The 57,671-nt window shown below is 75.7% G+C and carries 51 protein-coding genes (1 of these 51 only partly in view); 23 read left to right on the top strand and 28 right to left on the bottom strand.

Annotated elements, in window-relative coordinates:
- Positions 1-68 precede the first annotated feature (68 nt).
- A complete protein-coding gene (gene mftG / locus HH311_RS22220; protein WP_169185881.1) occupies positions 69-1,547 on the bottom strand; it encodes a mycofactocin system GMC family oxidoreductase MftG in 1,479 nt (492 codons plus the stop codon).
- A gap of 34 nt (positions 1,548-1,581) precedes the next feature.
- A complete protein-coding gene (locus tag HH311_RS22225; RefSeq protein ID WP_169185882.1) occupies positions 1,582-2,649 on the bottom strand; it encodes an LCP family protein in 1,068 nt (355 codons plus the stop codon).
- A gap of 229 nt (positions 2,650-2,878) precedes the next feature.
- Here HH311_RS22225 and HH311_RS22230 point away from each other — a divergent pair, with 229 nt between their 5' ends.
- Positions 2,879-3,127, top strand: a complete 249-nt coding sequence (locus tag HH311_RS22230; protein ID WP_169185883.1) for a hypothetical protein — start codon at positions 2,879-2,881, stop codon at positions 3,125-3,127.
- A 188-nt stretch (positions 3,128-3,315) separates the two neighbouring features.
- Positions 3,316-3,705: a hypothetical protein gene (locus HH311_RS22235; protein WP_169185884.1), complete on the top strand. Its 390-nt coding sequence runs from the start codon at positions 3,316-3,318 to the stop codon at positions 3,703-3,705.
- 4 nt (positions 3,706-3,709) lie between these two features.
- Here HH311_RS22235 and HH311_RS22240 read toward each other — a convergent pair whose 3' ends face one another.
- The gene (locus tag HH311_RS22240) at positions 3,710-4,714 is read right to left on the bottom strand and encodes a TrkA family potassium uptake protein (protein ID WP_248292931.1); all 1,005 of its coding nucleotides are present in this window, start codon (positions 4,712-4,714) and stop codon (positions 3,710-3,712) included.
- Between the two features lie 282 nt (positions 4,715-4,996).
- Here HH311_RS22240 and HH311_RS22245 point away from each other — a divergent pair, with 282 nt between their 5' ends.
- The 3 genes from HH311_RS22245 to HH311_RS22255 all read left to right on the top strand — a co-directional run bounded on the left by HH311_RS22245 (position 4,997) and on the right by HH311_RS22255 (position 7,592).
- Complete coding sequence (locus HH311_RS22245) at positions 4,997-5,329, top strand: hypothetical protein (protein ID WP_169185886.1); 333 nt, start codon at positions 4,997-4,999, stop codon at positions 5,327-5,329.
- A gap of 100 nt (positions 5,330-5,429) precedes the next feature.
- Entirely contained in the window at positions 5,430-5,585 is a 156-nt protein-coding gene (locus HH311_RS22250) for a hypothetical protein (protein ID WP_169185887.1), read from the top strand.
- A 177-nt stretch (positions 5,586-5,762) separates the two neighbouring features.
- Positions 5,763-7,592 carry a hypothetical protein gene (locus HH311_RS22255; protein WP_169185888.1) on the top strand — a complete coding sequence of 610 codons (1,830 nt, stop codon included), beginning with the start codon at positions 5,763-5,765 and terminating at the stop codon, positions 7,590-7,592.
- A 15-nt stretch (positions 7,593-7,607) separates the two neighbouring features.
- Here HH311_RS22255 and HH311_RS22260 read toward each other — a convergent pair whose 3' ends face one another.
- The gene (locus HH311_RS22260) at positions 7,608-8,129 is read right to left on the bottom strand and encodes a hypothetical protein (RefSeq protein ID WP_169185889.1); all 522 of its coding nucleotides are present in this window, start codon (positions 8,127-8,129) and stop codon (positions 7,608-7,610) included.
- Between the two features lie 446 nt (positions 8,130-8,575).
- Here HH311_RS22260 and HH311_RS22265 point away from each other — a divergent pair, with 446 nt between their 5' ends.
- Together HH311_RS22265 and HH311_RS22270 are read left to right on the top strand one after the other, a co-directional pair.
- On the top strand, positions 8,576-8,779 hold the full coding sequence (locus HH311_RS22265; RefSeq protein WP_169185890.1) for a hypothetical protein: 204 nt from the start codon (positions 8,576-8,578) through the stop codon (positions 8,777-8,779).
- A 108-nt stretch (positions 8,780-8,887) separates the two neighbouring features.
- The gene (locus tag HH311_RS22270) at positions 8,888-9,253 is read left to right on the top strand and encodes a hypothetical protein (RefSeq protein WP_169185891.1); all 366 of its coding nucleotides are present in this window, start codon (positions 8,888-8,890) and stop codon (positions 9,251-9,253) included.
- Between the two features lie 43 nt (positions 9,254-9,296).
- Here HH311_RS22270 and zwf read toward each other — a convergent pair whose 3' ends face one another.
- Positions 9,297-10,835 carry a glucose-6-phosphate dehydrogenase gene (gene zwf / locus HH311_RS22275; RefSeq protein WP_211190634.1) on the bottom strand — a complete coding sequence of 513 codons (1,539 nt, stop codon included), beginning with the start codon at positions 10,833-10,835 and terminating at the stop codon, positions 9,297-9,299.
- Between the two features lie 99 nt (positions 10,836-10,934).
- A complete protein-coding gene (locus HH311_RS22280) occupies positions 10,935-12,176 on the bottom strand; it encodes an erythromycin esterase family protein (RefSeq protein WP_169185892.1) in 1,242 nt (413 codons plus the stop codon).
- A gap of 155 nt (positions 12,177-12,331) precedes the next feature.
- Here HH311_RS22280 and HH311_RS22285 point away from each other — a divergent pair, with 155 nt between their 5' ends.
- Positions 12,332-13,810 (top strand): phospholipase effector Tle1 domain-containing protein, encoded by a 1,479-nt coding sequence (locus tag HH311_RS22285; protein WP_169185893.1) that lies wholly within the window; start codon positions 12,332-12,334, stop codon positions 13,808-13,810.
- On the top strand, positions 13,807-14,808 hold the full coding sequence (locus HH311_RS22290) for an endonuclease/exonuclease/phosphatase family protein (RefSeq protein ID WP_169185894.1): 1,002 nt from the start codon (positions 13,807-13,809) through the stop codon (positions 14,806-14,808). Before HH311_RS22285 ends, HH311_RS22290 begins: the two co-directional genes overlap by 4 nt.
- 2 nt (positions 14,809-14,810) lie before the next feature.
- Here the strand turns inward: HH311_RS22290 and HH311_RS22295 are convergent, their stop codons facing one another.
- Together HH311_RS22295 and HH311_RS22300 are read right to left on the bottom strand one after the other, a co-directional pair.
- The gene (locus HH311_RS22295) at positions 14,811-15,653 is read right to left on the bottom strand and encodes a hypothetical protein (RefSeq protein WP_169185895.1); all 843 of its coding nucleotides are present in this window, start codon (positions 15,651-15,653) and stop codon (positions 14,811-14,813) included.
- Between the two features lie 208 nt (positions 15,654-15,861).
- Positions 15,862-17,079 (bottom strand): hypothetical protein, encoded by a 1,218-nt coding sequence (locus HH311_RS22300; protein ID WP_169185896.1) that lies wholly within the window; start codon positions 17,077-17,079, stop codon positions 15,862-15,864.
- 310 nt (positions 17,080-17,389) lie between these two features.
- Between HH311_RS22300 and HH311_RS22305 the strand changes: the two genes are divergently transcribed.
- Complete coding sequence (locus tag HH311_RS22305; RefSeq protein WP_169185897.1) at positions 17,390-18,412, top strand: endonuclease/exonuclease/phosphatase family protein; 1,023 nt, start codon at positions 17,390-17,392, stop codon at positions 18,410-18,412.
- 84 nt (positions 18,413-18,496) lie between these two features.
- The gene (gene tatC, locus HH311_RS22310; protein WP_169185973.1) at positions 18,497-19,480 is read left to right on the top strand and encodes a twin-arginine translocase subunit TatC; all 984 of its coding nucleotides are present in this window, start codon (positions 18,497-18,499) and stop codon (positions 19,478-19,480) included.
- A 32-nt stretch (positions 19,481-19,512) separates the two neighbouring features.
- Here the strand turns inward: tatC and HH311_RS22315 are convergent, their stop codons facing one another.
- From HH311_RS22315 to HH311_RS22330, 4 genes are all read right to left on the bottom strand, one after another.
- Positions 19,513-19,875 carry a hypothetical protein gene (locus HH311_RS22315; RefSeq protein ID WP_169185898.1) on the bottom strand — a complete coding sequence of 121 codons (363 nt, stop codon included), beginning with the start codon at positions 19,873-19,875 and terminating at the stop codon, positions 19,513-19,515.
- Positions 19,876-20,036: 161 nt separating this feature from the next.
- The gene (locus tag HH311_RS22320; RefSeq protein ID WP_248292934.1) at positions 20,037-20,798 is read right to left on the bottom strand and encodes a DUF1990 family protein; all 762 of its coding nucleotides are present in this window, start codon (positions 20,796-20,798) and stop codon (positions 20,037-20,039) included.
- Positions 20,799-20,833: 35 nt separating this feature from the next.
- Complete coding sequence (locus tag HH311_RS22325; protein ID WP_169185900.1) at positions 20,834-21,277, bottom strand: SRPBCC family protein; 444 nt, start codon at positions 21,275-21,277, stop codon at positions 20,834-20,836.
- Between the two features lie 71 nt (positions 21,278-21,348).
- Positions 21,349-21,792 carry a MarR family transcriptional regulator gene (locus HH311_RS22330; protein WP_312030324.1) on the bottom strand — a complete coding sequence of 148 codons (444 nt, stop codon included), beginning with the start codon at positions 21,790-21,792 and terminating at the stop codon, positions 21,349-21,351.
- 110 nt (positions 21,793-21,902) lie between these two features.
- Between HH311_RS22330 and HH311_RS22335 the strand changes: the two genes are divergently transcribed.
- From HH311_RS22335 to HH311_RS22345, 3 genes are read left to right on the top strand one after another with little or no spacing between them, the layout of a single operon-like run.
- Positions 21,903-22,376, top strand: a complete 474-nt coding sequence (locus HH311_RS22335; protein ID WP_312030325.1) for a MarR family transcriptional regulator — start codon at positions 21,903-21,905, stop codon at positions 22,374-22,376.
- Positions 22,373-23,212: an ABC transporter ATP-binding protein gene (locus HH311_RS22340; RefSeq protein ID WP_169185902.1), complete on the top strand. Its 840-nt coding sequence runs from the start codon at positions 22,373-22,375 to the stop codon at positions 23,210-23,212. Before HH311_RS22335 ends, HH311_RS22340 begins: the two co-directional genes overlap by 4 nt.
- Positions 23,172-23,999, top strand: a complete 828-nt coding sequence (locus HH311_RS22345) for an ABC transporter permease (protein ID WP_169185903.1) — start codon at positions 23,172-23,174, stop codon at positions 23,997-23,999. The genes HH311_RS22340 and HH311_RS22345 overlap by 41 nt, the downstream gene beginning before the upstream one ends.
- A gap of 1 nt (position 24,000) precedes the next feature.
- Here HH311_RS22345 and HH311_RS22350 read toward each other — a convergent pair whose 3' ends face one another.
- Entirely contained in the window at positions 24,001-24,843 is an 843-nt protein-coding gene (locus HH311_RS22350) for an LppX_LprAFG lipoprotein (RefSeq protein ID WP_169185904.1), read from the bottom strand.
- A 65-nt stretch (positions 24,844-24,908) separates the two neighbouring features.
- On the bottom strand, positions 24,909-26,495 hold the full coding sequence (locus HH311_RS22355; RefSeq protein ID WP_169185905.1) for a class I adenylate-forming enzyme family protein: 1,587 nt from the start codon (positions 26,493-26,495) through the stop codon (positions 24,909-24,911).
- A gap of 143 nt (positions 26,496-26,638) precedes the next feature.
- Here HH311_RS22355 and HH311_RS22360 point away from each other — a divergent pair, with 143 nt between their 5' ends.
- Entirely contained in the window at positions 26,639-27,265 is a 627-nt protein-coding gene (locus HH311_RS22360) for a TetR/AcrR family transcriptional regulator (protein WP_169185906.1), read from the top strand.
- 48 nt (positions 27,266-27,313) lie between these two features.
- A complete protein-coding gene (locus HH311_RS33510; protein WP_312030326.1) occupies positions 27,314-28,159 on the top strand; it encodes an adenylate/guanylate cyclase domain-containing protein in 846 nt (281 codons plus the stop codon).
- Positions 28,160-28,291: 132 nt separating this feature from the next.
- Here the strand turns inward: HH311_RS33510 and HH311_RS22370 are convergent, their stop codons facing one another.
- From HH311_RS22370 to HH311_RS22405, 8 genes are all read right to left on the bottom strand, one after another.
- Positions 28,292-29,662 carry a UDP-glucose/GDP-mannose dehydrogenase family protein gene (locus tag HH311_RS22370; RefSeq protein WP_169185907.1) on the bottom strand — a complete coding sequence of 457 codons (1,371 nt, stop codon included), beginning with the start codon at positions 29,660-29,662 and terminating at the stop codon, positions 28,292-28,294.
- Positions 29,663-29,786: 124 nt separating this feature from the next.
- Positions 29,787-31,148 (bottom strand): hypothetical protein, encoded by a 1,362-nt coding sequence (locus HH311_RS22375; RefSeq protein WP_248292915.1) that lies wholly within the window; start codon positions 31,146-31,148, stop codon positions 29,787-29,789.
- 148 nt (positions 31,149-31,296) lie between these two features.
- Entirely contained in the window at positions 31,297-32,616 is a 1,320-nt protein-coding gene (locus HH311_RS22380; protein WP_169185908.1) for a hypothetical protein, read from the bottom strand.
- Positions 32,613-33,827, bottom strand: a complete 1,215-nt coding sequence (locus HH311_RS22385) for an acyltransferase (RefSeq protein WP_169185909.1) — start codon at positions 33,825-33,827, stop codon at positions 32,613-32,615. The genes HH311_RS22380 and HH311_RS22385 overlap by 4 nt, the downstream gene beginning before the upstream one ends.
- Before the next feature lie 44 nt (positions 33,828-33,871).
- The gene (locus HH311_RS22390; protein WP_169185910.1) at positions 33,872-35,653 is read right to left on the bottom strand and encodes a phospholipid carrier-dependent glycosyltransferase; all 1,782 of its coding nucleotides are present in this window, start codon (positions 35,651-35,653) and stop codon (positions 33,872-33,874) included.
- Positions 35,646-38,510 carry a glycosyltransferase family 4 protein gene (locus HH311_RS31075; RefSeq protein WP_211190635.1) on the bottom strand — a complete coding sequence of 955 codons (2,865 nt, stop codon included), beginning with the start codon at positions 38,508-38,510 and terminating at the stop codon, positions 35,646-35,648. Before HH311_RS31075 ends, HH311_RS22390 begins: the two co-directional genes overlap by 8 nt.
- Entirely contained in the window at positions 38,507-40,117 is a 1,611-nt protein-coding gene (locus tag HH311_RS33515; RefSeq protein WP_169185911.1) for a glycosyltransferase family 4 protein, read from the bottom strand. The genes HH311_RS31075 and HH311_RS33515 overlap by 4 nt, the downstream gene beginning before the upstream one ends.
- Positions 40,114-41,160 carry a glycosyltransferase gene (locus HH311_RS22405; protein ID WP_312030327.1) on the bottom strand — a complete coding sequence of 349 codons (1,047 nt, stop codon included), beginning with the start codon at positions 41,158-41,160 and terminating at the stop codon, positions 40,114-40,116. Before HH311_RS22405 ends, HH311_RS33515 begins: the two co-directional genes overlap by 4 nt.
- An 800-nt stretch (positions 41,161-41,960) precedes the next feature.
- On the opposite strand from HH311_RS22405, the gene HH311_RS22410 reads away from it, so the two are divergent.
- Together HH311_RS22410 and HH311_RS22415 are read left to right on the top strand one after the other, a co-directional pair.
- Entirely contained in the window at positions 41,961-43,658 is a 1,698-nt protein-coding gene (locus HH311_RS22410; RefSeq protein ID WP_169185912.1) for a methyltransferase domain-containing protein, read from the top strand.
- 242 nt (positions 43,659-43,900) lie between these two features.
- Positions 43,901-44,881, top strand: a complete 981-nt coding sequence (locus HH311_RS22415) for a hypothetical protein (protein WP_248292916.1) — start codon at positions 43,901-43,903, stop codon at positions 44,879-44,881.
- Between the two features lie 109 nt (positions 44,882-44,990).
- On the opposite strand, the gene HH311_RS22420 is transcribed toward HH311_RS22415, so the two are convergent.
- From HH311_RS22420 to HH311_RS22430, 3 genes are all read right to left on the bottom strand, one after another.
- Positions 44,991-45,935 carry a polysaccharide deacetylase family protein gene (locus HH311_RS22420; protein WP_169185913.1) on the bottom strand — a complete coding sequence of 315 codons (945 nt, stop codon included), beginning with the start codon at positions 45,933-45,935 and terminating at the stop codon, positions 44,991-44,993.
- Positions 45,932-46,816, bottom strand: a complete 885-nt coding sequence (locus HH311_RS22425; RefSeq protein ID WP_169185914.1) for a hypothetical protein — start codon at positions 46,814-46,816, stop codon at positions 45,932-45,934. Before HH311_RS22425 ends, HH311_RS22420 begins: the two co-directional genes overlap by 4 nt.
- Before the next feature lie 67 nt (positions 46,817-46,883).
- A complete protein-coding gene (locus tag HH311_RS22430; RefSeq protein ID WP_169185915.1) occupies positions 46,884-47,339 on the bottom strand; it encodes a hypothetical protein in 456 nt (151 codons plus the stop codon).
- 464 nt (positions 47,340-47,803) lie between these two features.
- Here HH311_RS22430 and HH311_RS22435 point away from each other — a divergent pair, with 464 nt between their 5' ends.
- A complete protein-coding gene (locus tag HH311_RS22435) occupies positions 47,804-49,159 on the top strand; it encodes a glutamate-1-semialdehyde 2,1-aminomutase (RefSeq protein WP_169185916.1) in 1,356 nt (451 codons plus the stop codon).
- A 10-nt stretch (positions 49,160-49,169) separates the two neighbouring features.
- Here HH311_RS22435 and HH311_RS22440 read toward each other — a convergent pair whose 3' ends face one another.
- Positions 49,170-50,069: a phytanoyl-CoA dioxygenase family protein gene (locus HH311_RS22440; RefSeq protein WP_169185917.1), complete on the bottom strand. Its 900-nt coding sequence runs from the start codon at positions 50,067-50,069 to the stop codon at positions 49,170-49,172.
- A gap of 253 nt (positions 50,070-50,322) precedes the next feature.
- Entirely contained in the window at positions 50,323-51,384 is a 1,062-nt protein-coding gene (locus HH311_RS22445) for a glycosyltransferase family 4 protein (RefSeq protein ID WP_169185918.1), read from the bottom strand.
- Between the two features lie 375 nt (positions 51,385-51,759).
- On the opposite strand from HH311_RS22445, the gene HH311_RS22450 reads away from it, so the two are divergent.
- The 3 genes from HH311_RS22450 to HH311_RS22460 are packed head-to-tail and all read left to right on the top strand — an operon-like array spanning position 51,760 to position 54,825.
- Positions 51,760-52,998 (top strand): glycosyltransferase family 4 protein, encoded by a 1,239-nt coding sequence (locus HH311_RS22450; protein WP_169185919.1) that lies wholly within the window; start codon positions 51,760-51,762, stop codon positions 52,996-52,998.
- Positions 52,995-54,116 (top strand): glycosyltransferase family 4 protein, encoded by a 1,122-nt coding sequence (locus tag HH311_RS22455; RefSeq protein ID WP_169185920.1) that lies wholly within the window; start codon positions 52,995-52,997, stop codon positions 54,114-54,116. The genes HH311_RS22450 and HH311_RS22455 overlap by 4 nt, the downstream gene beginning before the upstream one ends.
- 46 nt (positions 54,117-54,162) lie before the next feature.
- Positions 54,163-54,825 carry a streptomycin biosynthesis protein StrG gene (locus HH311_RS22460; RefSeq protein WP_169185921.1) on the top strand — a complete coding sequence of 221 codons (663 nt, stop codon included), beginning with the start codon at positions 54,163-54,165 and terminating at the stop codon, positions 54,823-54,825.
- A 41-nt stretch (positions 54,826-54,866) separates the two neighbouring features.
- Here HH311_RS22460 and galE read toward each other — a convergent pair whose 3' ends face one another.
- Positions 54,867-55,814 (bottom strand): UDP-glucose 4-epimerase GalE, encoded by a 948-nt coding sequence (gene galE / locus HH311_RS22465; RefSeq protein WP_312030328.1) that lies wholly within the window; start codon positions 55,812-55,814, stop codon positions 54,867-54,869.
- Between the two features lie 89 nt (positions 55,815-55,903).
- On the opposite strand from galE, the gene HH311_RS22470 reads away from it, so the two are divergent.
- Positions 55,904-57,671: the 5' portion of a flippase gene (locus HH311_RS22470; RefSeq protein ID WP_169185923.1), read on the top strand. It continues 26 nt past the right edge of the window; the window shows 1,768 of its 1,794 coding nt (coding positions 1-1,768); the start codon lies at positions 55,904-55,906; its stop codon lies off the right edge, out of view.

Genomic DNA, 57,671 nt, shown 5'->3' on the forward strand with positions numbered 1-57,671 from the left:
AGACCGTGCTGTGATCCACCCCATCGTGTCGCAACCGTGACCTGACCAGGACGAACCGGACTCCGGCGTCACGCCCGCAGCAGATCGGCCGCCCGCTCGCCGAGCATGAGGGCGGTCGCGGCGGGCCCGCGCCGGGGCACCGTCGGGATCACCGAGGTGTCGACGACGCGCAGCCCCTGGACCCCGTGCACCCGCAGCTGCGGGTCCACCACGGCCGCGGGATCCGTGGCCGGCCCGATCGCCGCGCTGCCGCAGAGGTGCGAGGAGGTCGAGAGCGCGGCGGCGATCCAGGCGTCGAGCTCGGCGTCGGGGGCGCGCGCCGCCGTGGGGATCGCGATGCCGCTCGAGCCGAGCAGGTCGCCGGCGAACCGGACCACCGCCCGCATCCGGGCACGGTCCGTGGCGCCCGCGAGGTAGTGATGGCGCAGGCGGGGGGCCTCGCGGGGATCGGCGCTGCGCAGCACGGCGTCGCCGCGGCTGTCGGGCCGCTGCACCGCGCACATCAGGTGGCGGGCGCCGCCGGGGGCGAAGGGGCGGGCGAAGAGCAGGACCTCGAGGTCGCCGGCCGGGTCGGCGGGCAGGTCCGGGTCGAGGGTCGCCGCGTCGAGGTGGATCGCGGCCTGCGCCGAGACCGCCTCGGGGTGCAGCGGCTCGTCGTAGGCGAAGCCGAGGAAGACCGAAGGGTGGTCGCTCCACCCGTGCCCGACCCCGGGCCGGTCGAGCCGCACCGGGACGCCGACCTCCCGCAGCTCGTCGGCCGGGCCGATCCCGGACAGCGCCAGCAGGTGCGGGCTCGCGATCGCCCCGGCGGCGAGCACGACCTCGCCGGCCTCGATCCGCTCGCCCGCGAGGGTCTCGACGCCGCACGCGCGCCCGCCGTCGAACAGGATCCGCGCGACGGGCGAGTCCCCGCGGACGCCGAGGTTGCGCCGGTCGCGGTGGGGCAGCACGTACGCCATCGCGGCGTTGACCCGCACCCCGCGCGAGACGTTGGCGGGCACCAGGCCGACGCCGGGCGGGGCGTCGCCGTTCTTGTCCGGCTCGGCGGGCACCCCGAGCGCGGCGGCGGCCCGTACCACCCGGGTCGTCAGGCCGGCCAGGAGCTCACCGGCGGGCCGCTCCACCGGGACCGGGCCCTCGTGCCCGTGCCCGGGGCCCGGGACGTCGTGGTCGTCCTCGCCGCGTACGTAGGCGGCGAGGACGTCGTCCCAGCACCAGCCGTGCCAGGCCTCGACGTCGGCCCGGGTGGCCCGGAGGTGGTTGGCCCCGTTGATGGCGCTGGAACCGCCCAGCACGCGGCCGCGGGCGGTCCGCGCGCGGCGGGGGGCGTCGGTCAGCTGCGTGGCGAACGACCAGTTGTAGGGGTGGCCGTCGTCGGCAGCGGCCAGCGAGGAGACGTCGCGCAGCTCGTCGGGGTAGTCGGCGGGCCGACTCGGCGCCGGGCCGGCCTCGAGGACGAGGACCCGGCGTCCGGGGTCCTCGGAGAGCCGCCCCGCCAGCGCGCAGCCGGCGGAGCCACCTCCGACGACCACGACGTCGTGCTCCACCTCCGCAGTGTGGGCCGCCGACCCGTCCCCGCGCTCAGCGCGGGGTGTCGGAGAGCCGGGAGTTCGGCCGGGCGTCCGCCCACTGCGCGACCTTGTCGGTGTTCACCGCGAACCACAGGTCCTGGCCGGCCTGCCGGTCGAGGTACACCACCGACTGGGAGCCCTCCGTCCCCGTCCCGGTGGTCGGCACCGTCAGGTAGGCGATGTTCTGCCCGCGCAGGTCGCGCAGGCCGTAGACCAGCTCGGCGAGGCCGGTGTTGGTCAGCGAGTCGTCGACCCCGACGTGCTGGGTCACCGTGTTGACCAGGTCGTAGGCCCGGGTGGGGCTGGACAGCGTCCCGGACGAGAGCGCCCGGCTGACCAGGGCGCGCAGCGCGTTCTGCTCGCGCCGCACCCGGTCGAAGTCGCCGCCGGGCAGGCTCTTGCGCTCGCGGACGTAGACCAGGGCCTGGGCCCCGTTCAGGTGCTGCGGTCCGGCGGGGACGACGACGCCGTCGCGCTCGGTCGCGGTGCCGACGTTGACGTCGATCCCGCCCGCCGCGTCGGTCATCTGCTGGAAGCCCGCGAAGTCGATCACCGCGAAGTGGTCGATGCGCACCTTGGTGAGCTGCTCGACCGTCTGGATCGCCAGCGACGGCCCGCCGAAGGAGAACGCGGCGTTGATCTTGTTCATGCCGTGCCCGGGGATGTCGACCCAGGAGTCGCGCGGGATGGAGACGACGCTCGCGCTCTTCCCGTCGTCGGCGATCGTCACGACCATCATCACGTCGCTGCGCTGGGCCCCGAACACGAAGTCCGGCGCGGACGCGTCGCTGCCGGTGGTCGGCGCGGTCGAGCGGGAGTCGGTCCCGACGAGCAGGAAGGTCTGCCCGGCCTTGCCCGCGGGGCGGGTCGACTGGTCGATCCCCGCGAAGACCGAGGGGTAGCGCCCGACCTGGTCACCGAGGTGGTTGGTCACCAGGACGATGCCCGCCGCGGCGAGCAGCACGAGGATCACGACCGCGACGAGCACGTAGAGCAGGGCGCGCAGCCCCCGACGGCGGCGCGCGGAGGGCGGCTCGGGCGGCTGGTCGTCGGTGTGCAGCAGGTGGTCGACGCTCATCTCGTGGTTCCCCGCCCGTCCATCTCCCCCGGCTCCCCGGCGAGTGCCGGGTTCGTGACCGCGTGTCGTGCTCGGCGCGGCCGTCGTTACCACACATGACCCGTCCGGCCCACGCTGATCGGGCCAGAGCATGCCGCCGACCGCCGCGCGTGACCAGGCCGTTGCTCCGCGTCGCCCGGACCGCGACCCCGCTGACCAGGCGGTTCACCCTGCTCCTACCCTCGACCGGGTGACGACACCCCGGCACGCCGACGAGGCCTCCCCCGCGGAGATCGGCGTCCCGGAGGCCCTCGGCGTGGTCATCCCGGTCCCGGCCGCACCGGACCGCGAGATGCTCGGCCGCGTCCTCGACGGACTCCGGGAGCTCCCCGAACGACCCACCGCCCGCCCGCCCGCGGCGCCCGCCCCGGACCCGACGGCCGCCGTGCCGCTGCCGCGGCGGAGCCGGACCGAGCGAAGGGCACCGTCGCTCGAGTAGACCGGCCGTGGGCGCCCACCGTCGGAATCCGCCGTGGCCGCCGGCCGGTCGACGGCAGCTCGACAACGCGGCTTTCCTGCCACTGGGTGCAAGCAACGACGCTTCGCTGGCATCCCACCCTCGGCGCCGGTGGCACCCGACGGCCCGCGCGGGGACAGTGGGGCGCACCCGTCCGTGAGGAGGACGCCGTGACGATCCCGCCGTCCACGCCCGGCCGCCGACCCACCTCCGGCCTCGACCCGATGCCGCCCCGCCATCCGCTGCCGCCGCTGCCCGGCGACCCGCCGGACGACCGGCCCGCCCACGAGCTGCCCGACGACGTCCCGGACCCCACCGCGCCGGGCATGCCGTCGCGGCGGCCCGAGGTCCCGACGCCGGGCCGCACGACGCTCGTGGCCGCCGGCCGCGACGACCGGTACCGCCACGTCGTCGAGGTCGCCTGGGGCGACGCGGTCGACCCGCAGGGCCTGCGCGCCTGGTGCGGTGCCGCCGTCGAGGCGGTCGTCCCCGGCCTGGGGGCGGACCAGGCGGACTGCCCCGACTGCCGCGGCCGGCTGGTCACGGCTGCGCGGCCGTGATCCGTCAGCCGGGGGACGGGCTGCCGACCCGCTTGACGAACAGCAGCCGGTCCCCGCGCTCGAGGGCGTCCACGGCCGGCGCGTCGATCTGGTGCACCTGACCGGCCCGGACGACGGCGAGCACGATGTCGCGCAGGTGCCGCGGCGAGCCCCCGATCTCGGACTCGGTGACCTCGCGCTCGGAGAGGCTCATGCCCGCGTCGGGGGTGAGCAGGTCCTCGACGACGGCGACGACGTTGGGGGTGGTCGTCGCGACCCCCAGCAGCCGGCCGGCGGTCTCGGCGGACACGACGACGGAGTCGGCGCCGGACTGGCGCAGCAGGTGCACGTTCTCGGTCTCGCGCACCGCGGCGGTGATCGTGATGCGGGGGGCGAGCTCGCGCGCGGTCAGGGTGACCAGCACCGCGGTGTCGTCCCGGTTCACCGCGACCACCAGCGAGGAGGCGTGGACCAGGCCGGCGGTGCGCAGGACGGAGGACTGGGTCGCGTCCCCGCGGACGGTCACCAGACCCATCGCCGACGCGGCGTCGAGCCGGCCGCGGTCGGTGTCGACCACGACGATGCGCTCCGGGACGGCAGCGAAGTCCGAGTCCCCGAGGAGGGTGTCGACCGCGGCCTTGCCCTTCGTGCCGAAGCCGACCACCACGACGTGGTCTCGCACGCGGGACCTCCAACTCCGGACGCGGAACGCCTGGCGGGAGCGTTCGGTGAGCAGCTCGACCGTGGTACCGACCAGGACGATGAGGAAGAGCACGCGCAGCGGGGTGATCACGAGGATCGTCCACAGCCGCGCGGACTCGGTGACCGGGACGATGTCCCCGTACCCGGTGGTGGAGAGGGACACCGTCGCGTAGTACAGCGCGTCGACGAAGCCGAGCGGCGTGCCGTTGGAGTCACGGTAGGCGTCGCGCTGGACGTAGACGAGCAGCCCGGCCGCGACGAGCGCGCCGAGGGCGACCATCGCCCGGCGGACCAGGGCGACGAGCGGGCCGATGCGCCGGTCGGGCATCACGACGATCGCCCCGGCGCCGTCGGACGGATCGCGCCCCGCGTCGGGTCCTCGGGGCCCGGGGCCCCTGGTCCGCTCCACGGGCGGCAGCGTATCGGCGGTGGGCCGCCCCACCCCGGACCCCGGGGCGTCCCGCATTCGAGTGAACTTTCAACGGTCCATGTCAGGAGTCCTGGGTATCCCTCTCACAGCAGGTGACGGACGTGGGCGACGCCCCCCTTCTGGGCACGGAGGGTCAGGCCGCCGGTCACGGAGAGCAGTACGAGAGGAGCGTGGACCGTCATGGGTGATCGGTTCGCCTGCCACACCGTGGCCGGGTCGGGGATCGAGGGCTGCTCGGTGCGGCCCGAGCCGGGTTCTCCCGACGACGGGGCGGGGCACGACTGGGTCGACACGGTCGCCGCGCTGGACGACTGCGACGGCTACGTCGTGCTCATGGTCGACCCGCAGACCGCCGAGGTCGACGCGCACGGCCCCTTCGGCGGGCCCGACGCCGCGGTGGCCGCCGAGGGCCTGCGCGCCTCGCTCGACGCCGAGGGCCTCGACGACGTCGCGGTTCGCATCGTCCGCCTGCACCTGCCGACCGATCGGCCGACGGGCCCCGCTGTCGCCTGAGCCGGGACCACGGGCCCCTCCGGACCAACGCCGACCACCGGTCGGGCGTAGCCGGTGCGGCGGTGGAAACGTTCCGGGCGCGCCGGACGACGAGCCGGGCATGGGTGACCACGAGCGACACCACCTGCCCCTGCAGGTCGACCGGGACCTCGCCGGCGAGCAGCGGCTCGAGGCGGCCGCCCGGGTGCGCCACCTCGTGGCGGCCCTCGTCCCGGTCCAGCGGTGCGCGCCGACCGACCTGCCCCGTCCCCGCTGAGACCGGGACCTCCCGACACAAGCCGCCGTGACCCGGCCCACCCCTCGGTGTCGACCGGACGAGCGGGATCCGGCCCCGTGAGTGCCGTCGTCCTTCCCCACCGCCCGCCGCCCGGGTAGAACGGCTGATCGTCGGATCCCGGTCCGACGACGGCGGAGCAGGGTGGAGGAACCGCGGATGACCGCGACGGGGCGCTGGCGCGCCCATCTCGACGGTGCCCGGCGTGCGCGCGGGGCACGAGGGACGGACCACGCGCTCGACGCGGCGGAGCCGCCCCGCCTGAGCGAGGTCGACCTCGCCGGCCTGGGGGTCCACCCGCCCCTCCCCGCGCCCGCCTTCGAGCGCGACGCCGACCACCGCGTCGAGGCCGCCGTCGGCGGCGACGACCCCGTGGTGATCGTCGCGGGCCCGCGGCTCGGCGGCGCCACCCACGCGCTCGCGCGGGCCGCCCGCCTCCTGCTCGGCGACCACCGCGTCGTCCGCCCCGACCCGGCCGCGCTCGGCGGGGCCGACCCGCTGGGCTCCCCCGCCGACCCCGCCCTCGTCGCCGCCCTCTCCGGCACCGGCGCCGGCCCGGAGCCCGGCGTGGTCGTCTGGCTGGACGCGGTCGGTCCCGGTCTGCTGGCGGCGCTGCGCCGGGCCCGGCCGCCCGCCGGGGTCCGGGTCCTCGCGACCGTCGACGCGGCCCTGCTGCACCCCGACGTGACCCCGGGCGAGGTGGACCGGGACGTCACGGTCGTGCGCCTGCCCGACGTGCTCTCCGCCGACGAGGCGGCCCGGGCGACCGCGACCGGCCTGTCCGTCGCGGCCGGGGCGCGGCTCGGCGACGTGCTCGTCGACCTCGACCCCCACCGCGCGCTCCTCCTCCCCGGGAGCACCCGGCGGCGGAGCTGGCGGGGCGAGGACCACACCGCCGCGACGGCACGCGCGGCCGTGCTGCGCGCCGCGGTCGACTGGGACCGCCTCGGCGTGCCGCACGCCCTGCCCACGCCGCTGCTCGCCCGGCTCGCCCTCGCCTACGCCCGCGACCTCGCCCGGGACGACGATCCGGACTCCGTCCCCGGGGTGGACGACCTCGGCCGGGCGGTGGAGGCCCTCGTCGCCGAGCGACCCCGCCGGGGAGGGACGCCGGCCCTGCGCCGGCTGCGCCTCGCCGAGGGTGTGCACCACGCACCGGCCCGCCTGCTCACGGCGGTGGCGGACGCCCTCGGCGCCGACGGCTGGGTCCCGCCCGGGCGCCTCGGCGAGGTCGTCGGCGACCTGCTCGACGGCCCGGGTGTGCGGGCCCGGCGCCGCGCGGTCGGCGTCCTGGCCCTGCACCGGCGGTTCGACGACCTCGCCGCGGTGCTCCTGCGCCCGCCCCCGGACCGGGCCGCGCCCGCGTCGACGACCCCCGGCGAGCACTACCGGCTCGGCGTCGCCGCGCTGCAGGCGGGCCGGGCGGCCGACGCCCGCCGGTGGTTCGGGGCCGTCCTCGACGGCACCCCCGACGACGGCACCGAGCGCGCGCTGCGGGCCCGCACGGCGTTCTGGCTGGGCATCGACCGCGACGCCGAGCCGGCCGCGCGCCGCCGCCACCTCGAGCTCGTGGTGCGCGACGGGCCGCCGCGCGACGCCTCCGACGCGGGGCTGCTCCTCGCGGGCCTGGAGCGCGACGCCGGACGCTTCGACGCCCAGCGGGGCTGCCTGCGCGCGGCGGTCGCCGCCGCGCGCGGGGCGGGCGACACGGGCCGCGAGGCCGAGGCCACCCTCGACCTCGCCCACCTCGACCGGCACAGCGGACGGACCGCCGAGGCCCGCTCCGGGTACGACCGGGTCCGTGGGCTCGTCGGCGACGAGACCCCGAACGGCACCGTGGCGGTCCGGGCGCTGGCCGAGCTCGACGCGGCCGAGCAGGCGCCGGCCGACGGGCCGGAGCCCGGGGGTGGCGCCACCCTCGTCCCGGACCCGGTGCCCGAGCAGCGCCAGGGCGAGCCGGCGTCCGACGGACGCCCCGTGGGGCGGTAGGGCTGCGGTAGGGGCTCAGGCCCCGACGCGGCGCGCGTCGTCGGCCGCCGCGCGCGGGGCGGGGACCCCGGCGGCGACGGTCGCGGGCAGCGGCGTGAAGACCGACCCGCCGAGCAGACCGCGCCCGGTACCGGCCGAGGCGAGGAGCGCGTCCTGGGCCCGCCGCGGGAGCGCGGTGACGTCGAGGGCACCGAGGGCGGCGAGCTCGTCGAGGACGCGCTGCGGCCACGACCGCGAGGAACCCCCGGACACCGGGACCCCGCCCCGCGCCGGCGCGCACCGCGCCCCGAGGGCGGCCAGCGCGTCGGCCGGGACCACGCCGCGGGCGGCGTCGAGGAAGACGGTGCCGAGGTGGTCGTGGAGGATCGCGACGTTGTGGGCGGTGGCCGGGAAGCCGGCCCGGGCGAGCAGCGTCGGCGCGTAGCCCGGCGAGAGGCGCGGGGCCGCGGACGTCATCGCCGGGCCGCTGCGCAGGACGAGCACCAGGACCACGGCCGCGAGTCCGGCCAGCACGACGGTGGTGACGACGATCCCCATGACGGCCCCCTCAGCCCGCAGCAGCCGCCCTGGCCACTGCCTGTGACCTGACTCTCGAACGCCGAGACCCCATCGTTACGAGGCCGTAGCCGATACACCCGACCGGGCGAACCGATCCGGCCCGTGGTGACCCGCACCGACACGATGCGTGCCGTGACCGCATCGTGATGTCACTCGTCGCAACCTCCCCGGACATCACCCGATCGGTGCACGGCGCGATGCGGTTCCTCCCCTATGTTGAGTCGCACCGCGACGGCGGGGGCAGGACTCCCCCGGACGCGGGCGCCGGTCGCTCGTGCGATCGGCCGGGGGATCGACGCTCGGTGGGGGAACGCATGCGCGCACCGCTCCGGGATCGCCGCGCCCCCACCACCTCCCGCGGGCGACGTCGTCCGCCGGGTCGGCTGGCCCATCGCCGAAGTCCTACTGCGCCCCGAGGAGTCGTCATGTCGTTCGCCGGGAACGTCGCCCTCGCCGCCGGCTCGTCCGCGGCCGCCTGGCTCGCCGCCCCGCTGGTGAGCGCCGCGGTGCACGGCACCACCGACCAGCGCACGCTCGCGGCCTGGAAGGACGAGACGGGCCCGATCCCGCTGCCGCGGCTCGACGGCCGGGAGTCCGACGGGCACGAGGCCCCCGCGCGACACGCCTGAGGAGAACGTCCCCGATCGGCGGAACCAGCTCGGCCGCCCGGCGGGCGATGGAGAGGGAGAGCTCGCCCGCCCACTTCCGGTCCGCACAGTCCAGGGACGTGATCTGCCGTGTTCCGCAGCACCGCGCGTCGCGCGACCCCGCAGCCCAGCCCGTCCGCCGACCGCGCCGCGCGCGGCCGGCACCACCGTGCGGTCCGCGACCGCGAGACCCGCGACCGGCAGGAGGCGCTGCGCCGGGCCCGGCGCCGGACCAGCCAGGTCGACGCCTACGAGGCGGTGTCCGGCCCGCTGCCGACCGCGACGGCCGCGCAGCGCAGCACCCCGACCCGGCCGGAGCCGCTCGGGCCGCCGCGCATCGACAACACGGTCGCCCGCCGCGACCCCCTCACCGCCCCGTTCCCCGCCGCTCCCCACCTGCCGGGGGCGCGCCGGGCGCCGGACGGCCCGCTGCGCGTGCCGGCCCGGGCCGTGTGACCCCGGCCGGACCGCACCGCGCCGGAGCGGACCCGGCCGGGCCCTACTTGTTCTCCCGCCAGGCGCGCTCGAAGGGGAGCCGCCAGGCGTTGGGCGCGATGAGCTGGTGGATCGCGTTCGGGCCCCAGGAGCCGACCGGGTAGGGCTTGACCGGCGGCGGGTCCGCGAGCAGCGGTTGCGACCGGTCCCAGAGCGACTCGATGCCCTCGGCGGTGGTGAACAGCGTGTGGTCGCCGCGCATGGCGTCGAGGATCAGCCGCTCGTAGGCCTCGAGGACGTCCGCGGCCTCGCCGATCTCCTGCGTGGAGAACTGCATCGAGAGCTTCTGCAGCCGCATCCCGGGTCCGGGCCGCTTCCCGTAGAAGGACAGCGAGACCCGGGAGGAGTCCGCGAGGTCGAAGGTCAGGTGGTCCGGGCCCTGGGCGCCGACGCCCGAGCCCTGCGGGAACATCGTCCGCGGCGCCTCCTTGAACGCGATCGAGATGATCCGCTGGCCCTCGGCGAGCTTCTTGCCGGTGCGCAGGTAGAACGGCACGCCCGCCCACCGCCAGTTGTCGAGGCCGGCGCGCAGCGCGATGAAGGTCTCGGTGTCCGAGTCCGACGCGACCCCGGGCTCCTCGCGGTAGCCGCCGTACTGGCCCCGCACCACGTCGGTCGGGTGGATCGGCAGCAGCGAGCGGAAGACCTTGTTCTTCTCCTCGCTGATCGCCCGGGGCTCCAGCGCCGTCGGCGGCTCCATCGCGACGAAGGCCATGACCTGCATCAGGTGCGTGACGACCATGTCCTTGTAGGCCCCGGTCGCCTCGTAGAAGCTGGCCCGCTGGTCCAGCCCCAGCGACTCGGGGATGTCGATCTGGATGTGGTCGATGAAATTGCGGTTCCAGATCGGCTCGAACAGGCCGTTGGCGAACCGGAACGCCAGGACGTTCTGCGCGGCCTCCTTGCCGAGGAAGTGGTCGATCCGGAAGACCTGCGACTCGTCGAACACCTGGTGCACGAAGTCGTTGAGGCGGACGGCGCTCTCCAGGTCGTACCCGAAGGGCTTCTCCATGATGATCCGCGCCCCGCGGACGAGGTCGGCATCGCGCAGCATCTCGAGCACGGCCTGCGCGGCCTTGGGCGGCACCGAGAGGTAGTGCAGCAACCGGACGCCGTCGGTGGCCCGGCCGGTGCGCTGCGCGGTGTCGCCCACGAGCTGGGACGCGGCCTCCTTGACCGCCGACGCCAGCGCCTCGGGGCCCTCGGTCTGGCCGACGTAGCTCAGCCGGGCGGCGAAGTCGTCCCAGTCGGACTCGGCGAGGCGGTGCATGCCGAAGTTCTGCACCGCGTCGTGCGCGAGGTCCCGGAACTGCTCGGTCGTCAGGTCCTCCATCGCGGTCCCGACGATGCGGATGTCCGGGGCCAGCTCGGACTCGGCGAGGTAGGCCAGGCCCGGGAGCAGCTTGCGCTTCGCGAGGTCCCCGGTGCAGCCGAAGAGCACGATGACGTGCGGCGCGATCGGGTCGAGGTCGCGGCGGAACGGCCGCGAGCCCGGCCCGGGATAGGCGATGTCGGATTTGTCGGGCCGGACCGGGTCGGACATCACGGGTCTCCTCGCACGCAGGCCTGAAGAGCTTCCGGTGACCGTAGCCCGGTCGTGTGGCGGGTGTGTGTCGGCGAACCGTCGAGCCGGTGTGGCCGCCTACCGGATCCAGGCGGGGTGGACGCGGGGGACGTGCGCGAGGGCGTCGAACTCGCGGTCCGGCACGAGCGGGATGCGGCCGCGCAGCTGCCCGGAGTCGACGACGGCGCCGAGCCGCCGCGTCGTCGTCGGGGCGCCGGCCCAGCGCGCGACCGGTCCCCCGGTGTCGCGGGCGGCGCGGAGGTCCACGAGGCGGTCCTCGTCCCCGAGGGCCGTCCGCAGGTCGGCCTCGACGGTGCCGCTCAACCGCGGCAGGCGGAGTGTCTTGGGGCGGGGGCGGACCGCGCCGATCAGCCGGCGCCGCACCGTGGAGGTCCCGCCCTCGCCGACGAGGCCCGCGACCGCGTAGTAGGCCTCGCCCAGGGCGGCCCGCAGATGCCGGCCCACCGTCGTCGGGTCGCCCACCCGTACCTGGTCGTCGTGACCCCAGAAGACCACGGCGGGCGTGCGGCCCGAGGCCTCGGCCGCCCGCCCCACGGCCTCGGCCGCGAGCCGCGCCCGCAGGACCGGCGCGCTCTCGGTCGGGACGGCCTCGGCCTCCTCGGCGTCGCGCGGCTCGCGCACGCGGGGCGCGCAGGCGACCTCCGCGGCCCGGGCGAGGATCCAGGCGTGCTCGAGGGCCTCGCGGTAGCGGGCGGGCGAGGTCTCGGCGACGAGACGTGCCTCCTCGGCGACCATCCGGCCGTGCAGGCCGACCACGGCGTCGCGCACCCTGGCGGGCAGGACGCGGGCGTCGGGGTCGGTGTCGAGCAGGTCGGCCAGGGCGTCCCGGGCGTCGGGCAGCAGGTCGGGCGCGGCGGCCCGCAGGTAGCCGCCCAGGGCCTTGACCGACAGCGCCGGACGGACCGGGTCGACCCCGACCACCCGGATTCGGTCGGTCTCGGGGAGGAGTTCGTTGTGGTCGCGCAGCCGCGAGACGAGGTCGACGACCTCGCGGGTGTCGTACTGCCAGCCCCCGAGCCCGGCCACGGCCTCGCCGGGCGCCCCGACCCCGCGCACCACGGCGTCGAGCCCGGTGGCCCCGGCCTCGCTCGTCCCGAGCGCGACGACCCGGACGCCCAGCTCCTCGACGGCGAACTCCACCAGCCGGCTGCCGGCCTGGAGGAGCTCCCGGGCGCCGTGCGCCGCCGCCCCGACACCGAGCACCCGCACGCCGGTCAGGGCGGGGCGCCACGCCGCGAGCCCGACCTCGTCCAGCGGCACCGCCCGATCGGCCAACCAGCGCGCGACCTCGTCGTCCACGTGGGCGACCCTACGGCCGGGCGGCGGGCCGTCCCGGCCGACCCCGTAGGTCACCCCGCGGAGCGAACGGGTCCGCGCGGCCCAACGCCTGCCGCGTGGCGGGGTGACCCGGCGGCGCCGGGACCGTCCGGGCGAGCCCGCTAGCCTCCTGCGCCGTGCGACGCCTGGTGGTCTGCTGCGACGGCACATGGGAGACCCCGAAGCAGCGGACCAACGTCTCGCTCGTCGCCGACGCCCTCGCGCAGGGCCCCGACCAGGTCGTCCGCTACTTCCCCGGCGTCGGCACCGGCGCCGACCCGGTCACCCGGGTGCTCGAGGGCGGGCTCGGCCTCGGGCTCGACGTCCGCATCCGCGAGGCCTACACCTGGCTCGCCGAGACCTGGCGGCCCGGGGACGTGGTCGTCCTGCTCGGCTTCAGCCGCGGCGCCTTCACCGTCCGCAGCCTCGCCGGGATGCTCGCCGCCTGCGGGCTCGTCGCCGTCGCGCCCGGGGACTCCCGCCGGGCACGCGACCGGCTCGTGCGCCGGGTGTTCCGCGACGGCTACCAGCGCGGCCGCCCCCTCGACGGCCTCGCGTTCCAGCCCGGCTTCGCCCCCGAGGACACCGCGCCCATCGCGCTGGTCGGCGTCTGGGACACCGTCGGCGCGCTCGGCATCCCCCGGACCTTCGGCCTGCTCTCCGCGCTGCTCTCCCGCCGGATCGAGGGCTTCCACGACCTGCGCCTGGCCCGCGACGTCCGGCACGCCCGCCAGGCCCTCGCCCTCGACGAGCGCCGCGGCCCGTTCCAGCCCGCGGTGTGGGCCGAGCCCGCCCCCGGCACCCACGAGTCGTTCGTCCAGCTCTGGTTCGCCGGCACCCACGGCGACGTCGGCGGCTCGCAGGACCAGCCCCGGGGGCTCTCGGACCTGACGCTGCGGTGGATGACCGAGGAGGCGACGGCGGCGGTCGGGCTCACCTGGCGCGACGGCCCACCCGGCGGCGCCGGCGACCCCCTCGGCCACCTCGACCCCGGTCCCGACGGCATGTGGCGCTACCTGGCGCCGCGGCCCCGCACCGTCCCGCGGGTCGCGGAGGGGGCGCCCGACGTCCACCCCTCGGCCGTGGCCCGCCGCGCCGCCGGTCTCGTCCCGCCCTACCGGCCCGGCCGGGTGCCGGAGCCGGGGGTCCCCGTCGACGCCGTCGTCGCCGCCGACGCCCCGTGGGTGGAGACCGGGCTGTACCTGCCCGCGGGCCGCTACACGCTCACGACGGCGGGCTCCTGGTCCGACCACGGCGCGTCCACCGGCCCGGCCGGCTTCGCCCGCTGGCCCTGGCGTGCCTGGCCCGACTACGCGCTCGGCGCGGTCCTCGCCGTCTACCGCCGCGTGGTGCGCCGCTGCACCAGCCGCAGCGCCGACGCCCTCGCCGCCCCCCGCCGCGACACCCGCCGGATGGCCCTCGTGGCCGCGGTCGCGGACGACCTGCGCCACCCCGACGGCTCGCTCGACGAGGGCACCGTCGTGTCCGTCGGACGGGACGGGACGGCGACCCTCGAGCTCTGCCGGCCCGGCTACCTCTACGCGTACGCGAACGACTCGTGGCTCGGCTACGGCCGCAACCGGGGGGCCGCGACCCTCACGGTGACCCGCTCGTGACCGGACCGGGCGCCGACACCGGGCCGATCCGCGTGCGCCGGGGCCCCCGCCGGTCGCGGGTGCTGCTCGGCGTGGTCGTCGTCGCCGTGGTGGCCGTCGTGCTCGTGCCCGACCGGCTCGGGCTCGACGGGGTGCTGCCGGTCGTCGGGTTCGTCCTCGTGCGCGCGCCGGCGACGATCGTGGTGGTGGTCCTCGCGCTGCTGGCGCTCGCGGTGCGCGCGCGGTGGTGGCCCACGGTCGTGCCGGTGCTGCTGGTCGCGGCGGTCTCGGTGGCGACCCTCCTGCCGCGGGTGCTGCCCGACGGTCCCGGCCCCGACCCGGGCCCGGACCTCGTCGTCATGACCCTCAACGTCGACCGCGGCAGCGCCGACGTCACCGCGCTCTCCCGCCTGCTGCACCTGCGCCGGCCCGACGTCGTGGTGCTCCCCGAGGCCGGCGAGCCGTTCCGGGCCCGGCTGGCGCCGCTGGTCGCGGACCTGGGCTACCGGTCGTGGTCGTCGACGCCGGCCGCGCAGGCCGACGCCGAGGGCACGACGATCCTCGCCGGGCCCTCGCTCGGCCCGGTCCGGGCCGACGTCGTGCGCGACGTCCGGTTCCCCTGGCTGCAGATCTCCGGCGGGGCGCTGGGCCCGACGCGGCTCGTGGGCGTGCACGTCGCGTCGCCGGTCCCGACGCTGCTCGAGGCGTGGCCGGCGGAGCTCGGCTCGCTGCAGCGCTGGTGCGGGCCCGGGGTGGGTCCGGCCGCCGTCGTCGGCGACCTCAACGGCACCGCCGACATCGCGGCCTGGCGGCGGGGCACCGCGGGCTGCACCGACGCCGGCGACGCGGCCGGGAAGGGCCTGCTCGCGACGTGGCCGACCGCCACCCCCCGCTGGCTCGGCGCCCAGCTCGACCACGTGCTCGTCGGGGGCGGGGTCGGCGTCGACGGGTTCGACGTGGTCGAGGTGCCGGGGACCGACCACCGCGGCGTGCTCGCCACCATCCATACGGTGGCCTGAGGTCAGCCGGGCAGCAGCGAGGAGACGTCGGCGACCTGGTCGGCGGGCGGGGGCACGACGGCGGGCGCGGAGCCGACGTCGGAGAAGGTGAGGGTGGTCGTCGTCGTGGTCGGGGTGCCGGCGGGCGCGTTCGGCGTCGCGGGGACCGTCACCGTCTGCCCGACCCGCTTGAGCTTGCCGCCGCCGTCGACCCACACGTCGACCGGCAGCAGGTTCGACCCGATCTGGGCCTTGAGCCGGTCGACGCCGGGCTTCGTCGCGGGGTCGGACGCACCCGGGACCTTGTCGAGGTCGACGGCGCCGGCGTAGTGCGTGGTGGCCACGCCGTCGACCTGCTCCGGGCCGACGAGGCGGGTGGTGTCGCTGATGGCGCGCAGGTAGCCCAGCTGCTCGGCCGGGTTGCCGGTGGTCCCGACGCCGAGCGCCCCCAGCGGGGCCCCGTACCCGGACTGCGCGAGCCGGTCCACGTCCACCGACACCCACTGCTTGCCCCCGGCCACCGCGCCGACGACCGCGGCGGCCGCGGGCGGGAGCTGCGCGGCGAGGGTGCCGCCGCTGAACACCACGCGGACGCCCCCGAGCGAGGGCACCTGCAGCGTCAGGTCCGCGGCCTGGTGGGCCGGGTCGACCACCCCGGAGCCGTTCAGCGGGATCGACTGCCCCGCCACCGCGGTCTGCCCGGTGACGACGGCGTGCGACGGCCCGGCCGCCGCGGTGGCGACGACGGCCTCGCGCACGATCTCCGCGGGTGGCCGGCCCACGGTCGGTCCGGTCTGGGCGCAGCCCGCCAGGAGGGCGAGGACGCCGAGGACGGGGACCAGGACCGCGACGAGCCGGGGGGACACATCTCCATGGTCGCTCCCGGACCGTGGGCCGCCGGCGCCGGGCCCGCCGGGGTCGGCCGCCGTGGGCGAACGGCGCCGTCCACGGATCAGATGCGAGGAATGCGCCGTTGCTGCCACGTGGCCCGCGTCGGCTCCACGAGCGAACGGCGCCGTCCACCCACCAGATGCCAGGAATGCGCCATTGCTGCCACGGGGCCGGCGCGCCGCCTCAGCGCCAGCGGTGCGTCCGCCGGCCCTTGATCGTCGTGGCGAGCTGGCGCTGCCAGAGGGCCCAGGTCTCGGGGTCGAGGGTCTGGCCGGCGGGCGGGGTGGCGGTGCGGGTGCGTCCGGTCGACGGGCCCTCCGAAGCGGCGGAGGACCCGCTCGAGTACCCGGTGGAGGACCCGCTCGAGTACCCGGCCGCCGGCCGGCCGGACCGCGCCCCGGCACCGACCGGGGCCGGGAGCGGACCCGACGGGTGGCCGTGGCCGGTGACGTCGGGGCGGAGCACCGGGCCCGAGGTGGGCGCCGCGGGCAACGGGCCCGAGGGGTGGCCGGCCGGTAGCGGGGGCGGCGGGACGACCGCCGGCCGCTCGCCGGTCGGCGCCGGGGCGGGCTGCTGCGCCCCGGCACCGACGGGGATGCGGCCCGAGCCGGGACGCTCGGCCGGGGGGAGCACCGGTCGAGAGTCCACGGCGGGCAGGCCGGACGGCGCCGGGCCGACGACGGCGGCGCGGGAGCGGCCCAGGGCGATCGGCGCCCACGGCCAGAACCGCTCGGCGGACCGCGTCTTGACGAAGCCGAGCCCCATGACCAGCCCGAAGATGAGGTGGCCGATCAGCGAGAGCGTCAGCGTCGTGGGCGTGACCTTGAACATCATCGTCTGGCCCTTCGGGGCGATCCAGACGGTGGCGATCAGCCCGGCCCACACCGGGAAGACCGCGAACGCGACGGCCACGGCGACGACCTGCTTCGCCGGGCGGCGGTGCAGGCCCACGAACGCGGCGCCCACGAAGAACGCCACACCGATCCCGCCGCCGTCACCGAGGTAGCGCCACAGGTAGCCGACCCAGGCGCCGGCCGACTTCGACGCGCCGTCGCCGATGATCCACGTGCCCATGGTGGGGATGAAGTCGGCCCACCAGCCGAGCATGTAGACGGTGTCGAGCCGGAAGACGTCGTAGAGGCCGCAGGCGACGATCCCCCAGAGGAAGCCGTGGAGGATGACCCGGTCCTCGGGGTGGGGATCGAAGATCGAGAGCCCGACGATCACGGCCGCCAGTGGGATCACCAGCAGTGCCGCGCTCGCGTTCATCTCGATCAGGCCGAAGACCTGCGCGGAGATCGCGAGCAGGGGGAGCGCCGAGAGCAGCAGGTGCAGACCGACCCGCAGCAGGCCCCTCCGGCTCACGGGAGCCGTACCCGGGGAGACGTCCGTCGTGTTCATCGGCGAGGAAGTTAGGGGCGCCCCGCCCCGGCCCGACCCCAACCTGAGAGTCCCACACGTCCGACGCGACCACGAGCGATCACGGCGCGCTCACCGGTCGCGTGCCTCGTCCGTCCGGAGCAGTCGACGGCCCCGTGAGGGGCGATGGGTGACCGGTCGGCTCCGGAGGGTTCTCAGCTCGGACGCTCACCGCCCGCGAACGCCCGCACGGCGGCGCCGAGCGGTCACGCCCCGGCGTGTCGCGGTGACGCCCCGCCGACGCCGCCCGTCGTCGCACGGGGACCTGACGATGCCGACCTATCCTCGATCGGTGACCACGACCGGGCGGCCCCTGCGCACCCGGTCCCCCGGTGAGGCGCCGGGACGCGCGGCCGCACGCCGTGCCGTGGTGCTCGCCGTCGCCACCCTGCTCGCCGTCGTGGTCCTCGTCCCGGACACCGTCGGGCTGGACCGGGTGCTGCCGTTCGCGGTCCTCGCCGCGCTGCGCCCGGACCTCGCCGCCGGCCTCGGCGGCGTCGCGCTCGTCCTGCTGGCGTGGCGCCGGCGCTGGTGGCCGGCCCTGGTGCCCGTGCTCGTCGTGGCGGCGGTCGCGGGGGCGGTCGTGGTGCCGCGGGCGGTCGCCGCGCCCGCCCCGCCGCCCGGGGGCACCGCGCTCACGGTGCTCGAGCTGAACGCGTTCGAGGGGCACGCCGACCCCCGCGCGATCGCCGCCCTCGCCCGCTCCCAGGGCGCCGACCTCATCGTGCTGCCGGAGTCCGGGGAGCGGATGCGGGCCCGGCTCGCCCCGCTGCTGCCGGGCTGGCGCACCTGGACGAACGCGCCGCCGTCGGCGCCCGACGTCCGCGGCATCGTCGTCGCCGCCGCGCCCCGCGCCGGCGACGTCACCGCCCGCCGCCTCGACACCGACACGCGCTACCCGTGGGCCGAGGTCACCGGCGGCATCCTCGGCCCGACGCGGCTGGTCGCGGTGCACCTGGTGTCACCGGTCCCGGGCTGGGTCTCCTACTGGCCCGGCGAGCTCGAGATGCTGCGGCAGTGGTGCGCCCCGGGCGGCGACCCGACCCCGGCGATGGTGGTGGGCGACCTCAACGCCACCGGAGACCATTCGGCGTTCCGCGCCGGCACCGCGGGCTGCACCGACGCGGCGACCGCGACCGGCGGCTCGCTCGTGCCCACCTGGCGCTCGAGCTTCCCGCGCTGGTTCGGCGCGCAGATCGACCACGTGCTCACCCGCCCGGGCGCCGACGGCTCCGGCCCGCGGGCCCGGTCGACCGAGGTGGTCGCGGTGCCGGGGAGCGATCACCGCGCCCTGCTGACCCGGCTGCGCCTGTAGCGCCCGTCACCGGGGTCACCGGCCAGGTCACCGGGGGTACACGGCCCGCCCGTAGGCTCTGGTGCCGTGGCACGACCGACGTGGATGCGGGTCCCCCGCTGGCTGCGTCCGCGCCGGGGCAACCCCGACGGCACGATGACGCTGCTCGAGCACATCCACGAGCTGCGCCGGCGCCTCATGATCGGGGTCATCGCGGTCGTCGTCGGGACGATCATCGGCGTCCTCTGGTACCAGTACCGGATCTTCGGGTTGCCGTCGCTGGGCCAGCTGCTCACCGAGCCCTACTGCCGCCTGCCCCCGAGCGCCCGCCTCACCCTGGGCAACCCCAACCAGTGCCAGCTCGTGGCCTTCGCCCCGTTCGAGCAGCTGGCCCTGCTGATCAAGGTGGGCGTCGCGGCGGGCGTCGTGCTCGCCAGTCCGGTGTGGCTCTCCCAGCTCTGGGGCTTCATCACGCCGGGGCTGCACGCGCACGAGCGGCGCTTCGCCCGGATCTTCATCGGCACGGGCACGCTGCTCTTCCTCGCGGGCGCGGTGCTGGCCTACCTGGTGCTCACCCAGGCGCTGTACTTCCTCGTCACCGTCGGCGGCGGCATCCAGATCACCGCGCTGCGGGGCGAGGACTACTTCAGCCTGCTCATCACGCTGCTCGTCATCTTCGGCGTGAGCTTCGAGCTGCCGCTGCTGATGATCATGCTCAACCGCGTCGGGATCTTCCCCTACTCGCGGATCAAGGCGTGGCGGCGCGGCCTGGTCTTCGCGATCTTCGTGTTCGCCGCGATCGCGACGCCGGGCCAGGACCCGTTCTCGATGCTGGCGCTCGGGCTCTCGCTCACCGTGCTGTTCGAGATCGCCGCGCAGGTGTGCCGCGTCCACGACCGGCGGGCGGTGAAGGCGTCGCCGTGGGCGGGCCTCGCCGACGACGAGGCCGGGCCCTCCCCGGTGGCGGGACCGGCGGCGACGGTCGAGCCGGTCCGGGCGTCGGCACCGGTCGCACCCTCGCGCCTCGACGGCCCGGCCGGCAACGGCTCCGGCCCGCCCGACCCGCCGCGCTTCGACGACGTCACCTAGGTGGCCTTCGGCCTCGTGAGCAGAAAGTGTCGCTATACCGGCACTTTCTGCTCACGAGCGCGGAGCGCACCGTGGTGGGCGTGGCGGGGGCGGACCGGACGGCCGTGCCCGTCGTGGTGCCCACCGGGCAGGCCGCACCACGAGCAGTCCGGGCCGGCCGGCCGCGGACCGGGCACGCGCATCAGCGCGTGGTCGGCCTCGCGCACCGGCGCGGGTTCGAGGTCGAGCGCGAGCGGGCGGTAGCGGCGGTGCCACAGCCACCGGGCCAGTACGACGAGCCCTCCCGCGACCAGGGCGACGACCGCCAGCCATTTGAGGAGCAGGACCGCACACAGCGCGATGACGGTGCCCACGAGGGCACTCGGGACGGGGACGCGCAGCGGGCCGGACGACACCCGAACGAGGCTAGGTCGTGGCCGCGCGTGGGCGGCGGCGACGCGCCGGGCGCACAGCTCAGGAGCCCCCCGGAGAGACGACGGCCCGGGCGGACCGCGGGGTCGGGGGTCCCGCGGCCCGTCCGGGCTCGTGGAGGGTGTCGTCGCGGCGCCGCGCGGCGTTACACCGCGTCGGCGACGTCCCCGCCCGCGGCCGCGGCGGCCTCGTCGGACCAGCGCACCGAGCGGGTCGTCACGGCGACGCCGTCGGGTGTCGTGCCCCCGGCCAGCGCTCCGGCGCGGACGCAGCAGTGCACCCACAGCTGGAACTGGATCTCCCGGGCGACGCCGAGGCGGTTGTAGACGAGGTCGGCGAGCAGGTCCCCGGCGCGGGCCCAGGTGGTGATGCTGAACTCGAGGACGTCGTCGGCCACGGCGGTCGCGGCGAACTCGATCTGGCCCGCCTCCACGTGCCCGTCGAGGGTGGCGAGACGGAACGAGGAGCGGGCGTCGTCGTCGGTGCGGTCGACCACGCGCACCGGGCCGTCCCAGGGGCCGGGCATCCGGACGACCATCTCGTCGCCCACGGCGAGGGCGTGCCGGGTGTCGCCGGTGCGGACGAAGCGGGCCACCCCCGGGATCATCGCCTGGTTCATGTCGGCCGCGAGCACCGCGACGAGGGCCCGCGGTCCCAGCCGGGGCGAGAGGACCCGGGTCCGGAAGACGCGGTGCAGCATCGGCCCGTGGCCGACGCCGATCGGCTGGTCGCGCCCGTCGGCGTCGAGCAGCGGCGGCGGCGCGTCCTCGTCGGGGTCGCCGTCGAGGCGCTGGTGGGTCACGCGGACCCCCGGCAGGCCCCAGATGCGTCCGAGGGCGACGAGGCCGCGCGGGAGCTCGGTGAGCATGAGGGCCTCGCGCACGACCTGGCGCGGCCCGGGGACCATCTGCACGAGCGGCGGATACCCCGGTCGTCGTGTCCCTAGCGGGTGCGCTCCGTGACACCGCGGGGGGCGCACCGGCGGCGCAGGCCGTCGGCCAGGCCGTCGAGGTGCGACGCCGCCGTCGTGCCGGTGGCGAGCCCGACGAGGGCCGCCGCCCAGCCGGTGCGCTCGAGGGTGAGCTCCACGACGGAGCCGCCCGGCGGCGACGGCGCGATCCCGACGACGAGGCGCGAGGCCGACCCGAGACCGGTGGCGGTCCAGGTGAACCCCCGGTGCGGGCGGACCTCGCCGACGCGCCACTGGCTCGGCGGCAGGCGCCGGGCCCGCACCCGGACGCCGCCACCGGCCACGTGGGGCGCGCCGTCGAACGGCACGACCTCCTGCAGCGCGGGCGCCCACTCGGGCCAGCGCGCCACGTCGGTCAGCACCGCCCAGACGTAGTCCGGGCACGCGCCGACGCGGACCTCGCGGTGGTGGTGCACTCCGGGGCCTCCCTGCCTCGTCGCCGACCCGAGGGTAAGGAGCGCGGCGGCGCCGGCGGAAGCGGTGGGCGTCAGCGGGGCAGCGCGGCCAGGGCCTCGAGGGCGGGAAGGGCCCGGCGCAGCGCCTCGCGCTGGTCCGGGGCGAGGCGGTCCATCCCGGCCTCGAGCAGCACCGCGCGGTCGACGCGCTCGGCGGCCAGGGCCGCGGTGCCGGTGTCGGTGAGCGCGATCCAGGCCGACCGGGCGTCCGCCGGGTCGGGGACGCGGTGGACGAGCCCCGCGGCCTCGAGGGCGGCCACGGTCCGGCTCATCGTGGGCGCGGTGACGCCCTCGAGCCGGGCGAGGTCGCCGAGGCGCTGCCGGCCGTGGTCGGACAGCGTGGCGAGCGCGGAGGTCTGCAGCGGGTGCAGCCCGGCGCCCGTGACCGCGCGGAGGCGCCGGTTGAGCCGGCCGACGGCCAGCCGGAGGCGGACGGGCACGTCGGCCGAGGGAGACGGGGTGGACGGGGCGCTCACTCGGGCCACCTCCTCTGCCTGGCCTGCCTCCACGGTAGTCCCGGCACGGGGCCGGGTGACGCCGGTCGCTCGCTTGGACAACATCTCTGTGCCAGAGCTAATCTTCGACCGTGACCACCACCATCGGCCTCGCCGAGGGCCTCATGCCCGCGGTCGTCGCCCTGCGCCGCGCGGTCCGGCGGCGCACCCGCGAGCGCATGGGCGTCCCGGCCCTGCCCCCGGCCCAGGTCGAGCTGCTGCGCGCCGTGCAGGACGCCCCGGGCATCGGGGTGGCCGGCGTCGCGCGACGCCTGCGGCTGGCGGACAACTCGGTGAGCACCCTCGTGCGCACCGCCGTCGCCGACGGCCACCTGCGGCGCACCCCGGACCCGGCCGACCGGCGGGCGGCGCGCCTCGAGCTCACCGACGCCGCGCACGAGCGCCTGCGCCGCTGGCGGGCCGTCCGCGGCGAGGTCGTCGACGCGGCCCTGGCCCGGCTCGACCCGGCCGACCACGAGGCGATCGCGGCGGCCCTGCCAGCACTCACCCGGCTCCTCGACGCCGTCGAGGAGCCCGGTCCGCACGAGGAGGAGGGAGCGCGATGACCGACACCGTGCACGCCGTGACCGACCCGGTCCGCACCCGGGGCCTGCGCTACGCCTTCGGCGACCACGTCGCCGTCGACGGGCTGGACCTCGCGCTGCACCCCGGCGAGGTCTTCGGCCTGCTGGGCCCCAACGGGGCGGGGAAGACCACCACGATCCGCGTGATCACGACGCTGCTGCCCGCGCCGCCGGGCACGGTCACCGTCGCCGGGCTCGACGTCGCCCGCCACCGCCGGCAGGTGCGCCGGCTGCTCGGGTACGTGCCCCAGCAGCTCTCCGCCGACGGGTCGCTCACCGGCCGGGAGAACGTCGCGCTCTTCGCGCGCCTCTTCGACCTGCCGCGCCGCGACCGCGCGGGCGCCGTCGACGGCGTCCTCGACGCGATGGGGCTCACCGAGGCCGCCGACCGCACGGCGTCCACCTACTCCGGCGGCATGGTCCGCCGCCTGGAGCTGGCACAGGCCCTGGTCAGCGCCCCGCAGGTGCTGGTGCTCGACGAGCCCACGGTCGGCCTGGACCCGGTCGCCCGCTCCGGGGTGTGGGACCGCATCCACGAGGTCCGCCGCGAGACCGGCATGACGGTGCTCGTCACCACCCACGCCATGGAGGAGGCCGAGCTGCACTGCGACCGCGTCGCCCTGCTGCACCGCGGCACCAAGCGCGCCGAGGGCACCCCGGCCGAGCTGACCGCCGCGCTGGGGAGGGTGGGGGGAGTTCCAGCGACCCTCGACGACGTCTTCCGCCACCACACCGGCGACACCCTCGCCCAGGCCGCCGGAGAAGGGAGCATGCGCGATGTCCGTACTGCCCGCCGCACCGCCCGCCGCGTCGGCTGAGCGGCTCTCGCCCGTCGGCGAGGTGGCGCTGCTCGTCCGCCGCATGGGCGCGATGTGCCTGGTCGAGCTGCAGAAGCTGCGCCACGACCGCACCGAGCTGGTCACCCGCACCATCCAGCCCGCCCTGTGGCTGATCGTGTTCGGGACGACGTTCAGCCGCATCCACGCGATCCCGACCGGGTCGACGCCCTACCTGGACTTCCTGGCCCCCGGCATCCTCGCCCAGTCCGCACTGTTCATCGCGATCTTCTACGGCATCCAGGTCATCTGGGAGCGCGACGCCGGGGTGCTCGCGAAGCTGCTGGTGACGCCGACCCCACGGACGGCGCTGGTCACCTCCAAGGCGTTCGCGGCCGGGATCCGGGCGCTGGTACAGGCCCTCGTCGTCGTCGTGATCGCGCTGCTGCTCGGCGTCGGGATCACGCTGAACCCCGCGAAGTGGGTGGCCGCGGCCGCCGTCGTCGTCCTCGGGTCGGCGTTCTTCTGCTGCCTGTCGATCACGCTCGCGGGGGTCGTGCTCTCCCGCGACCGGCTCATGGGCATCGGCCAGGCGATCACGATGCCGCTGTTCTTCGCCTCGAACGCGCTCTACCCGGTGGAGGTCATGCCGACCTGGCTGCAGTGGATCAACCACGTCAACCCGCTGTCCTACGAGGTGGACGCGCTGCGCGGGCTGCTCGTCGGCACGCCGGCCCGGCTCGGGCTCGACGCGGTGGTGCTCGTGGTGGCCGCCGTCGTGATGATCTCGGTCGCCTCGGCGCTGCTCCCGCGGCTCGCGCGGGGGTGACTCACCCGTCGCCCGAGCCGAGCTCGGCGAACAGGTTCCGGACCCCGACGGCGGGCGGCGCGGTCGCCGCCGGCCGGGGTCCGGGGTCGGCGAGCGTCGTGGTCGCGGTCGCGCCGCCGCCGGGCAGGTCGGCGGGGCGCAGCACCTCGACGACGCGGCGCAGCCGGCCCGCGTCGTCGACCCAGACCTCGACCGGGAGGGCGCTCGTCGCGAGCTCGGCGCGGAAGCGCTCCACCAGCGGCGCGAGCCCCGGGGTGGCCGTGGCGACGGCGGTCAGGTCGACCGTGCCCCGGTAGTGGGTGGTCGGCGTCCCGTCGATCGTCTCGGGCCCGACGAGGGCCGCGTCGTCGCGCAGGCCGGCGAGCAGCGCGGGGAGGTCGGCCGGGTTGCCGGTGGCGCCCGCCCCGAGCTGGACCACCGTGTCGCCGAAGAGCCCGACGTCGACGCGGTCGAGGTCGACCGACACCCACTGGCGGCCGCGGGCGAGGTCGCCCACCGCCCGGGGCGGCAGCGCGGCGTAGGCCGTGCGCCCGACGAGGACCGCGTTCACCGCGCCGAGGCGGGAGACGCGCAGCGCGAGGGTCGCGGTGCCGCCGCGGAAGTCGACGGTGCCGGTGCCGGTCGTCGACGCCGGGCGGCCGCGAGCGGGCCCGGCCGACGCGGTCGTCACGCTCGCGCCGCCGGCGGCGGCCGTCGCGGCAGCGGCGTCCCGGACGGCCCGGGAGGCGGTGGCGGGGTCGGCGGCGCCCGCGTCCTCGCCCGTCGAGCACCCGGCGAGGACGGCCAGGCACAGCAGCGCGGCCAGTGCCGCCAGCCGGCCGCGCCCGGCGTCGTCGGGACCCACGACAACCGTCAACGAGCGGGGACGCCGACGACGGTGCGGTGATCACCCGATCGTGTCGCGCGACCTCAGATGCGGGTGTCCCGCCCGCGCCACCAGGCGTCGCGCAGCTCCCGCTTGAGGATCTTCCCGGCACCGGACTTGGGGAGCGGCCCGTCCTGCAGGTCGATGCCCCGCGGGAGCTTGTAGCCGGCGATCGTGAGGCGGCAGTGCGCCACGAGCTCGTCGCCGGTGACCTCGGTGCGGGTCTGGACCACCGCGTGGACCGCCTCGCCGAACCGGTCGTCGGGGACGCCGAACACCGCCGCCTCCACCACCGCCGGGTGGGAGTACAGCGCGTTCTCCACCTCCGCGGAGTACACGTTCTCGCCGCCCGAGACGATCATGTCCTTGGCCCGATCGACGAGGAACAGGTACCCGGCCTCGTCGAGGTAGCCCAGGTCCCCCGAGGTGAACCAGCCGTCGCGCAGCACCTTCGCGGTCTCCTCGGGCTTGTGCCAGTACCCGGCGGTGACGTTGGCGCCGCGGATCGCGACCTCGCCGACCTCCCCGGGCCCCAGCGGGGTGCGCTCGGTGACGTCGAGGATCGTCACCTCCACCCCGACCGCCGGCCGACCGCACGACATGGCCCGCGGCCCGTCGAGGCGCAGCTGCTCGTCGGGGTGCAGCGTCACGATCGGCGCGGTCTCGGTGAGCCCGTAGATGTGCAGCATCGAGGCCTGCGGGAACGTCGCGTGGGTCCGCCTGAGCAGCTCGCGGGCCGCCGGGCTGGAGCCGTGGGAGAGCCAGCGCAGGCTCGACACGTCCCGCGGGCGCTCGGCCTGCTCGACGGCGAGGGCGTCCATCATCGTGGGCACCACCAGCGTCGCGGTGATCCGCTCGCGCTCGACGACGTCGAGCACCCCGGCCCCGGTGAACGCCGGCACCAGCACCTGGGTGCCGGCCGCCCACGTGGTGGCCAGCGCCCCGATGGTGCCCGCGGCGTGGAACATCGGTGCGACCACCATGAACCGGGTGTCCTCGGTGAACGGCCAGCACGCCATGAAGTGGAAGGCGTTCGCCACGAGGTTCCCGTGGGTGAGCATCACGCCCTTGGCCGCGCCCGTCGTGCCGCCGGTGTAGAAGATGCCGGCCAGGTCGTGCTCGCCGGGCGCGTCCTCGCCGTCGGGCAGGTCGGCGGGCTCGGTGGCGGCGAGGAGGGCGTCGTACTCCCCGACGAGGTCGACCACGCGGACGCCCAGCTCGTCGACGCCGGCGACGGCCCGGTCGGTGAACAGGACCCGCGTGCCCGAGTCGGAGATCGAGTAGCAGCGCTCGGGGTCGGAGTGGCGGGTGTTGAGCGGGACGATGACCAGCCCCGCGATCGGGAGCGCGAGGTGCAGCTCGAGGTAGCGGTGGCAGTTGACCGACAGCACCGCCACCCGGTCACCGCGCCGCAGCCCCAGCCCGCCGAGCGCGGCGACGAGGCGGCGGACGCGCTCGCCGAGCTCGCGGTAGGACTCCGTGGCGAGCGGGCAGACCACCGCGGTGGCGTCGGGCGCGACGGCGAGGGCCCGGCGCAGGGGCGCCGCGATCGTCCGCGTGGCGTTGCGGGCGTCGCCCGCGGGCGCCAGCCCCGTGCCCGCCGGGGACTCCTGGGCCTCCAGCGTCGTCATCGACCTGCCTCCCGCTCGCGCCGAACGATCGTTCGGTGGGTAGAGTAGCAGGCGGCGTGATCGGCAACACCCCTCCGATCGGCCGCGCGCGGGATCGCCCGCGGGCGCCGTGGCGAGCCCACGAGGACGACAGGAGCCCGGCCATGAGCGCGGCACGCGACGTTGTGACGAGCCCGGACGGGGCGACCCGACGCCCGGGCCGCGCGGAGCCCTACACCTTCGACTCGCTGGTCGAGGTCGCCGCCCGGGCGTTCCTCGAGCGGGGGTACGACGCCACCAGCATGGAGGACCTGTCTCGGGCGGCAGGCATCACCAAGTCGTCCTTCTACCACCACGTCTCGGGCAAGGAGGCGCTGCTGCGGGGCGCACTCGACCGGGCGCTCGACGGGCTGTTCGGCGTCCTCGCCGAGCCGCGGGCGCTCGAGGGGCCGCCGGTGGCGCGGCTGCGCCACATCGTGCGCCGCCAGGTCGAGGTCCTCGGGACCGAGCTCCCCTACGTGACGCTGCTCCTGCGGCTGCGCGGCAACACCGAGACCGAGCGGTGGGCGCTTGGCCGGCGCCGCGAGTTCGACCAGGCGGTCGCGGCGCTCGTCCGGGAGGCGACCGACGCGGGCGCGACGCGTCCCGACCTCGACCCCGTGGTCGCGGCCCGCCTGCTCTCGGGGACGGTGAACTCCCTCATCGAGTGGTACCGCCCCGAGCGGCTGGCCCTCGCCGACCTCGTCGACGCCGTCGAGCGCCAGGTGTTCGACGGGCTCCTGGGCGGCTGATCGCCCCCTGACCCCCGCGGGTGATCGTCACCGGGAGAGACTGGGCCCGTGGACCCCGACGACGGCGACGCCGGCGAGCCCGCGACCACCGGCGCCTCCGACCCCGACACCCGCGCCGCCCGCTTCCGCGCCGCCGCGATCCGGGCCGGGCAGCGGGCCCGGGAGCTCGACCGGTCCCCCGGCCTGCAGCGCGCGGTCAAGCGGGTGCGCGACGCGCTGCCCGGCGACGCGCACTTCGGCGACCCCCTCTCCCTCGGCGGCGCCCGCCACACCGAGGCGGCCGGGCGGGCCATCGTCGGGCTCACCGGCGACCGTCCCGGCGTCACCCGCGAGCTCGGCCTCGGCGGGGTCCAGGTGTGGCAGTCGGTGCTCGAGCGGTTCGGGCGCGGCGGCGGCGAGCACGAGCTGGTGCTGGTGTTCACCGACCTCGTCGAGTTCTCCCGCTGGTCGCTCGCGGCCGGCGACGACGCGGTGCTGCGCGTGCTCCGGGAGGTCGGTGACACGTGGGAACCGCCGATGACCGAGCGCGCGGGCACCGTCGTCAAGCGCCTCGGTGACGGCCTCATGGTCGCCTTCGCCGACCCGGCCGCGGCGCTGGCCGCCGTGGTCGAGGCCCGGCGCCGGCTCGGGGAGCTGCGGGTGGAGGGCTGGACGCCCCGGATGCGGGCGGGTCTGCACTCCGGGCACCCGCGGCGGGTCGGCGGCGACTACCTCGGCGTCGCGGTCAACACGGCCGGGCGGCTCGGCGACGCGGGCGGGCCCGGCGAGATCCTCGTCAGCGGCGACCTGCTGCGCCGGCTCGACGCGACGACGGTGAGCGCCCGGCGCAAGCGGCGGGTGCGGCTCAAGGGCGTCGCCGACGACCTCGAGGTGTACGCGGTCGAGCCCCTATAGGTGCGCTTCGCGCTCGTGAGCAGAAAAGGTCGGTATACGGCCCGGAGATCACGCTCCCGGAGAGCACGAACGGCCGGTCGGTGACCTTCGATGGTCACCAACCGGCCGTTCGTGCGTCCCGAGGGACGGTCCTCAGTCGACGACGCCGTCCCCGCGGCGGCCGAGGCCGACGGCGGTGAGGCCGGCGCGGCGCAGCAGGGCCGGGTCGACGACGTTGCGGGTGTCGATCACCAGCGGCCGCTTCATCGCCGCCGCCATCACCGACCAGTCCAGCGCCCGGAACTGCGGCCACTCGGTGAGCACCAGCACCGCCTCCGCGCCCTGCGCCGCCGACACCGCGTCCGCGGCCAGCGGCACCCCCTCGATCTCGGTCGGCGCCGGCTCCCCATCGCGGAACTTCAGCGCGTCCGGGCCGTCCACGAACGCCGGGTCGAACCCCACCAGGTCCGCCCCCGCCTGGCGCAGCAGCGCCGCGATCGCCAGCGCCGGCGAATCCCGCAGGTCGTCGGTGCCCGCCTTGAACGTCAGCCCCAGTAGCGCCAGCCGCACCCGCGACAACGACCCGGTGCGCTTGCCGGTCACCGCCAGGCGCACCTTGTCCACGATCCGCTGCCGCTGCCGGGTGTTGGTGTCGATCGTCGCCCGTAGCAGCCGGAACTCGAAGTCCGCCGCGTCGGCCACCTGCAACAGCGCGTGGGTGTCCTTGGGCAGGCACGACCCGCCCCACCCCGGCCCCGGCGACAGGAACGCCTGCCCGATCCGCCGGTCGTAGCCGATCCCCTCGGTCACGTCACCGATGTCCGCGCCCACCCGCTCGCACAGCTCGGCCATCGCGTTGACGTACGACAGCTTCATCGCCAGGAAGCAGTTCGCCGCGTACTTCATCAGCTCCGCCGACGCCGCATCGGTCAGCACCGTCGGCGCCCCCAACCGCGCGTACAGCGCCGCCACCCGCTCCGCGGCGTCCTGGTTGTCCGACCCCACCACGATCCGGTCCGGCCCCAGGAAGTCCTTGACCGCCGCACCCTCACGCAGGAACTCCGGGTTCGACACCACCGCCACGTCGGTGCGCTCGAGCATCTCCGCGGTCCGCGCCGCCGTCCCCACCGGCACCGTCGACTTGTTCACCACCACCGTGCCCGGCGCCAGCGACGTCCCGATCTCCTCGATCACCGACTCCACCGCCCGCAGGTCGGCCACCCCGCCGGCGCCCATCGGCGTCGGCACGCACAGGAACACCACCTCGGGCGAGCGCCCGTCCTCGAACGACTCCAACGCCACCGAGTTGCCCACCACGAACGACAACCGGCCCGCCGAGGTCTGCTCCGCGACCAGCTCCGCCAGCCCCGGCTCCACGATGTCGACCACCCCGCGGCGCAACCGCTCCACCTTCGCCGCGTCGATGTCCGCGCCCACCACCTCGTGACCCAGCGACGCCAGACACGCCCCCGTGGTCAGCCCGACGTAGCCCGTCCCCACCACCATGACCCGCCGTGCGAACACGTCGGACTCCCCTCTCCGTCCGGCTCCGCCTGGTCGCGGGAGCCCGCCACCGGTGATCAGCGGTCTCGGCCGCCTACGCTGCCAGATCACGGTCGGTGAGCGGACGACCGCGGTCCCCTCGACGTCACGAGGCGCCCGTGACCGCGTTCGCGTAGTCCTGCCGGGTCAGGCCCGACGACGGGTCGTCGAGCACCGCCTCGAAGGCGAGGAAGAAGCCGGCGAGGGCGCAGCCGCGGGCGTAGGCGGGGCTGCGGCGGATCTGGGCGGCCTCGCTGTCCGAGGTCGCGGTGCCGCCGGTCTGGGCGGCGGGCGGCCCCGGGTTCTCCCCGACGGCGGCGAGGCCGGCCCGGGCGGCCTGGGCGCGGGCGAAGCGCAGGTTCGACCACGTGGCGACCGGCGTGCCCGACGCGACGCTGGTCGTGGCGTCGTCGGCGGCGCACATGTCCTGCGCCGGGCTCGCCGCGCGGGCGGCGACGGCGCTCGCGTCGTCCACGCCGGTGAGGTCGACGACGAGGGGCCCGGCGACGTTGCCGGCCAGGACCGGGAACTGGTCGACGTAGTTCAGGCCGCGCCCGAGCGAGCCGTCGCGGTCGCCGGTGCCGTTCAGCAGCGCGTTCGACGCCGTCGTGAGGTCGGCGGGCAGGACGCCCTTGCCGGGCGAGGGGACGTGGACCGCCCCGGCGTAGCCCGCGGCGCGCAGCGCGTCGACCTGGCCCTTGATCGCGTAGGCCAGCGAGCGGGAGTACCAGAGGAACCAGTTGCGGGCCATGGCCGCGGTGACGGTCGTGCCGTTCCAGGTCTTCTGGCCGGGGACCCAGCCGGGCATCGGCGTCGTCGGGGTGCCGGCCGCGATCCCGGTGCCGCGCTGCGGGGCGGCGCCGAAGGCCCACCAGCTCTGCAGGAAGCCGTCGCCGGCCTCGTTCGGGCCGGGGAAGCCGACCTCGCCGGCGGCGCTGGTGCCGACCCGGATGCCGTCGAGGCGGGAGGCGGGCAGGTCGGCGACGAGCCGCGTCAGGTAGTCGGCCTCGGCGCCGCGCACCGCGGACGAGAAGACGGTGTCGATCGCGCCGGTGGCCGGGCTCTTGCCGCGCTGGTCGACCAGCGCCGCGCCGGAGAGCCCGCGCACCCACGACGGCGGGTACTGCGTGCCGGTCCCGACGACGACGCGGATCCCGGCGTCGAGGCACGCGGTGACCCGGTTGCGGAGGTCGGTGACGTAGTCGGCGTTCTCGACGCCGGGCGCCGAGGGCAGGAAGCGGTCCCAGTAGGCCTCGACCTCGACGACGCCGATGCCGACGGCGCGGTTCGCCGCGATGTCGGACGCGCTGCAGGTGGAGTCGACGAGGCCCCAGGCCGGGTCGGTCGCGGCGTGCGCGGCCGGCGGGCGGAGGCCGAGCAGGAGGAGGGGCACGAGGAGCAGGAGCACGACGAGCGCGCTGGTGCGGGAGTGGTCGGACGGACACGAGAGGCGGTTGAGGCGTGACATGCCCGGGGCATCGCCTCGTCCGGCCCCGGATGGCACACCTCGGGGTCAGTCCTGACCGTTCAGCTCAACCGATCCACACGGCTGGCGCAGTAGCACCCTCGTCCTTCCGCCAAGCGACGGATCGCCCGAACAGCCGTACCGGCGCGGCTCAGCCCGCGACCGCGGCCGCGTAGTCACCCGGCACGAGACCGCTGCGCGAGGTGTAGAGGTCGTCCTCGAACGCGAACAGGAACGCCCGCAGGCCACAGGCGCGGGCGTAGTCCGGGGCGTGGCGGAGCTGCTCGCGCTCGCTGTCGGACCCCGCGGTGCCCCCGGTCTGCGGCCCGGGCGGTCCGGGGTTCTCCCCCACCAGGGGCAGGCGGGCGCGGGTCGCGGCCGCCGCCGCGACCCGCTGGTTGGGCCAGGTGTCGAGCGCCGGGGCCTTCGTGGCCACCGCGGCGGCGTCGCCGGGGGCGCAGCGGTCCTGCGGCGGCGCGAGCCCGCGGGCCGCCACCGCGGTCGCGTCGTCGAGGCCGGTCACGTCGACGACCGCCCCGGGCACCGCGGCCGCCAGCGCCGGGAAGCCGCCCACGTAGTCGAGGCCCCGTCGCAGCGCCCCGTCGCGCACCGCGGTCGCGAGCCGCACCGCCACGGCCGCGTCGAGGTCGGCGGGGAGCACGCCCCGGCCGGCGGCGGGGACGTGGACGGGGCCGCCGTACCCGGCGGCGCGCAGGGTCGCCGCCCGCGCCCCCACCGCCCGGACCACCGCGCCGGAGTACCAGGCGAACCAGGCGCGGGCCTGCCCGGCGGACACCGCGCGGCCCCGCCAGGTGGGCTGTCCCGGGATCCACCCGGGCATCGGCGTGGCCGCCTGCCCCCGCGCGAGACCCACCCCGAGCTGCGGCGCGGCACCGAAGGCCCACCAGCTGTCGAAGGCCGCGCCCGAGGCCTCCGGGCCGGGGTAGCCGAGCTCGCCGGCCGTCGAGGTCCCGATCCGGATCCCGGCCAGCCGCCGGGCGGGCACGGCGGCGAGCAGGTGGCGCAGGTGGTCGTCGGCGGCCGTCGCGACCGCGCCGGAGAACACCTCGTCGACGACGCCGGTCGTCGGGGACCGGCCCGCCTGGTCGCGCGGCGCCGCCCCGGGCAGGGCGCGCACCCACGCCGGCGGGTACTGCAGGCCCGACCCGAGGACCACCTGCAGCCCCGCGTCGAGGCAGCGCGTGACGTCCGCGCCGAGCGCGGCCGCGTACCCGGCGTCGACGGCCCCGTGAGCGGGTTCCAGCCGGTCCCAGTGCGCCTCGACGACGACCACGGAGACCCCCGGGATCCGCGCCGCGAGCCGGTCCGGGGCGCACGTCGAGGCGAGGAGCCCCCATACGGGGGTCGACGCAGTGGACGCCGCGACGGCGGGCGCCGCGACCGCGGGCGGGGCGCCCGACGCGGCCAGCAGCCAGACCAGCGCGAGGAGCAGTCCCGCCCGCGCGGTCACGTCGAGGATGACCCGACGGCGCGGTCGGTCCGCTCGTCCACCGAGCGCCGCGGCGCCGTCGCGGGCCGCCGCACGATCCGGCGCATCCACCTCTGGGCCGGCCGCTCGATCAGCCGGTAGGCGAGGACGGCGAGCACGAACGAGCCGAGCAGCAGCAGGAGCGTGCCGACGATTCCCCACGCGCCCGGGAACGTGCGCGGGTTGATGACGAGCGACGCGGCCAGGATCCACGGCACGTGCACGAGGAAGAGCGCGACGCTGTACTCCCCGCCCAGCAGGCTCCACCGGTGCCCGAGGAAGGCGTTCACGGCACCGCGCTCCTGCGCGAGCGCGACCACGACGAGCCCGGCGATCGGCAGCGAGAGCATGCTGGGCCGCCCGGTCGCGGCGAGGACCGCGATCGCGGCGAAGGTCAGGACCACCAGAGGCCCGGTGACGCGGCCCAGCCAGGCCGGGATGCGGGACCCGACGTGGGTGAGCTGGCAGAGCGCGCAGCCGGCGAGGAACGCCCCGAACGCCCGGGGCAGGGGCATCTCGTAGGTGATCGTGGCGTCGTCGAACCCGAGGAACGAGTAGGCGACCAGCGGGATCGCGCAGGCCACCACGTACCCGAGCACGCACGCCCACGTGCTGCGCAGCCGCAGCACCAGCGGCAGCAGGATCGGCAGGACCAGGTAGCAGGCCCACTCCGCGGACAGCGACCAGACCGGGCCGTTCCAGGTCAGCGCGTGCGCCCCGCCCCACCCCGAGGTCAGGGTGATCTGGCGGACGAGGTCCCAGCCCAGGTTGCCGCCGTGCGGGATCTCGTGGCCGACGGCCCGGGAGCCCAGCACCGCGGCGACCATGACGGCCAGCACGGCGAGGTGGATCGGGTAGAACCGCGAGAGCCGGGCCCAGAGGAACTTCCCGAACGTGCCCCACCCCGGCCAGCGGGCGAAGGTCCTGCGGTAGCCGGAGCTGATGACGAACCCGGACAGCACGAAGAACAGGTCCAGCGCGACGTAGCCGTGGTGCCAGACCGCGGTCCAGTACGGCGTCGTCGGCGGCATCATCGCGCTGGCGAACGGGGCCAGGTGCACGGCGACGACGACGAGCGCGAGGTAGCCGCGGATCCCCACCAGGCTCGCGATGAGGCCGCCGGCCGGCGCGGCCGGCTTCCTGGTCGGTGCGGCCGCGGACGCCGTCGCGCCCGGCGCCGGTGTCGAGGTCACGGTGATCCTCCTTGGTCCCTCGGGGGTCTCGGCGGGGCGGCGGGTCACGCCGGCCCGGTCAGCGGAAGAGAGCGGTCGTCGGGCGCGACGGCACGCGTCGTCGAGCCCGGGAGCGGCCGGTCGAGGTCGTAGACGAGCAGGTCGCCGCTGGTGCGCCCGTGCGCCGAGATGACCACGGGGAAGTCGCGGGCCAGCTCCGCGTTCAGCTCCGTCGAGGAGTTCGCGAGGCCCTGGGCCGAGAGCGCGGTCGAGACCATCGCGTAGCGGCAGTCGTTGCGGCGGGCCACGTCGAGCGAGGTCAGCTTGTGCACCCCGAAGCCGGGCATGACGAACTGTGCGGTCTGCTCGCCGAGGCAGATCTGCGCGGAGTGGTCGACCTGCGCGAAGACCTGCGGGATCACGCGGGCGTAGGCGTCGTCGCGCGTCGTGTGGACCTGCCACCAGCCCGCCAGCGACCCCGCGAAGAGGGCGACGACCGCCACCCCGACCAGCACCCGCCACGGCGCCCGCCAGCGGCCGGCCTGCGTGACGAGGAGCCCGATGACCACGGTCGAGGGCACCGCGAGCAGGTAGAACGTCTGCTCCTCGACCTCGCCGAGGGCCCCGGTGTAGAGGATCGCGGCGAGCACGCCCGCGAGCCAGCAGGTGACGAGCGAGAGCGTGGCCTCGGCGGGGTCGGCCGAGACCCGCGGATCCCCCGCGCGGATGCGGCCGTGCGCACCGCCCGCCGGCGCGGCGTGCGCGCCCCTCCTGCGGGTGCGGGGGCTGCGCAGCGTCCGCCACCCGATGAGGAGCAGGTAGAGCGCGTAGCAGACGGCCACACCGATCAGCGCGTACGAGGACGCGAAGAGCGAGAGGTTGGCGAGGATGCGGCTGACGAACCCGGGCGAGTTGCTGTGCGCGGTGAAGCCGGTCTCCTTGATCAGGCCCACCGCGCGGAAGGTCCCGGCGAGGGTCTGGTCGAACCACCAGCCGATGTCGCCCCGCAGCAGGACGATCAGCACGTACACGCCGTAGACGCCGAACTGCAGCCCGAGCACGCCGGCGGCCTCGCGGCGCCGTAGTCCCCACGCGGTGACGATCATGATCATCAGAGGGACGGCGGTGATCAGGCCCGACGTGCTCTTGGTCGTCACGGCCAGCCCGAAGAACACGCCACCGGCCACGAGGAACGCGCGCCGCGCGGGCACCGTCTCGCGCTCGACCGCCACGAGCAGGCACAGCACGCCCGCGAGGACGCAGAACATCATCGGCGCCTCGAGCATCACCCGGCTGTCGAAGCGCACGACGAACGCGTCGAGGGCGTAGACGAGCCCGGAGACCAGCGACGCCCACCGGCCCACCACCCGGCGGGTGACGGCGACGACGAGCAGCGTGTTGACGAACGCGAAGACCAGCAGGGCCGGGCGCAGGCCCAGCACGGCCCCGACGGTCATGTGGTCGACCGGGTGGGTGACGAACAGCGAGAAGTACAGGAAGGCCAGTGGCGGGTGCAGGTAGAACGGCTCGTCGAAGAGCTCCGCGCCCCGTCCGGCGGCGAACGAGTTCGCCACGTCCGCGTACTGGACCTCGTCCATGAACAGCTCGTAGGCCTGCGTCTGGTGGAACGCGCGCAGCCCGACGGCGAGCGCGGCGAGCGCCACCGCGCCGACGACGTAGACCCACTGCCCGGTGCCGCCCGACCCGGGCACCACCCGGCCGATCCGGCGCGCGAGCCCGGAGCCGGCGTCGGTCCGGTCCGACCGGCCGGTCGGGGGCGCGTCGTCGGTGGTCTGGGGGGCGGAGCGGCGGACGAGCCGGGCCACCGAGGAGGACGAGTCACTCACCGGCGCCCCGCCGTCCGCCGTCCGCGGCGGCGTGGTGCGTCGCGGGCCGGTCCTCGGCGACCACGCGCCGGTAGAAGGCGTCCTGGGTGGCCGCGAGGGTGTCCCAGTCGTGCACGCGGGCCATCTCCGGCCCGCGCCGGCACACCACCGCGCGCCACGGGTCGTCACCGGCGACCGAGACCAGCGCCGCGGCGTAGGCCGCGACGTCGAAGCCGTCGTCGGTCGGGCCGTCGCGGGGCACCAGCACCCCGCCCTCGGCGGGCACGACCTCGCGCAGGCAGTCGATGTCGTAGGCGACGACCGGGGTCCCGACGGCGAGGGCCTCGGCCGCGACGATCCCGAACGTCTCGAACCGCGACGGCACCGCCGCGACCCGCGCCCCGGCGACCAGCTCGGCCTTGTCCCGGCCCGCGACCCAGCCGAGGAAGCGCACCCGGTCGGTGATCCCGAGCTCGGCGGCCCGCTCGCGCAGCGCCGCCTCGTCGGGCCCGGCGCCCGCGAGCAGCAGGTCGCCCTCGAGGCGGGGCGCCGCGAGGGCCCACGCGTCGAGCAGCAGGTCCAGACCCTTCTGGGCGATCTCCAGCCGGCCGACGAACACCACGTCCGCGCGCTCGTCCACCGGCCGCGGCGCGACGGTGAAGGCCACCGGGTCGACGCCGTTGCCGATGACGGCGACCTCGGCGCGCGGGGTGAGGGCCTGGGTGGCGGCACCGACGCCGTGGGACACCGCGACGATCCGGCGGTGGGTGCGCACACCCCAGCGCTCCACCCAGTGCACCGGCACGTGGTACTGCCGGGCCTTCTCGCGGGCGTTGAGCCACTGCACGACCCCGACGACGGGCACGCGCGTCCAGGCCGGGATCGCCATCGAGGAGATCGGGGCGAAGAAGTCCTCGACGACGAGGTCGACCGGCCCGGGCCCGGTGTCGTCGCCCGGACGGCGGCGGCCCGCGCGGCGGGCCGCGAGGAACGCCGCGGCCATGTACGGGAGGAGGCGGGTCAGCCGGGTGCGCCCGCGCCCGACGTGCGGGTGGACCCAGGACACCGAGCCGGTGCCGTGCCGCTCCACCCGGTCGGTCGCCCCCGGGTAGCGCCCGGTGAGGACGGTGACGTGGTGGCCCGCGGCGGCGAGCCGGCGGTCGATCTCGGCGGTGCGCAGCGCCCCGCCGCCGGAGCCGGGCATGGCCGGGTCCTCGAAGGCGAGGTGCAGGACGTGCAGCCCCCCGTGGTCCCGGTCGGGCGTCCCGTCGGCCGGCCCGGGCCGGGGCGCGACGCGGCCGCCGAGGACGGGCAGCCCGACGAGCCCGAGGCCGACCACCCCGACGGCGACCACCCAGCCGAGCACCGAGAACGGCCCGGGCAGCAGCCGGACCAGCGCGAGCAGCGCCACGACGACGACCGCGTAGCCCAGCCCCGCGGCCCCGGCGCGCACCAGGCCCGGCTCGGTGCCGACCGGCCGCGGCCGGTGCGTGGCGCCGAGCACCGCGACCAGCGCGGCGCCGGCGGCGGCGCCGAGCGCGGCGCCGGCGGCGAGGCCCCCGGTCGCCCCGGCGGGCACGCCCGGCAGGCCGGCCAGGGCCCCCGTCGCGCCGAGCGCGAGGCCGCCGGTCAGGGCGAGCACGGCCGCGGCGAGCGCCACGGCCAGGGCCCGGCGGGCCCGGACCGCGAGCAGCAGCGTCGCGAGCACCGTCGTCGTCCCCAGCCCGACGCCCATCACCGCGAGCACCGGCAGGAGGGCGACCGACGGGAGGTACGCGGCGGGCAGGACGAGGCCGACGAGCGGGGCGGGCACCGTCGCGACGACCGCGGCGGCGGGCACGACGAGGCGCACGTAGGACCCGAGCGCCTCGCGCAGGCGCAGGTCGCGGGCCGGGCCGGCGGCGACCCGCAGGACGGGGAAGCTGACCAGCGCGGTGCCGACGGCGACGTACACCGGCGCCTTGGCCAGCGTCGACACCGCCTGGTAGCCCGCGGCCGCCGCGGCGTCGGCGGGCGCGGTGACGACGGTGGCCACGACGACGGCGTCGGCGGCGGCGAGCGCGGACAGCACCGCCTGCGCGGCGGCCACCCCGCCGGTCTCCGCCCACCGGGCCCGGTCGAGCAGCGCGGCGCGCACCTCGCGCCACGCGATGCCGCGGAACGGGCCGGCCGCGGGCCGCAGCGACACCGCGAGCACGGCGGCGGCGCCGACGGCGAACCCGCCGACCGCACCCCACGCCCCCGCGCCGAGCACCACCGCGACGACGCTGGCCACGAGCCGGATCGCGACCTCGCCCACGGTGAGCACCGCGTACCGCAGGAAGCGCGACTCGCCCTGGAGGAAGCCCCACACCGGGGCGATCGCGAACAGCGCGAGCCCGGAGACCGCCGCCGCGAGCGCGATCGGCAGGCCGTCGACCGGGGCGACCGGCGCGACGACCAGCCCCAGGACGAGCGCCGCGAGCACGCCGACCAGCACCGACACCCCGACCGCGAACGCGGTGGCCGCCCGGCGCGGGGCCGCGTCCCGCGGGTGGGCGCGCACCACGTGGGCCAGGGGGAAGGGGATGAGCGCCGCCGAGGCGACCCCCGCGGTGCCGACGACGGCGACCGCCGCGGCGAAGGCGGTGTACTCCGCGGCGGGCAGCAGGTGGGCCATGACCAGCGTGACGGCGTAGCTGAGCAGCCCCACCAGCCCGCCCGAGGCGGAGAGCAGGGTCGCGGTGCCGCCGGTGGCCCGCTCCCCCGCGGGCGCGACGGGGGCCGGCGGTACCGGCTCGGCACCGCCCGCGACGGGTGCGGCGGGCAGCAACGAGCCGGCCGCGGTGGGGAGGGTCGGCTCGGGGTCGTCGCGCTCCCGCGACGGGGCGGTCGTCATCGCGCTCCGAGGTCGGCCGCCCCCTCCGTGGCGGCGCTGGTGGGCCCGGGACGCGTGCGGCCGACGGCGACCGCCGTCGGGCCGCCGAGCAGCTCGTGGCGGCTCGCGAGCCGGACGTACGGGTCCTGCGCGCCGATCCGCCCCAGCACCGCGAGGGCGTCGACCTCGTCGCAGCCGCGCAGGAGCGCGACCAGCTCGCCGGGTCCCTCCGACCCGGGCGCCACCCGGACGGCGACCTCGTCGGTGAGGCGCAGCGCCGCGGCCGCGTCCCAGGGCCGGTCGTGGCCGAAGTGGGCCACGGTCGTCATGTCCGAGCGGGCCCGCCGCCGGGTCGCGGCACGGTGCAGCGCCGAGCGGTCGGCGGGCGGGAGGTGCGAGTCCTCCGCGTCGACCCGGTGGAAGGAGCGCATCTCGGAGAGCACCGAGCCGGCCAGCAGCTCGGCCGAGCGGTCCCAGCCGAAGCAGGACGCCCAGTCCCGGCAGGCCTGCGAGATCTCCCGGGCGCGGCCGGGGTCGGCGAGCTCGGCGAGGGTGCGGGGCAGGGCCGCGGCGAAGTCGTCGATGCCGTCGACGAGCCAGCCCGTCACGCCGTCGAGAACCGAGTCACGGATGCCGGTCGCCCGCAGCGCGAGGCAGGGGACGCCGGCGGCGGCGCCCTCGAGCACGACGAGCCCCCAGCCCTCGCCGTCGGAGGTGGAGGTGGTCAGCCACGCCGAGTCCATCAGGGCGTCGCGCTCGGCGTCGGGCAGCCGGCCGTGGAAGCGCACGACGCGGCCCAGGCCCAGCTCGACCGCGGTGCGGCGCAACGAGGTGAGCTCCGGACCGTCGCCGATGATCTCGACCTGGAGGTCGGGAACGTGGGGCAGCGCTGCCCACACCGCGTGCAGCAGCAGGTCGACCCGCTTGTGCGGGACCAGCCGACTGGTCAGCACGATCGTCGGGCGGTCCGCGCGGGTGGCGGTCGGGCCCGTGCGCGGGTGCTGGGTCATGCCGTTGGTGACGACGTCGATGGGCCCGTCGAACTTCAGCCGGCGCCGCAGCTCCTGGCGGGTCGACGCGGAGACGGCCACGGTCCGCTTGCCCGAGTACACCCGCCGGGCGACGCGGCCCTCGAGGAGCCGGCCGACGGCCGCCCCGGTCGGGGAGAACCGCGTGGAGAACTGGTCCTGGTGCACGTGGTGGACCACCTGCACCGTCGGGACGGTGTTGCGGGTGAACAGCGGCGAGAAGAAGGGGATGCCGTTCTGGCAATCGACGACGGCGTCGAACCGCTGGCGCACGCTGCCGCGCAGCAGGCTCAGCGCCGCCCGCGCGTAGACCGACATCGTGGCGCCGGCCCGGCGGATCTCGATGCCGTCGATCTCGTCGTGGGCGGTCTGCCCGGCGTCGCGGGCGGTCAGCCAGGTGACGTGCACGCCGGCCGCCACCCAGCGCTTGGAGATCTCGTGGGCGTAGAGCTCGGCGCCCCCGGCCTGCGAGTGCCGGACGTCGCGCCAGTTGAGGACGAGCACCCGGCAGCCCGCGAGCTGCTCGGTGGCGCGGCCGAGGACGGGGACGGCGACCGGCGTGTCGCCGAGGTCGGTCCCGGGGGTGAGGGTGGAGGTCACGACGCGCTCCCGGAGGTCGCAGGCAGGTCGGTGGGGCCGGGTGCCGTCCCGGCGTCGGCGCGGGAGGGCAGCACCGGCCCGGTCCCGCGGTTGAGCTCACGGTGGAGCTTGGCGACGGCGGTGAACGCGGCCAGGCCGTCGCGGACCGGCCGCAGCGTCGAGCCGGCGGTGTCGGTCCAGGTCACCGGGATCTCCTCGATGCGGCCGCCGTCGTCACGGATGAGGCGCAGCAGCTCGATGTCGAAGGCGAAGCCGGTGGAGCGGGCGCGCCACATCGCGTTCTGCGCGGCGACCCGGTCGAAGAACTTGAAGCCGCACTGGGTGTCGCGGATGCCGGGCACCAGCGGGCGCGACAGCATCCGGAACGCGGTGCCGCCGAGACGGCGGCCGAGCGGCTGCTTGCCGGCGATCGACGCGCCCGGGGCGTGGCGCGACGCGATGGCCGCGGCGGCGCCGCCGTCGAGGGCCGCCATGACCGGGAGGAACGTCTCGAGCGGCGTGGAGAGGTCGGCGTCGGTGAAGCCGACGATGCGCGACCGGCTCGTGCGCAGCCCCCGGTGCACCGCGGCACCCTTCCCGGCCTGGGAGCAGCCGATGGCGATGGCCTCGACGCACCAGCCGGTGGCCACGTTGCAGGCCCGGCCGGTGACGGCGAGGACGGTCGCGGCGGTGTCGTCGACGCTGCCGTTGTCGACGACCACGACCCGCGAGGTCCACGGCTGCTCGGACAGGAACGCCACCATCGCGGCGAGCGTCGCGGGCAGGCGCCCCGACTCGTTGTACGCGGGGATGATCACCTCGAGGTCCACCGGCGAGCGACCGGCGGGGTCCTCGCGGTGCGCCTCCGGGTGCTCGGTGAGCTCTCCCGAGGCGCGCGAGACCGCCCGCGCGACCGCCGAGACCACGGCGTCGTCGACCACGTCGACCAGCTCCGAGCTCCGGACCGCGTCGCCGAGCTCCGTCGGGCGGCGCTCGCCGGCCCCGGTCCGCAGGGCGGGGTGCGGAGCGATGACATCCCCCAGTCCGTCCATCACGTTCTGCACGCCGCCAGCATCGACCGTTCAGCCCAAGAACTAACCCCCTTGCTCCAGGGCCGTTCGGGCTAGCCGGGCGCGTTTCACCTGGTGGAGGCGTGTCTGCCGCTCCATGGAGTCCCGACTGCTCCGGTCGGGTTTTCACACCGGCGGGTGACCGTCCGCCCCGGCGCGTCGACGGCACGCGCGTGTCGGCCCGGGAGTGCGCAGTCGCGGGGAGGGCCGGACAGGGTATGCCGCGGGGACGGCAGCGGGCCGTCGTCGTGCCCGTCGGGGGCGCGTGCTCCGGGCGCCGCGATCACTCCCGGTGAGGCCGTCGTCCACGGTCTCGCCAGGGCCCGGTGCGGCACCGCGGGACCGGCCTCGTCAGGGCCGTCGGGCCGTCCGGGTCGGCTCCCGGAGCCGCTGTGGATCGGGCGTCCGGGGGGCCGCCGGAGGCCGAACCCTGTCGACGTCACCTCGTCGGATCGCTGTGCGCAGCCGGTTCCCGGGTCGCCAGGACGGGGTGGGCCGGTCCCGCCGTCATCGTCGGGACCTCCGCCCGACGTCGGGGTGAAACATCGAGATGCCCACTGTGTCCACCCGGGGAACGTGACCGGTATCTCTTCACGGTTCGGCAACCTTCTCGACGTGGTCCCGAACCCGGCTCCCATCAGGCCCTATCGTCGATGCCCGACGCATTCCGGGTGGTCTTACTGAACCGATCGAGCAACGGAGCGTGACCGACCACGGTGTTCACCGTGCCCGCCCGCCCCTAACGTCTCCTCTCCGGAAGCGTCACCACCCGACGTCCGGAGGGAAACCACCAGATGACGACAGCCGCAGACCGGAGCCCCGACACCGCGGCTGGCCTCGACCCTGAGTACTCCGAGGCCGATGTCCACCAGGAGTTCGGTGAGAACCCGAACGAGGTGCGCGACACGAACCACTACAAGGACGAGTACATCAAGGGATTCGTCGACAAGTGGGACGACTACATCGGCTGGGAGGGACGCGCCGCCAGCGAGGGCTCGTTCTTCATCGACCAGCTGCGCGCCCGCGGCGTGGAGAAGGTCCTCGACGTCGCGACCGGCACCGGGTTCAACTCGGTGCAGCTGCTCGAGGCGGGCTTCGAGACCGTCTCGGCCGACGGCAGCGCCGAGATGCTGGCGCGGGCCTTCGCGAACGGCCGCGAGCGCGGGCACGTGCTGCGGGTGGTCCAGGCCGACTGGCGCTGGCTCAACCGCGACGTCCACGGCGAGTACGACGCGATCATCTGCCTGGGCAACTCCTTCACGCACCTCTTCTCGGAGCGTGACCGCCGCAAGGCGCTGGCGGAGTTCTACGCGATGCTCTCGCACGACGGCGTGCTGATCCTCGACCAGCGCAACTACGACTCGATCCTGGACGAGGGCTTCTCCTCGAAGCACAAGTACTACTACAGCGGCGACACCGTCACCGCCGAGCCCGAGTACCTCGACGACGGCCTCGCGCGCTTCCGGTACACGTTCCACGACGACGGGTCCGTGTACCACCTCAACATGTTCCCGCTGCGCAAGGACTACGTGCGCCGCCTCATGCGCGAGGTCGGGTTCCAGAAGATCGACACCTACGGCGACTTCCAGGACACCTACGGCGAGGACACCCCCGACTTCTGGATCCACGTGGCTGAGAAGACCTACCGCACCGACGAAGAGCTGGCCGACTCGTACTCGACGGCGGTCCACACCGCGCGCGACTACTACAACTCGACCGACGCCGACACCTTCTACCACGAGGTGTGGGGCGGCGAGGACATCCACGTCGGGCTCTACGACAGCCCCGACGAGCCGATCGCGCCCGCCTCGGCGCGCACGGTGGAGCGGATGGCCGAGACCGCGGGCATCACCGCCGACACCCGCGTCCTCGACATGGGCGCCGGCTACGGCGGCGCGGCCCGGCACCTGGCCCGGAAGTACGGCTGCCGGGTGACCTGCCTCAACCTCTCCGAGGTCGAGAACGAGCGGAACCGGGAGAAGACCCGCGAGCAGGGTCTCGACCACCTCGTCGACGTCGTCGACGGCTCGTTCGAGAACATGCCGATCCAGGACAACGCCTACGACCTCGTGTGGTCGCAGGACGCGTTCCTGCACTCCGGCGAGCGGACGACGATCGTCTCCGAGATCGACCGCGTCCTGGTGCCGAGCGGGCAGATCGTGTTCACCGACCCGATGGCCGCCGACGGCGCCGACACCTCGCAGCTCACGCCGATCCTGGCGCGCCTGCACCTGGACTCGCTCGGCTCGCCCGGGTTCTACCGCGAGGAGTTCGCGAAGCACGGGTTCACCGACTACTCCTTCGAGGACCACACCGACCAGCTCACGACGCACTACGGCCGGGTGCTCCAGGAGCTCGAGAAGGCGGAGAAGGCGTTCGCCGGCAAGATCTCCGAGGAGTACATCTCGAACATGAAGACGGGTCTGAAGAACTGGGTCAACGGCGGCAAGTCGGGCCAGCTGTCCTGGGGCATCTTCCGCATCCGCCACTGAGTCCGGGTCCGGTGGGGCTGCTGCTCCCCTGTGTTGCAAGCGAAGCGTCGTTGCTTGCATCCAGTGGCAGAAAAGCCCCGTCGTCGGAACAGTGGTGAGCACGGCACTACTACGGCGGGCGTATCGCGGGTTGGTACGCCCGCCGTAGTCGTCGGTCCACACCCGTCGCGGGATGCCTATCCCTCCCCAGGACGGCCCGCCGCGTTACCGGTCGCGCGCCGACCGGGCCCAGCGTGGCGGCCATGCGACGCAACATCCGGACGGACGACCTGGACCTCCTGAGGGCGCACGCCGTCGACGGCGTCATCGCCGTGTGCGTGCTCGTGGCTCTCGGGATCCCGGAGAGCACCGTGTACCGCCGGTGCCGCGCCCGGGGGCCCTGGCAGCTCCTGGCGCCGGGCGTCGTCCTGCTCAGCACCGGCACACCGACGAGACGCCAGTACCTCCGTGCGGCGCTGCTCCACGGCGGTCGCGGCACGGTGATCACGGGACTCGACGCGGCCCGTGCCCACGGCCTGCGTCGCGGCGAGCTCCCCGAGCACGTCCACGTGCTCATCCCCGGCGCCCGCCAGGTGCGCAGCGTGCGGAACATCGTCGTCGAACGGACCGGACGGCTCTCGCCGAACCCGCTCATCCGTGACGGTCTCCCCGTCGCGCCCGTCGAGCGGTGCGTCCTCGACGCGGTGCGCCGGCTGCGCGACGAGTCGGACATCGCGGCGATCCTGACCGAGCCGGTGCAGCGGCGGATGATCCTCAAGGAGACCCTGGAGGAGGAGCTCGAGGCCGGGTGCCGCAAGGGGTCGGCCACCCCGCGGAAGGTCCTCCACGCGATCCGTGACGGGGTCCGCTCCCCCGCCGAGTTCGACGTCCGCACCTGGTGGCTGTCCCGGCCCGAGCTCGAGCCGGTCCACTTCAACGTCGCCCTCTTCGACGAGGACGGGACGTTCCTGGGCATCGCCGACGCCTACGACGACCAGGTGGGGTTGGTCGTGCCCGTCGACTCCGTCGAACAGCACTTCGCGACCCCGCAGCAGGTGGCCCTCACGGAGCGGCAGCACCGCGCCTACCGGGCGGCTGGGCTCCACGTCCTCGGCATCCGGCCCAGCCGGGTGCGCACCGACCCCGACGGGCTACTCCGCGACGTCCTCGACGCCCTGCGAGTCGCTGCGGCCCTCCCGCCGGCCCGGGTGACCTGGCGCCCCGACGTGGCCGCACGGGCATGATCGCGGGTCGACGACGAGGCCGCACGGGCCTGATCGCGGATCGACGACAACGGGGCTTTTCTGCCACTGGATGCAAGCAACGACGCTCCGCTGGCACCCACGGCGGCGATCACCGGCTCGTCAGCGCCGACACCCCACGCCCGACCACCGAGCGGGCCTTCCGCCAGGTCTTGGACACCACGGTCGAGAGGTCGTCGGTCGGCGTGAGGATCACCCGGCGCATCTCGTAGGGCGACCCCGACGGGCCGGCCAGCCCCGGACGGGTCGTCACCGCGCACCGGTAGCCCAGCTCGGACACCAGCCGGGTGGTGGTCGCGGAGTAGTCGCTCGCCGAGCCGTTGGGGAACGCCAGGGTGTCGATCGGGATACCGAGCCCCGACTCCAGCTCCCGCCGCGAGTCGGCGAGCTCCGCCAGCTGCCCCGCCTCGGTCTCCCGCTCCAGGATCGCGTGCGTCACGGTGTGCGACCCCACCTCGTGGCCGGCCGCGAGCAGCGACTTCGCCCCGCCCCAGTCCATGAAGAGGCCCTCGCCGACGGAGGTCGGCGCCGGGTCGAGCTCCTCGGCCACCCGGGCGACCTCCGCGACCCGGCTCGCGTGGTCGAGGCCCTTCACCGACGCGCGCACCGCCGCGTGGGCGGCCTCCCGCGCGGCCGGCGACGCGAGCTCGTACACCGTGTCCCCGACCGCCAGCCGCGGCGCCCGGGCCCGCTCGAACGCGGCGGAGAGGTCCTCCCACCAGGCGCCGACGGTGCCCGACAGGAAGCCGGGCACGAGGAAGAACGTGGCCGGGAACCCGTGCTCGGCCAGCATCGGCACGCCGAGCTCGAGGTTGTCGAGGTACCCGTCGTCGAACGTCAGCACGACCGCCCGCGGCGGCAGCGGCTCCCCCGCCTCCATCCTGCCCAGCGCGTCGCCGAGGGAGAGCACGTTGGCGAACCGCGCGATCGTCCGCAGCTGCTTCGCGAAGCCCAGCCGGCCCACGCCCGGCGGGTCCGGGAACCCCGGTGTCGGGTCGATGTTGTGCCAGCCGAGCACGAGGAGCCGGTTGCTCATGCGAACCGATCGTAGGCGCCGTCCCGGACGTCCCCGCCCCCGGTGGCGGCGACGGCGTCGGCCACGACGCGGGCCACCGCGGCCCGCCGGGCGGGGTCGGCCCGCAGCGACCGCGAGAGCTCGAGGTGCACGAAGGTCGTGCCGAGGCGCGCGGCGAGCCGCCCCTGGACGTTGCGGGTGCCCGAGAGCCGCTCGCATCCGGGCTCCCCGCCGCCGCGGACCCGTTCGCCCGCCGCGCGCAGGCCCTGCGTCACCTCCGCGAGCAGCGCCGAGCCCGGTCCGGCCCCGGACGAGGCGACGACGTCGAAGTCCGGCCGGTCCCGGCACCCGTGCACCTGCACCTGCGGGGTCCCGTGGGCCGCGACGATCCCCGCGGCGAGCCGGGCGAACACCGAGTCCGGCCGGTGGGAGACGTCGGCCGGGAACTCGGCGCGCCGTCTCGCCCCCGGCGGCGCGCCCGCGTGGCGGTGCGCCCCGGCCTGGAGCAGCAGCGCCCCGTCCAGGCGCGCCAGCACCCCGAGCCCGAGGCGCTCGGTGCGCAGGTCCGAGTGCGGGTGCGGGATCTCGACGACGACCTGCGGGGCGGGGTCCCCGACGACCGCGGGCAGGACGACGAGGCCCCACGCGCGCGGCGTGCGCGGGTCGGCCACGAGCAGGGTGCGCCCGCCGACGCGGCGCACCGCGAAGCCGGCGGCCCGGCCGGCCGCGTCCAGCTCCCGGACGGGCGCCCCCGCGCATGCCGCGAGGACCGCGACGACGAGGCCGTCGACCGCCGGGTCCTCGGCCGGGCGCGGCGGCCGGTAGGGGCCGTCCACGCGCAGGGAGGTCGTGAACCGTTCGACGGCGCGGGCGAGCGGCCCGTCCTCCGCGTCGCCCTCCACCCCCGGAGCCTGCCACGGCCGGCGGCCGGACACCGAGCGGTCGAGCAGCGACCAAGCCGGGTCGTGCTCAGGCGCCGGCCGGGTATGCCGGGCCCCACGCCGGACGTTCGACGCGGCCGGCGGAGCCCTCCACCGGCCCGCCGTAGACCGACCGGGGGCCGCCGCTGGGCGGGTTGCCGAACGGTGGGGTCCCGAACGGCGCCACGTAGAAGTCGAGCGGGCGGCGCGGGGCGTTGAGGAAGGCCGCGGCCTCGGGGTCGGGCTCGAACGGCAGCTCCGCGCCGAACGGGAACACCGACTCCGCGAGGGCCGAGGCCGAGGCCGCCCCGACGGCGGGCGACGCCCACCCGGGCACGGCCGGCTCGCCGTCCGGGCCACCCGCCCAGGACGGCGCGGCCGCCTGGGGACCCGAGGCCGGCCTGAGGGCCACCAGCCGGCGCCGGCCCGCGCGAGGGCCCGCCGACCCCAGTTCCTCCGGACCGCCGTCGTCACTACCCGCGATGCGGGAACCACGCTCCGCCATGTCGACCATTCTCGGAGGCACCCCGTCGACGTCCCGGTCGGGGGACCCGCCTTCGGCCGACCGGGGTTGCACCGGGGCCGCCGGTCCGGCACCGCGTCGCGGGGGGCCCGGGGGGCGCGGCCGATCGGGCCCGTGGACCCGGTGACGCCTCCGTGGTGCGGCCCAACGGAGCCCCGCGAACGGTCACCCTCGGTACTCGATCCGCGGGTGACGTGCCGCCCACCACCGTCACCCCGGGGCGCGGCGACGCGTTGGGCTCTCCGGGACGACGAGCCGCACCGGCCCGCCGCCGACCGCGACGCCGCGGTGCCCCGAGGCCTCCCCCGACCGGTCGACACCGGCGCCGAACCCGGCACCCCGGTGAGGCGCCCGTGAGGTGGTCGCGCAAGATGTGCGCCCAGAGCGAACGATGTTGGTCCTTCTGAGCACACATACGGTCGTTCCACGGACAGGAGGAACTCCTGATGGACTATCCTGGCCCCTCGTTCGCCCGTTCGAATGAACTGCAGAGCCGCCTGCACGACATGGTCCCCGGCGGCGCCCACACCTACGCCCGGGGCGACGACCAGTACCCCGAGGACATGGCGCCGATCATCGAGCGCGGCCTCGGCGCCCGGGTCTGGGACGCCGACGGCAACTGCTTCGTCGAGTACGGCATGGGCCTGCGGGCGGTGACCCTCGGTCACCAGTACGGGCCGGTCGTCGACGCGGTGCGGGACGCACTGACCCGCGGGGTGAGCTTCACCCGCCCCTCGACGCTCGAGGTCGCGGCGGCCGAGGACTTCCTGTCGCTCGTCCCCGGAGCCGAGATGGTCAAGTTCGCGAAGAACGGCTCCGACGCCACCACCGCGGCCCTCCGCCTCGCGCGGGCCGTGACCGGGCGGGACCTGGTGGCCGTCGCCGACCAGCCCTTCTTCTCCACCGACGACTGGTTCATCGGCGCCACCGGCATGCCCGGCGGCATCCCCGTCCCCGCGCGCCACGAGGCCGTCCGCTTCACCTTCAACGACCTCGAGTCGCTGCAGACGGCGGTCGCGGCGCACCCCGGCCGGATCGCGGCGGTGTTCATGGAGGCCGCGACCGGCCTCGTCGCCCCCGACCCGGGCTACCTGCGGGCCGTCCGCGACCTGTGCACCGCCGAGGGCATCGTGCTCGTCTTCGACGAGATGATCACCGGGTTCCGGTGGGCGGCCGGCGGCGCCCAGGAGGTCTACGGCGTCGTGCCCGACCTCTCCACCTGGGGCAAGGCGATGGGCAACGGCTTCTCGATCGCGGCCCTCGCGGGGCGGCGCGAGCTGATGGAGCGCGGCGGCCTGGACACCGACGACGAGCGGGTGTTCCTGCTCTCGACCACGAGCGGGCCGGAGCTCGTCGGGCTCGCCGCGTTCCGGGCGGTCGCGGAGGCCTACCGCACCACCGACCCCGTCGGGACCATGCGCCGCACCGGCGGGCGCCTCGCTGCCGAGGTGAACGCCGTGGTCGACGACGCCGGGCTCTCCGACCACCTCGACGTCGCGGGCGACCCGAGCTGCCTGGTGTTCCGCACGCGCGACGCGCACGGCCTGCCGTCGCAGGAGTACCGCACGCTCTTCCTCGCTGAGCTGCTGCGCGGCGGCGTGCTCGGGCAGTCGTTCGTGGTGTCCGCGGCGCACACCGCCGCCGACGTCGACCTCACCGTCGCGGCCGTGGCGGCCGCCCTGCCGACCTACGCGAAGGCGATCGAGCTGGGGACCACGGACGGGCTGCTCGAGGGCCGCCCGGTGGCGCCCGCCCTGCGCCCGCACGCGACGCCGCGCCGGCGGGCCGCCGTGGTCGGCTGACCCGGGGACGTCAGCCCGGCACGCCCAGCACGGCGACGCCGTCGTAGCGCGCGGCGAGCTCCTCGGGCATCGGCGCGAGGTCCGAGCAGCGGCGGAAGTCGCGCAGCGAGGTCCCCGAGCACTCCGAGTCGACGTTGCGCGACCCGCGCCCGGCCTCGACGTCGTCGATGTCGACCACGCGGAAGTCGATCGAGAAGCGGGTGCGCCCGGAGGTGTTGGGCACCGACGAGTGCAGCTGGTTGCCCGAGAACACCATCATCCCGCCGACCTCGGGCACGACCCGGACCTGCGGGTCCAGCTCGACCGGCTCCTCGGGCTTCGGCTGCTCGCGGGTGTCCTTGCCGATCTGCGAGGCCGCCGAGAACCGGCTGGTGCGGTTCCACTCGGCGTAGTCGTAGCGCCGGGACCCGTTCTTGACACCCTGCGTCATGTACTTCGGGTGGAACGCCATGACGTTGTCGGCGGTCACCGGGTAGACCGGCATCCACCAGTTGGTCTGGCACATCGGCGCCGAGTACCAGGTGTCGCGGTGCGGGTGGAACGCGTACGCGATCCCCGTCGTCAGGTAGTCGTTCGACGTCGAGGTCCGCAGCCGCGGCACGTCGAAGTAGGTCCGCTGCGGGTCGCAGCCGCGCTCGGAGAGCACCGCCGGCAGCAGCTCCTTGCAGCGCGGGTGGTGGATGAAGCGCGGCTTGAGCTCCGCCAGCAGCGCGGCGAACTTCTCGACGTCCATGTGGTGCTGCGCGGTCTCCGGGTCGAGGTCGCCGAACGCCTCCTCGACCAGGCCGCGCGTGAAGTCCACCAGCGCGAGCGTCGCCGGCGAGGCGCCGTACACCATGACGTCGCCGCGGTACAGGTGGTCGCGTCGCGTGGCGTCGTCGAACGACGGGTTCGACAGGACGTTGGTCACCTGGCACTCCTCCCCGCGCCGACTCCCCGTTCGGGGGCCGCCGCCGGTCCGTCCGTTCGATCTCTCGGCAACGTTATGACGTGCTCCCCCCGGAGGGGTTGTCAGGGGGTGGCGAGATCACGGACGGCGCCGTGGTCCGTGTACGGAGAGTTCCCGCGCCCCACGCCCGCCGCAGGCGTCCGTCGCCGGTCGCCTGGTGCCCCACGACGACGTCCGCCCACACATCGCGGCCGAGGCCCCCACCCGAGCGCGCTCAGCCGACCACGCCGCGGACGATGTCCCGCAGCTCGGCGGCCATGTTCGCCGAGGTGAAGCGGGCCTCGACCTCCTTGCGGCCGGCCTGCCCCATCTGGGCTGCGCGGTCGGGGTCGGAGAGCAGCTCGGCGATCGCGTCGGCCATGGCCACCGGGTCGTCCGGGGGGACGAGCAGCCCCGTCCGGCCGTGGTCGACGTAGGTCTCCATCCCCGGGTTGTCGGTCGCGACGACGGGGCGGCCGCTGGCCAGGCCCTCGAGCGCCACCGTGAGCCCCGCCCCGACCGGGTTGGGCCGCAGCGCGATCGCGACGACGGTGGACCGCCGGTAGAGCCCGCGCATCGCCGCGTTCATCCGGCGGGCGTGGACGACGCCCGCCTCGGGCGCGAGCTGCACCGGCAGCGTCGTCGCCAGCTCCAGCCACGCCGGCACCCCGCCGGCGCGCACGCGCTCGACCGCGCCGACGAGCGTGGCGTGGTCGCGGTTGCGGTCGTCACCGACGCTGGTGACGGTGACGCCGCCCGGGTCGCGGCCCTCCCACGGCTGCTCCGGGTAGAACTCCGGGTCGATCCCGAGGGTCACCCCGTGGACCCGGTCCGGGTCGAGGTCCCAGTGCTCCCGCAGGATCGGCACCAGCCCCGGCGACTGCGTGAAGAGCCCGGCCGCGCGGCGCAGCGCGGTCATCGCGACGCGGCGGTGCGTCGGCCGCAGGAGGTCCGGGCGCACGAGCCAGCCCACGCCGGAGACCACGGGCCGGCGCCGGGAGGTGAGCAGCGCGGGGAGGCCGTTGCGCTCGTCCATGCACAGCAGGGCGTCGGCACCACGTCGCTGCGCCGCGCCGGAGACGGCGGTGACGGCCTCGTACATGTCGAGGCGGTCGCGCACCTTGCGGGAGGCGTAGGCGAGCGCGCCGTGGGCGGGGCGGCGGAAGGTGACGACGTCGCCCTCGTCGCCGAGGTGGTGGAGGCCGTAGGGGGTGTGGTCCGGGATCTCGCCACGCGCGTTCCGGAGCCGGTACTCCTCCACGTCGAGCTCTTCGGGCAGCTCCACGTGCACGTGCATGGTCGACCACCTCACCTGACCCGATCGGGCGTATCGCGCACGCTACCGTTGCCCTCGGCGGCGCCCGACGCCCGGATTGCCCGGGTGCGCCCGGCCCCCGCACGCCGGCCCGTCCGCCGCGCGGGGACCCCGTCGTCGCAACCCCGTCACGGCCCGTCGGCCCGCCCGGTGTGACGGGGCGCCCACCTGCTCGTCGGGCGGGTGACGCAACCCCCGGCGGTCACGGAACGTCTTGTGGTCGTCCCGTCGTCCGCGCTCGGAGCAGGGAGGACGGGCACCCCGAGGAACCCCGGGACCACATCGCTACCGTGGTCACCCGACCCGACCGGTCGCCGATCGGATCGCCCCCGGCCCCGACAGGACGGACCCAGGATCTTGCCCGGCAGAGCGCTCATCCTCGTCGAGAACCTCTCGGTGCCGTTCGACCGCCGCGTGTGGCAGGAGGCCACGACGCTGCGCGACCACGGCTGGGACGTCGAGGTGATCTGCCCGCTGGGGACCGAGCGGGACACCGAGCGCGAGGCGGTCGTCGACGGGGTCGCGATCCACCGCTACCCGCTGACGGCGGCGTCCGGCGGCCCGCAGGGCTACCTCAAGGAGTACGCCTCCGCCCTCTACCACTCGATCCGGCTGGCCCGCGCGATCACGCGCCGCGCCCCGGTCGACGTCGTGCACCTGTGCAACCCGCCGGACCTGCTCTTCCTCGTGGCCCTCGTGCTGCGGGTGATCGGGCGCCGGCACGGGGTGCGCACCCGGGTGGTGTTCGACCAGCACGACCTCGTGCCCGAGCTCTACCTCTCCCGGTTCCGCCCCAAGCGCGACGCGCTGTACTGGGGCCTGCGCGTGGTCGAGTTCCTGACCTACCGCACCGCCGACACCGTCATCTCGACCAACGAGAGCTACCGCGCCAAGGCCGTCGGCCGGGGCCGGGTCCGCGGCTCCCGCGCCTTCACGGTGCGCAGCGCGCCCGCCCTGGACCGCTTCAAGCAGGTCCCGCCGGAGCCGGAGCTGGCGAAGGGCCGGGAGCACCTGCTGGTCTACCTCGGCGTCATGGGCCCGCAGGACGGTGTGGACTACGCCGTGCGCGCCCTCTCCCAGCTCGCGGAGCGCCGCGACGACTGGCACGCCGCGTTCCTCGGCGGTGGTGACGCCTACGACGACGTCGTCGACCTGGCGCACCGTCTGGGCCTCGACGACCGCGTGACCTTCACCGGCATGGCCGACACGCCGCTGGTGCGCCGCTACCTCTCGACGGCGTGCCTGGGCATCGCGCCCGACCCGCTGAACCCGCTCAACGACGTGTCCACCATGAACAAGATCATGGAGTACATGGCGATGGGGCTGCCGATGGTCTCCTTCGACCTCACCGAGAGCCGGGTCTCCGCCGGCGACGCGGCGCTGTTCGCCCGCCCCAACGACGTCGACGAGTACGCCGCGCTGGTCTCCGAGCTGCTCGACGACCCGGTGCGCCGCAAGCAGATGGGCGAGGTCGGGCGCGAGCGCGTCGCCGGCGCGCTCTCCTGGACCCGCTCGGAGGAGTCGCTGCTCGCGGCCTACGCGACGGTCGACCCCGACCCGGCGTGCCCCACGACGCCGGCGGTCACCGACCGGTGACCGGCCCGACGGAGCGGCGCGGGGGGGACCGGCTCCGGGTGCTCGTCGTCGGACAGGCGTCGTCGACGCCCGGCGGCATCGCCGCGGTCCAGCGGCTGCACCAGCGGTTCCTCGACGCCCGCGACGACGTCGACGTGCGGGTCGCGATCACCTACGACGAGGTGGGCCCGCTGCGGCGGCTGTGGCTCATGGTCCACGGCATCGCCCGGGCCCTCGCGCTCGTGCTCACCGGCCGCGTCGACGTCGTGCACCTCCACCTCGCCAAGGGCCTCTCCGCGCTGCGCAAGGGCGTCGTCGTCGCGGCCGCCCGGTCCCGCGGCGTGCCGACCGTGCTGCACACCCACGCCGGCGCCTTCGCCGACTGGTTCGACGGCCTGCCCGCGCCGCTGCGGCGGGCGGTGGCCCGGATGCTGCGGGCCGACCGCGTCGTCGCGCTCTCCCCGGGCGCCCGCGAGGTCTACACCTCCCGCCTCGGCCTGCCCGACGACCGCGTCGCCGTGCTCGCCAACCCCGTGGAGTGGCCGGCCGAGGTGCCCGAGCGCGACCCGCGCACCGACACCGTCGAGGCGGTGTTCCTCGGACGGCTCATCGACCGCAAGGGGGTGTTCGACCTCGTCGACGCCCTCGCCGGCCTGGACGCCGCACACCGCGCCCGGCTGCACGTGACGGTCGCCGGCCACGGCGACGCGGACGCCGTGCGGCGTGCGGTGGACCGGCACGGCCTCGACGCCACCGTCGACGTCCGCACCTGGATCGGGCCCGACGAGCGCGACGAGCTCCTGCGCACCGCCCAGATCCTCCTGCTGCCGAGCTGGTGGGAGGGCCTGCCCATGTCGGTGCTCGAGGGCATGGCGTGGGGCCTGTGCCCGGTGGTCACCCCCGTCGGGGGCCTCGCCACGCTGGTGCGCGACGGGGACAACGGCGTCGTCGTGCCCGTCGGGGACCCCCCGGCGCTCACCGCGGCGCTGGACAAGCTCCTCTCGGACGACGAGGTCCGGGTCCACCTCGGGGCGCGCGCCCGCGAGAGCGTCCGCGCCTTCGGCGCCGACGCCTGGGCCGACCGGCTCGTGACCCTCTACCGGGAGCTCGCCGGCTCCCGACCCGACACCACCGCCTGAGAAGAACAGCTCCCCCACCGGAGCGACGACGAAGGAAGGGCTCCCCATGGCCGACCGGAGCGAGCACGGCACCGTGCTGACGTACGACCCGATCGAGTTCCCGTTCGCGACCGTGGTCGCGAAGATCCTGGACACGCCGGACCTCGAGAAGATCCACGACCTCGGTCGGCGGTCCGACGTGGACAACCACGATCAGGACTCCGACGACCACACGATCTTCTACCGCGAGTACGACCAGGTGCGGGACCTCTACGACCGCTTCCTCGTCGAGTGGATCCTCCCGCAGTACGGCGAGGACCTCGCGGTGCAGCGCGTCCCCACCTTCCGCGTGCACCGGCCCGGCTCGGTCGCGGTGAGCGAGTTCCACAAGGACTCCGACTACAACCACCAGCCGGCCACGCTGAACTACTGGCTGCCGCTGACCCGCGCCTACGGCAACAACTCGATGTGGATCGAGGACTCGCCGGGCAGCGACACGTACTCGCCGGTGGTCGTCGACCCGGGCGAGGTGTGGCGCTTCGACGCGGTGAACAACCGCCACGGGAACTACCCCAACGACACCCCGACCTCCCGGGTGAGCTTCGACTTCCGCGCGATCCCGCTGCGCCTCTTCGTCGACGAGGGCAAGTCCACCGTCAACGCCAAGCGCCGGATGGACCTCGAGGGCTACTACCGCAAGCTGGGCGCCGACGGGACGTTCCAGAGCTAGCGCATGTGAACGGATGTGGTCGCCATGACGACCACATCCGTTCACATGACCATCTGGTCTATCCCCCGCGACGCGCGCCAGCCGAGCACGTCCGCGATCCGGGTCGCGTCGGCGACGACGCGGGCCGGGTCGCCGGGGCGCCGCGGCGCCACCCGGTAGGGCACCGGCCGGCCGCGCACCCGCTCGACGGCGCCCACCACCTCGAGCACGCTGGTGGGCTCGTTGCGCCCCACGTTGAGCACCCCCGGCGAGGGAGCGTCGTCGTCGAGCAGCACCTGCGCCGCCGCCACGTGGGCCTCGGCGAGGTCCTCGACGTGGACGTAGTCGCGCAGGCAGGTGCCGTCGGGCGTCGGCCAGTCGTCGCCGAACACGCTCAGCGGCTCGCCCGACTCCGCCGCCCGCGCCACGAGCGGCAGCAGGTTCGTCGCCCCGCGGTCGGCCAGCGCCGCCGACGCCGCACCCGCCACGTTGAAGTAGCGCAGCGCGCACCAGCGCAGCCCCGCGGCCTCGGCGTGGCGGCGCACCGCCCACTCGCCGGCGAGCTTCGTCTCGCCGTACGGGCTCGTCGGCAGCGTCGGGAAGTCCTCGCCCACCGGGTCCGCGCCCGTCTCGCCGTAGACCGCCGCGCTCGAGGAGTACAGGACGCGGCCGATCCCGGCCGCCGTCGCCGCCCGCAGCAGCGCGACGGTGCCCCCGACGTTCTCCTCGTAGTAGTGCAGCGGCACGGCGACCGACTCCGGCACCGACTTCTTCGCGGCGAGGTGCACCACGCCGTCCAGGCGACGCCGGGAGGTGAGGCCGGTGAGCATCGCGGGCAGGTCCGGGTCGAGCAGGCTCGTGCGCACCAGGTGGACGTCGTCGGGCAGGCGCTCCGCCAGTCCGCTCGAGAGGTCGTCGAGCACGACGGCGTCGTGACCCGCGGCCCGCAGGGCGCGCAGGACGTGGGCGCCGATGTAGCCGGCCCCACCGGTCAGCAGCCAGGTGCTCACCGCCCGGACCCTAGTCAGCGGTCCCATCCGTGTCTCCGGGCGCCCGCCGCCGACGGTCGTGCGCCCTCGCACGAGTAGCATCCGAAACGATGAGCACCCGGTCCACGGCGATCGCGCGTGGCGTCGTCATCCAGGTGCTGGCGAAGTTCTCGGCCCTCCCGCTGTCGATGGTGACGATCGCCATCGCGACCCGCTACCTCGGTTCGAACGGCTACGGCGTCATGGCCACCGCCGTCGTCTTCGCGCAGACGTTCGAGGCGTTCACCGAGCTCGGCGTAGGCACGATCGTCGTGCGGCGGGTGACCGGGCACGGCGGGAACCTCGAGCGCCTCGTCGGGATGAACGTCTCCTTCTCGACGCTGTACGCGCTGCCGCTGGCGATCGTCGCGGGCGTCGCGGGGGTCGGGGTCTACTGGGGCGACTGGCAGCAGCAGGCCGCGGTGCTCGTGCTCGCTGGCGGGCTGATCTTCACCACGATCTCCAGCTGCTACGAACCGGTCTTCGACATCAAGGTCCGGTACTCGTCGGCGGCCTCCGCGGAGTTCTTCTCGCGGATCCTGACGCTGTCCTCCGCGGCCGCCGTCGCCTACTTCGACCTGGGCCTGCTCGCGATGTGCGCCGTGCAGATCCTCCCCCAGGCGCTCCGGTTGGTCATCCAGTGGTGGGGCGCGCGGCGCCTGGCCGAGATCCGCTGGGTGGTCGACTGGCGGCGGATGGGCGGCCTGCTCAAGGAGGCCTTCCCGCTCACCGTCATCGCGGTCATCGCGGTGCTCTACTGGCGCGCGGACGGCCTCATCCTCTCCGTGCTCGCCCCGGCCGAGCAGGTCTCGGGCTACTACACGGCCCTGCAGATCGCCTTCACGCTGACGCTCATCTCGCAGGTCTTCGAGAGATCCGTGCTCTCGACGATCAACGAGACGTTCAACACCGACCGACCACGGTTCGCCCGGGCCGTCGACCAGGGCTACCGCTTCCTGCTGCTCGTCGGGGTACCGATCGCGGTGATCGGCTGGCCGCTGGCGCACCGCATGGCCGACATCGTCGGCGGCAAGGGCGGGGTCGGCGCGTTCGCTGGGCCACCGCTGCAGTTCTTCTTCATCGCGGTGGCGATGACGTTCCTGTCCGCGATCGTCTCCGACGGCCTCATCGCGGCCCACGAGCAGCGCTACCTGACGACGATGTCGACGATCAACCTCGTCGTGAACTGCGTCGGCAACGTCCTGCTCGTCCCCCACCTCGGCGCGGTGGCCTGCGGGATCATGCTCCTGGTCACCGAGACCATCGGCGTCACGATGTCGCAGTGGCGCCTGCGCCGGCACGGGGTGCACCCGCTCCCGTTCGGCTACCTGCTGCGGCTGCTGCCCGCGGGCGCGCTGGCGCTGGGCGCGATCTGGCTGACCTACGACCTGCCGCTGATCGTGCCGCTGGCGGCGGGCGGGATCGCCTACTTCGGCGGCGCCCTGCTCGTCGGGGCGATCCCGGCGAGCATGCGCAACGCGCTCCTCGGGGCCCTGCGCCCGCGCAGCCTCGACCGCATGGAGGCGGAGGCGGCCGCCGCGGCCGACCAGGAGGGCCTCGGCGTCGCGCCCTCGGGGCCCACGGTCGGGCCCTTCCCGGACCCGGGCGCGCTGGACGCGGAGACGACGGTGCTGCCCGAGATGGCGCGGGTGCCGGACTCCCGCGCCCCCGCGGACGCGCTCGACGCCGAGACCACCCAGCTGCGGCCCCAGGCGGTGGCCGCCGCCGGTCGCAGCGGTCGGCGCGACCAGGTGCCCGACGTCACGGACGTCCCGACCATGGAGCTCGACCTCGCGGCGCTCCAGACCATCCGGATGCGCCAGCAGGGCAAGTACGTCG

The sequence above is a fragment of the Actinomycetospora sp. TBRC 11914 genome (assembly GCF_012933465.1).
In the GTDB taxonomy this organism is placed as follows: Bacteria; Actinomycetota; Actinomycetes; order Mycobacteriales; family Pseudonocardiaceae; genus Actinomycetospora.

Coding starts and splice junctions, on each gene's coding strand:
- HH311_RS22420 (WP_169185913.1), bottom strand. CDS start 45,935: ATGAGCAACCGGCTCCTCGTGCTCGGCTGGCACAACATCGACCCGACA.
- tatC (WP_169185973.1), top strand. CDS start 18,497: ATGCGGGTCCCCCGCTGGCTGCGTCCGCGCCGGGGCAACCCCGACGGC.
- HH311_RS22360 (WP_169185906.1), top strand. CDS start 26,639: ATGAGCGCGGCACGCGACGTTGTGACGAGCCCGGACGGGGCGACCCGA.
- zwf (WP_211190634.1), bottom strand. CDS start 10,835: ATGTCCGACCCGGTCCGGCCCGACAAATCCGACATCGCCTATCCCGGG.
- HH311_RS22460 (WP_169185921.1), top strand. CDS start 54,163: ATGGCCGACCGGAGCGAGCACGGCACCGTGCTGACGTACGACCCGATC.
- HH311_RS22355 (WP_169185905.1), bottom strand. CDS start 26,495: ATGACGACGCTGGAGGCCCAGGAGTCCCCGGCGGGCACGGGGCTGGCG.
- HH311_RS22435 (WP_169185916.1), top strand. CDS start 47,804: ATGGACTATCCTGGCCCCTCGTTCGCCCGTTCGAATGAACTGCAGAGC.
- HH311_RS22345 (WP_169185903.1), top strand. CDS start 23,172: ATGTCCGTACTGCCCGCCGCACCGCCCGCCGCGTCGGCTGAGCGGCTC.
- HH311_RS22255 (WP_169185888.1), top strand. CDS start 5,763: ATGACCGCGACGGGGCGCTGGCGCGCCCATCTCGACGGTGCCCGGCGT.
- HH311_RS22245 (WP_169185886.1), top strand. CDS start 4,997: ATGGGTGATCGGTTCGCCTGCCACACCGTGGCCGGGTCGGGGATCGAG.
- HH311_RS22430 (WP_169185915.1), bottom strand. CDS start 47,339: ATGGCGGAGCGTGGTTCCCGCATCGCGGGTAGTGACGACGGCGGTCCG.
- HH311_RS22445 (WP_169185918.1), bottom strand. CDS start 51,384: ATGCACGTGCACGTGGAGCTGCCCGAAGAGCTCGACGTGGAGGAGTAC.
- HH311_RS22415 (WP_248292916.1), top strand. CDS start 43,901: ATGCGACGCAACATCCGGACGGACGACCTGGACCTCCTGAGGGCGCAC.
- HH311_RS22225 (WP_169185882.1), bottom strand. CDS start 2,649: ATGAGCGTCGACCACCTGCTGCACACCGACGACCAGCCGCCCGAGCCG.
- HH311_RS22240 (WP_248292931.1), bottom strand. CDS start 4,714: ATGCCCGACCGGCGCATCGGCCCGCTCGTCGCCCTGGTCCGCCGGGCG.
- HH311_RS22410 (WP_169185912.1), top strand. CDS start 41,961: ATGACGACAGCCGCAGACCGGAGCCCCGACACCGCGGCTGGCCTCGAC.
- HH311_RS22340 (WP_169185902.1), top strand. CDS start 22,373: ATGACCGACACCGTGCACGCCGTGACCGACCCGGTCCGCACCCGGGGC.
- HH311_RS22260 (WP_169185889.1), bottom strand. CDS start 8,129: ATGGGGATCGTCGTCACCACCGTCGTGCTGGCCGGACTCGCGGCCGTG.
- HH311_RS22320 (WP_248292934.1), bottom strand. CDS start 20,798: ATGGTCCCCGGGCCGCGCCAGGTCGTGCGCGAGGCCCTCATGCTCACC.
- HH311_RS22300 (WP_169185896.1), bottom strand. CDS start 17,079: ATGAACACGACGGACGTCTCCCCGGGTACGGCTCCCGTGAGCCGGAGG.
- HH311_RS22265 (WP_169185890.1), top strand. CDS start 8,576: ATGTCGTTCGCCGGGAACGTCGCCCTCGCCGCCGGCTCGTCCGCGGCC.
- HH311_RS22250 (WP_169185887.1), top strand. CDS start 5,430: ATGGGTGACCACGAGCGACACCACCTGCCCCTGCAGGTCGACCGGGAC.
- HH311_RS31075 (WP_211190635.1), bottom strand. CDS start 38,510: ATGACGACCGCCCCGTCGCGGGAGCGCGACGACCCCGAGCCGACCCTC.
- HH311_RS22375 (WP_248292915.1), bottom strand. CDS start 31,148: ATGTCACGCCTCAACCGCCTCTCGTGTCCGTCCGACCACTCCCGCACC.